We start from the raw sequence: 57671 nt of genomic DNA, 5'->3' as shown, positions 1-57671 counted from the left end.
GATTGGGAGCATAATTGTCACACACGGCTACAATTTGTGCATGAGGTATTTCCTTGAGGTTATGGATGTGGTATTGCCCTCTGGAACCTGTGCCAATTAAAGCAATCCGTGCTTTTTCATGTTTAATCTCTTTCAATTTTTCGGGGGTACAGGAGGTAAGCCAGGGAGTGGTAGCTAATAAAGCGGTTCCTCCGGCAACATATCCCAGACTTTTTATAAATTGTCTGAGCCCTAAGTCTACTCCTTCTTTTTTATTGTCTTTCATGTTATAAATCATATAGGGTTGCTTGTATATCTTTAAAATTCTCTGTGAGTAATTGCTGTTGTTCTTTATTCGCAATCATCCATACGGTACTTAGAATTTCAGCCTCTAACGGATCTGTAGATATGATAGAGCTTGCTTTTCGTTGTTCATTAAATAAACCCGTAAGTGGATTCATAATGTGTCCGGTATATTGCAGCGTATTACCGGAAGTGGATAATGCTGTATTTTGAAGGTTGAACTCATTTAAAAGAGACTGGTTATACGGATTCAGAAAACTCACTTTCCAACTGTCTCCATAAGGATGATGTCCCATGCCCAGAATGGAGCTATTACCGAAATTGACAAATGCATGGTTGACGTTTTCTTGTTCTATGAGTTCTTTGATTTTCTTCAAAGCATACCCTTTGGCAAAACCTCCGAAGTCGAGTGTAGGTCCGAGTACAGGTAAGAAAATATGCCGGTTGCCGAATTTTATTAGGGAGAAATCTTTCATCGTAATGTCGAAGAGATGGAAAGTACGCTCATAGTAATATTGGCAGAGTTGAAGAATTTCTTCTAATTCTGTGCTGATAGGGATAGGGCTTTGAGATTTCAAGCTGTTCAGTCTGCTTACTTCACTTTTCGGATCAAAACGGTTCAGTATTTTATCTAAGTGTTCTATTTCGTTTATAATAACTGCCCATATTCGATTTAATAAGGTGAAATCGGAATGAATGATCAGGATGTCAAAGCGTGTCCCCATGATATGAGGAATGAATCCATGAAACATGGATTCATTATTATAATATTTGTATCTTGTTTCTAACACCTTATTGAGCCTTTCAATTATTCTCCAATTTTGCCATTTCTACCGCAGTGGTAGTGATATAATATTTAGAGATTATATTTTCATTTTCCCATTCTGGCATATCTTTGTATTGAAGATAATGCAAGAATGTCTTGGCTACTTTACTGAAATGAGCTTCATGGTTTGATCTGTGTTCTTGTGGAATATCAATCAGATAAAGTTCGTTGTTTTCTTCTTTTACAGATAAGAACGGATAAGTGTCTCGTAATTCTTCAATGGTTTTTTGTAACTGAATCCTGAATGTGGCACTGTCAGTGTTCTGTTCTTTTTGAATGTAGAGTTCTTTTGTAAATCCGTTCTTTTTATTTTGAACTGTTTTTAATGTGGCCTTAGTACCTTTCTTGATGGAAGTGAAGGTGTCTCCTCCATTAGTTGGTGGAGCATAATTCCAAATGACTTTTATTCCTATATGAATTCCTTTAATCGTAAAATTCAATGTTCCGTTTGCCAATACTTCCAATATGTTATTCTTTACGTATTTGTCAAGAAAAGGAGGAAAAGAATCTATTTGAGTTGATTGGCTGAACTCTGGCAATGTGATTGAAGTAGGCCAGTGTGTGGCGTTTGTTACTTTTACATCCGACTGGTAGCGGATCGTTTCATCCGAAAAGCACTGCCATTGCACCAGATCGATAAGGTGAGTCGTTACATCAGCAATACCTTCACCTTGTTGTGCTGTATCGTAATACCAAGCAGGTCTGATCAACGGTTTGCCGGATACGTTCTTGAAGAAATGATGAACACTTTCCATGGTGATAGAAGGACTCTCCGGTGAACCTTGCTGCAGTTCACCGAACAGTTCCTTTTTTTGTAATAGTTCTTTTTCTATAATGTTGAGAATATCATATCGCTCTGTCATCAGGTCATATAAAAGAAGTTTTTTTTCTTTTGCCAGCCGATAAGCTTCAACCAGCAAGTTGAAATCCTTTTGGTTGATTGCTAAAGGTTTATCAGAGAGAACGTTATATCCTGCTTTGATAGATTGTATTATATATTGTGCCTTTTTTTGATTGTTTCCTGCCAAAACAACAACATCTCCTTTCTGTCCGGCGAGCATTTGGGAAAGATAATCATCTCCTGTATACACCTGGCTTACCCATGAGGTGGGGGCCTCTGTACGTTGGTTGTAAGAGTTGATACTTTCCATATATTGGTTAAAGCCTGTCCCTTCGGGAGCATATACGTGAATTGTATCGTTGACATCTGTCAGCGTATCTTTCTGGAGTAAACTGGCGTGGAAATGTCCCGGATCGAGAACGATCAGTTTTATTTTATGAGAACCGTTTGCCTCATTGGCAGTCTGCCTTTTAGATAAAGAGCATGAAGCTACCACCAATGAAAGCACTAAAAATCCGATGTTATTGTATATAAATTTCATTCTTTTATTTCTTATTACAAGCCTTGATCAATTTCTGTGCATCTTTCCAGCCTTTCTGGTAAGCTTCTTCTAGTGTGACAATCTTGCCATTTTGTTCTTTACTCATATTAGAAGCTTGCATAAAAGTGAATATTTCAATTGTTTCTTCTTTTGAAACAGGTGCAACTCCGGTTCGGAAGAATGTTAGGATTTGTTCAAGAAGTACTTTATAGCCCTGATATCCTCCTACGGTTATTGCTCCTTTGGAGGTAAAGGCTGTCCCGCCATAAATTTGCGGTCCTTTAGTGATTCCCCGGAATATGCCGATTCTTCCATCCTTCCAACGTCCTACTACAACATCTCCTCTGTCGGAAGACATGCGGTTGACAGACTCGCATCCTGTACCCATGGCTGTGTACAAAGTTTCAACCCCATGGATTCCATAGAAACCGAAATCCGGATGAGTGGGTTCCACTTTATGCGGAGAATAGCAGTCAGCTCCTAGGATTTTACCTAGTTCATTATTCCGCAGTTTTTGATTTTGAGGAGTAAATCGTAAAGCAGAGGATGAGAAGATCGGTATGTTGTATTTCTCCGCCATCTCATAGATAGCAATAGCATCTCCTAATGTAGCTCCGATAGGCTTGTCTATGTAGCAGATCTTACCAGCTTTGAAGACCTCCATTGCCTGCTCCAGATGAAGTCGTCCGTCATTCGTTTCCAGAAGTACACAATCCACTTTATCCAATAAGTCTGCTATGGAAGAGACGATTTCTACTCCTTGCGTCTTTACTTTTTCAATGTATCCGGGAATACGTTCGTAGCTGGATTGAATTGTTTTAGAACCATACGGATAAGCGGCTACTACCCGGAATCCTTGAGAAAAAGTTTCATCGGAGCCGCTATTGATCAATTCTGTAAAAGCGGTAGAATGGGAAGTATCCAAACCGATGATTCCTATTTTCATTATTTTTTGTGCGTATATACCGACACTGATCATCAGTAATATAAAGAAAAAAGCGATTCTGTTTTTCATGATTGGTTATAAATTTATCTGTTCTGCACTTTCAGTGTCCAAATATAACGAAGATTTTTCTTTTCTTCGCAATATGCTTGCCGGACATTTTTCTGAAATTTCACCATAAATGGCCCGATATACTGCGTGGGCTTTATTCTTGAAAGGGACAATACAAAACATCCATTCGGCTTTTAGCAAAGCAGGTATTGTTAGTGTCAAAGCTTCTTTAGGTACTAAATCTAGTCTTTCGAAGCATTTTTCGTTAACTTGCTGTTGGCGGCATACCGGATCAAGTTTTACGATTTTCACCAGTTTGGGATCATTGAAATCAGCTACATCCGGATCATTGAAAGCAATATGTCCGTTTTCTCCGATACCCAGGCAAACAATGTCTACTGGATATTTAGTAAGCAGATCGGCATATCGTTTGCATTCCTCTTCAAGACTCTCTGCGCGTCCATTCAGGTAGTTCACCTTTTTGAAAGGAACTTTGTCAAAGATACGAATACGGAGGAAATGCCCGAAACTTTGTGGTGCGTCTGGATGAATACCTATGTATTCATCCATATGGAAGGCGTTGATTCTGGTCCAATCTATTCGCTTATCATGGATTAGATGATTTAAAAATTCGTTTTGTGAGGGAGCGGCGGCAAAGATCATATTGATTTCAGCCTTTTCTTCCAAGAGCTTGCAGATTCTGTCAGCTACTTCCTTTGCGGCTTCATTGCCCATTTGTTGGAGAGTGGGATAAATTTTAATGGTTAATAGCTCTTGTTGAAATACTTTGGTTTCAGATTCATTTACTATAGATAACATGGCCTCTGATATTGTGTTAATAACATTGATTTGATTGTCGAAAATGATAATGTCAGCATCTTTACCTGCTTCAAGAGAACCTTTTGATGAGTCAATGTGTAAAATGCGGGCAGGGGTGAGTGTCATCATGCGGATAGCATCAGTGAGGGGAATGCCAGCTAATTGTACCATGGTTCTAACTAAACGGTCAGTGGTGGCTACACTACCTGCAAAAGCAGAACGATCCGGCATTTTTGCAACGCCATCTTCAATAATAACTTTTTGTCCGTTAGTCAGGCTTCCTAGAATGGACTCTCCATCTGGCATTCCAGCGCCTCGCATAGCATCGGTACAGAGTGCGGTTTTGTCAGGTCCTTTGAATTTATAAACAAATTGAAGGAGCGGCTTGGGGAGATGTATACCGTCAGCGATGATTTCAACTGTTATATCATCAATCAAATAGGCAGCTTCCACTACTCCTGCATGTCGAAAAGCATTTCTGCGTGTTACGGATGACATGGCCGAATATAAGTGAGTTATATGAGTATATCCGGCTTTGTTTGCTTTTTCCACCTCTTCATAGGTTGCGTCAGTATGTGCAATGGAAGGGAGGATATGCTGTCTTTGCAACTCTTCCCCCATTTCGATAGCTCCTTCCAATTCTGGCGCGATGCTCCAGCGTACAATATCCTGTGAGATATTTATAAAATGGTTATATTCTTTCGGACATGGTTTTTTAAGATAATTAGGGTCTTGTGCCCCACACTGGGAAGGTGAAAAATAAGGACCTTCAAGATGTAGACCTATAAATTTAGCACCTTTATTATTCAGAACTTTCGCTTTTTTATAAATAGTAAAAGTATTCATTAACTCTTCATCGGTGCAGGTCAGAGTTGTAGGCACCATAGCTGTTGTTCCATACTTCGCATGAACTTCCGCTATTCTTAGAAATGCCTCTACTGTTCCGTCCATGAAATCATGTCCGCCACCTCCATGAACATGCATATCGATAAAACCAGGAGATACATATTGTTGTTTGGCATCTATTATTTGGTCGTCCGGGTTTATCTCAAGCATTTTGTCGGCAAGGATTTGTTCGATCTTTCCGTTTTTGCAAATCAATGCCTTGCCCGTATCTATGCGATCAGGAAAGATGAGTTGTCCGTTTAGAATGATTAGTCTCTTCATTTTATATTGTTTGAGGTTTATTCATTTGTTTTTTATCTCCATGAAGTGATTTTGTGTCCTTTGACAGCAAAGAATACAAGATAAAGGAAGCAGGGGATTAATACCCAATAGCCGATACGTAAATCGTATATTTCAGCAAAGTGACCATAAACTAACGGAAGGATTGCATTTCCGCAGAGTCCCATGATTAACAGTGAGGAACCTGTTTTGGTAAACTTTCCCAGACCATGAATGGATAACGGCCAGATACCTGCATAAATCAGTGCATTTGGAAAACCTAATGCATTGAGAAAAAAGATGGAGGCATTGGCTTGATGGCCGAAAAGGGTTACATTGAAGTCGGCAAATACAACTCCGAATGAAAGGAATAGTCCTAGTACTGTACATATAATCAGTGCATTTTTCTGTGAGATATATTTAGGAATTACGATGATTCCCAATATATAACCGATCATCGTACATGCCAGAGTATATGAGGGAAATGCTTTTGCCTCCAATAGATCCATACCCATGGAATTAGCATAATTGATGATGGTATCAATGGCTATCACTTGTGTTCCTACGTGAAAGAAAATAGCCAATGCACCTAAAATAAGGTATGGAAAACCAAAAATGTTTTTCTGATTACTATGACTGCTTTCTTTGTCGTCTGTCGCATTTTGTTCATCCGTATTAATTTCGGGTAAGACAGAATATCGAATGACGATGCCTGCTAATAAAAGTAGTATTCCTAGTATCGTATACGGAACGATGACACGTTGTATCAGTTCGTCAAGCATAACACTTTGGGTCATTGTATCCAGTGTACCTGATTCTATCAGGGCAAAAAGTTCGCTGTCATCAGCTTTTAGAATCAATGCAGCGAAAATGAGAGGAGAGATAATTCCGGCAAACTTGTTACATATACCCATGATACTGATACGACGGGCAGCACTGTCAATCGGACCAATAATGGTTACGTACGGATTAGCTGCCGTTTGCAGGATTGCCAGACCTGTTCCTATGGAGAACAAACCGATCAGGAAAATTTCGAATTGTCGAGCTAAAGCGGCTGGAACAAATATGAAGGCTCCTAATGCAGTTAACATAAAGCCATACATGATTCCTCGTTTGAAGCCTACTTTCTTTAATAGTATCCCTGACGGAACAGCCATCACAAAATAGGCAATGTAGAAAGCAAATGCTACAAAGTAGGATTCGAAATGTGTAAGTTCGCAGGATATACGGAAATAAGGAATGAGTATGGAGTTGACCCAGGATACAAATCCAAAAATAAAGAACATTCCGGCTAGAATGGCTATTGAGATGTAGTAGGTCTTTTTTTCGTTTGATAGGTTCTTATTTTTCATAGTAACTGTGTTCTATTGAGTAATTATTTAAAGCAAAAGTATGCTTTCTTTGGTTTATGGATTGATGAAAAAGCGAAAAATCATATTCAAAAAACGTATTCTTATCAAGTATTATTTTATAAAATCATTCTGTAACTCTTTGTATATGCTTTTCATCTGCCAGACATCCATACTAATAAGAGTAGCATCTCTTCCCTGTGATTTTAGAGAAATCCCTACACTTTCTTTTTTGCCTGGATAAACTCGGGTTGTTACTACTTGTTTGTCATTAACAAAGATTTCAATAATACTTTTGTCTATAAATATATGTAACTTAAGCGTTTCGTTCGGCTTAAGATATACAGGAGCGAGTTCTGGTGCTCTGGATATTACATCCGGAAGTATAGAAGAGTGGGCGGTTTCAAGTGAAATCAAACTCCATCTTTGATTTTTCAGTGCAGGATTTGTTCTGACTAAGTCAACCCCTCTATCTTTGAAAAATTTGATAGAAGTAAATTCTTCTTTATCAGGTGAACGTAGAACATTCATTTCTATCATTGGCGAAGATTTTATATTGATCTCAGCTTTGATTTCAAGTGCATTTCCCTGTATGTTATCGATTATGATTTCTTTGTTTGCCGGTAGATGGGTCTTATCTATATGTTGATGGTGGGTGCGGAGTGATTTATAATCTCCATAAGGTTGTATGTTGATTGTGTCACATTTGTCTAATGTGAGTTTTCTCGGAAGTGTTGTAATACCTCTCCAGCCGGGAGATTTTTTGCCTGTATGCATGTTATGTATAACTATGACTCCTCCTTCGCCATCACTTGTTGCGCTTGGAGCATGTACTCCTCCGGGGAGAAAAGACATGAAGTTAAAACGTCCGTGAAATGTTGGATAAAAACAATGTTCTTCTTTATTGTAGTCTCCTAATAAATACTGGCTACCGGTTGTGTGGCTAAAAAATAAAAAGATATATCTGTTTCCTATTGGCCAAAAGTATGGACATGAAGCATCCTCTCCTGGTGGTAAGAAACATTCATTTTTCATGAAGTTATGTTCGTATTTCCAGATTTTTAAGTCTTGTGAAGAAAAAAGAGAAGTTGATCGCATCGCTTTGTTACCGGGACCTGTATTTGTCCGTCCTCCCGTCACGGCATAGTATATGCTGTCTTCTTTCCAAATGGCAGGGTCAAACACATAGTATGGCAGAGTCTCTCCTGATTTTACTCTTGGAATGGCCGGTGTTGCTACCTTTTTCCAGTTTAGTAATAACGGATCGCTGGATGTAGCCACAATATCTCCTAAGTCAACTCCATAATACATAGCTATGACTTTGTCTTTTTCGGCTAGGGTGGCACCGGAATAACACATGTTTTCCGGGCTGGGATATAAAGCTATGGGCAGATCTTTCCAGTGAATTAAATCATGACTGACCGCATGTCCCCAGTGTTGTCTAAAATCTTTAGAGGGCAAATATTGATAAAATAAATGCCAATTCCCCTGCCAATAGCATAAACCGTTAGGATCGTGTAAAATACTTTCTGGACTAGAAAAGTGATAGATTGGTCTGTAGGGATTGTTCTTCCATTCTTCCCGGCATTCGTTTAAATATTGTACGAAAGAATCTTTTTCTAGTTCTCTTAATTGATCTTTAAGATTGCTGGAAAAGTTTTTTTGTAATATCTTTGATTTGGGATAAGATGCCTGTTGAGCATAACATCCTATTGCAAGGAATGTCGTACAAAATAGAAACGTGTAAATATTAACTCTGCTCATTTTTTTGATTGTTGATTTTATCTAACTGGTTCTCCGGTCTCTTTAGGGGTAAAAGGATCTGAATAGTAGATATGATCTTTCTTATATAAATCAAATTGTTTTTTTAGACGTATATTGAAAGAATTGATATTCTTATTCATTTCCTTTGTCCATGCATTTTCTGCTAGTGCTGCTATCCGAGGAAATAGCATATAATCGAGTCTGTCCTCTGTTTCAATACGCTCTGTCCATAGATTAGCTTGTATTCCTAGTATGTTACAATTTTTAGGATATTTGACTGGTATATCTTGTGGACTGAAAGAATATACTTTTTGATAAGAGTTGCATGAAAATTTTCTCCAGTCAACTCCATGTACTTGTAAAGTGTCTTGTGCATAATCAAGATACATTGGTAATCGTGGACATAATACAATATTAAATTTTCTATCTAATGATTTCTGGAGTTGTTCAGGTCTATTCTGTCTCCAGAAAAATACGATGGTATGTTCAGGAGATAATTGGGAATCAGCTACTTCGTCCCAAGCTGCAACTTTGTTATGAATAAGCAGAAGAGAATCAGCCATCCTTTGGAAAAAGTAATTTTCTACGTCTTTTAAATTCTTCATTTTTTCATGTTTCATCAAGTCTTGGATATCCTTGTTAGTATTCCAATCCTGATTGCCATAATGTACTTCATCTCCTCCAAGGTGGATTACTTGCGAGGGGAACAGCGCATCTACTTCTTTTAGGATGTCCGTTAAATAAGTGTATACGGAATCTTTCCCGGGGTTAAAGGTATATCCAGGATATTTAGGAGAACCGCCACCGCTAAATTCTGGATATGCTTTAGAAGCAGCAGATGCATGTCCCGGCATATCGATTTCAGGTATAATGTGGATGTTTCGTTCTAGAGCATAAGTTACGATTTCTTTTATTTCTTCTTGTGTGTAGAATTGAGCAGGAGTGTATTCTTCTCCATAATTGCCGATTCCTCCAATGAGAGCTAGTTTGGGATATTTTTTTATTTCTATTCTCCAACCTTGGGAGTCGGTTAGATGCCAATGGAACCTATTTAGTTTATAAAGGGCCATCCAGTTTAAAATCTGTTTTACTTTTTTCATTCCCCAGAAATGACGGGCTTCATCTAACATAAAACCTCTCCAGGCATATAAAGGGCTGTCCTCTATTTCCCAGCATTCGATAGGTACAAGGGTGTTTTGTAACGTGGATAATCTGGTTAATTGAACTAAAGACATGACACCATTTATCATTCCGCTTGGTTGTCCAGCAGTAATAGTTATGTCTTTGGTGTGCATTTTTAAAGAATATCCTTCTGATTTGAATTTATAGTCTTTCTTAAGTTTAATAACATTGTATACAATATTTGAATCTAGAGTTGCTTTATCAGGAAGTGTACTTACAGCGATTGAAGTATATCGGAGAAGCTCTTTCTGTAAAAGGTAAGCTTGGGATTCAAACTCTTCGGTATATACAATAACACATCTGCTTGATAGTTGGAATGTTTCATTTATCCTGCTACTGCTTTGTGGATATGGAATTAGAGGACAAGTATTCTGCCCACGTATGATGGTAGTATTTAATATGTTTCCAATGAAAAATAATATTAGAAGAATTTTATTCATGTTTTTGTCGGATAAGATGAACAATATTACAGTTTAATATAAATAAATTAAGATTCCATTTATATTAACTGTAATTAAAGAATGTTCTGTTATTTCGTCTCTGTTAAACTGATGTCATCCAGATTAACTAATGTTTCAGTGTTTTTTGTGCACTGTCTATCTCAGGTACTATGTTGAAAAATATGGCACATTTTTCAAAACTCTTACCTGGATTTTTCTGGATGATATCGGGAAGATCAAAAGTAATATTATATTCTTTCCAACCTTCTGTTTTCTCTAACGTGATAACTTCTTCATATGTATAGTCTGTATTTACGTTTGCTTCTGTTGAGGACACAATTCCCACGACTATTTTTTCTGCATGGTTTATATTTGCAGCAACATCTGTTGTACCCCAAACAAGATTTGGACGATAATAGAAAAATTGTAGTTTGTATTTTTTGCTATCGTCTAGGGATAAACGTTGTGCAACTCCCTGGAGGTGTTCTAAATTATTGGCATGACTACTGTATTTGGCAGCATCCGCATTGGCTGCTATATAAATGACTACGGATTTATTACCAGAATGTGAGATTGGAGTTCCACCACCTGTATAGGCAATGGACATATCATCAATATAGGTAAACCAGAACCATGAATTGTTGTTGCATCTATGGAACCAGACATTATCAGGAACAGTAACGGTGCCATCTACAGTAGGAAATGTTTTTTGTGCTGTAGTATCAAAGAAACCACTAAGCCTTAGGGGGCGGACAAGACTATTCGTATGTACGACAGGCAATGTGGAGGATGGTTCTATACTATCTTCAAATCCGCCATTTGTAATTAGGTTATCAGTAGTAGGCTTTTCTTCTTCGGGTAATGTCTTGTCGATAATATTTTTATGATTTTCATAGAAAGTTTTTGTAGCCTTCATGAGACCTAAGTCTTCACTATATTCAATAGGGTCATTTTTTTGGCAATTACCGATAATGACAATACCATCACATCTTCGGTACAAATATTCAAGAGCATTCAACCAGGTAGCTTCCTTGATTGGCTTGTATGCATCGGCAAAAGCTTCATAGTCTTCTGGTATAGTTCCTGTCTTGTTGAAATAATTAGTCATGATACAGGCGAATATTTTCTTGTTTGGATTATTCCATTTAGCTTCTTCCAGAACTGCGGAGCAATCTTGTTTCCAGGTATCCAAATCGTCATTGATGATTGTAACTTCAGGATATAATACATCCGCATATTCCCTGATTCCTCTCATGGGTTCTACCGCGTATCTCTGCCATGAGTCATTTCTTTGAAAATCAGATTGAGTATAGTTGGTGACTCTGAGAGAGGTGAGGCTTGTGGGACCAACGCCACGATACCCGATTGTTACTTTTGAGTTGTTATCTTTGAATGTGCTATATACAGTTTGGAAACGTGACATCATTGCACTATTATCTGTAGAACGGTCCGCATGCCATGTACTGATAGATATACAAACTGGATGTGTAGCATCAGTTGCTAAATTCTTGATCTTGTCGATGACAGGAGGATATACACTGCCTTGCTTTTCTGTTTCGGAAACATTAGCTTCACTGATTACTGATATGGGTTGTATACCATAGCTTAATAGATTTGAAGGAGTATTCTGGAAATTTAATGAACCATATACATAGAATTCTGTAGGCTCTGATCCGCCATCATCGCCACCGCCTATCGGCTTGTCTAATTTTATGTTAGCTTTGTGCCGTTCGATAAATGTTTTTGTAGCACTATACATTGCCTGGACTTTTGTGTCATTCCACGCAACGTCAGTTTCACCATCTTCACCTTTTCCATTCGACCATATCACTGCTCCATCTAAATATGTATAACATCCTTCCAGTATCTTATCCCATTTTTCAGCAGGAATGAATTTCATATAGTCAGGATTATTTTTGAGATTATAATATTGCGGCCAGATATATCCGATAATCTTTTTATCAGGAAATTTTTCTTTGATATATTCTACTGTCGTTTTTAAATCTTTCAGCCACTGATCTACGTCCGGAGTCATTATATATAATGAGGGATAAAGAACATCTGAAACTTCACCGGCAGAGAGCCTTCTTTCGCTCTTTTTCTTCCATAATTTAATAATCTCTTCTTCTGGTTCAGTTCTATTATATCTGAAAACGTTTAAATCGCTCACAGGTATACCATAATTACCGACAGTACAACTGGGAATTTCTTTTTTAAAAGCGTCAAATACGGTTTTCAATCCGGTTTTAATTTCTTCATCGGTCTTGTTTGAATACCAAGCTTCAATATCAGTGCTGACAGTTTGATAGTTGGATGTTTTTGTGATACTGATTTGAGTAGCAACTTTATCCATATCAATCTCTTCATTAGTTAACAAGAAAGCTTCATAAATTAAGCGTATGTTAGAGATCATATCCGATGTAAGATCCGGTTTATTCTTATAACTCATCGCATCGTAAACAACAAATTCTTTTGTTTCCGGAGTAGGTTCAATTTCCTCTTCTAAATAAGGAGGACGAATGGTGTCGTCACTACATGCAGTAATGAACAGCATGGTAGTGAATAGTAACATGGTCAACCATTTAATCTCTGATGTTTTCATATAGTTCTTGATTTTGTGATAAATTACTTAATAGCCAGGGTTGTTTTTCCAACCTCTGAGTTCGCATTGTCTTACAGGTATCGGGAAAAGATAATTCTCTTTATTAGCGTTTAATCTCGCTCCAATTGCTGCATTCTTGCCTATAGCCTCGTCTACTTTTTCTGTTCTTACCAATTGGAACCATCTTTTGAATTCAAATACATTTTCCCAGCCAAATTCATCGAATACCGCATCTGCAAATTTTTCTGGTGTTAAACCTGCATATTGATGACTTTGATCTCCAAATGCCCTGTCTCTGACTCTATTTAAACATTTATATGCAAGAGTGTTGGGGGAACCCTCTGCTTTATTGCTGGCTTCGGCATAAATTAGCAATACGTCTGCAAATCTGTAAATAGGAGTGAGACCTTCTGAAAGTGAACTACGTGTAGAGGTGTTTCCATCAATACCGTATGTTCCACAGCCTCCATAGTTCCTGTATTTCCGGATAAAAGGTGCGCCTATATCAAAGTCTTCCCAGTCAATCCGATTTCCTTTAGTATCCACGGTTGATGTAATATAGCAGAATTCTTTTCTTTTGTCATTAGGGAAGTTTTTGAAGAATACAGGATCACCTACATAGTCATACCAGCCATTTTCTTCTTTTCCAAGATAGGATATGCCATATTGGCTTGGTAAATAAGATAGTGAATGCTGTAGTGCGAATATATGTTCAGTTTTATCCGTCTTTTTAGTGTTCATCCAAAGATCTTTATATTCACCGACCAGATCGTAAGGTCCATTTTCTATGATATCTTTTGCAGTTTTAGCAGCTTCTGCATAATAATTCTCTTCTTTTAATGGCCATCCAGCCATGGTTATATATACGTCACTAAGCAAAGTCTTGGCAGCCCAGGTGGTTGGAGCCTGATTGTTATTGTCACGGCTTTGTAATGGTAGCAGGTTGATTGCATTACTTAAATCAGGAAGAATTATTCTTTCATAGATGTCTTTCACCGGTTTACGTGGCATATTACTACTCCCATCTATGTCTGTACTTGAGTTAGGGTCTGTAATAGCAGGAGCATCTCCCCAATATCTTACGATATAGAAATAGGATAAGGCTCTGAAGAAATAGGCTTCTCCTAAATACTTATTACTTATTTGGGTGTCGAGATTTTCGTTTTCATTGATTAGATATATTATATTATTTGCAGAGTATATTGTTTGATAAAAATATTTCCATAAATTTAGCACATCTGCATTATCTATTGGAACTTTTAGTTGATCGTCCAAAACATTCCTGACTTTGTCCAAAGCACCTGAAGTCATATCGTCACCAGCCAATGCGAGTGATGCCAACCGGCAGTTAAAGCCGAAATTTTCTCCCCATAAATCTTTGTAAAGCCCATTGGTCATGCTTTCAAGAGTTTGTTCTGTCAACTCGATGGTGGCAGGCGTTAATTTGCTTTGCGGTTCTTGCAATAAGTCTACGCAAGAAGCTAAAGAAAAACTTGTCAGAAGTATGAATATATATTTTTTCATTGTATTCTTGTATTTAGAATGAAACATTTAAGCCAAGTAGATATTCTCTTTGACTGGGATAAGTTCCCATATCAAGTCCGGGGCGTAGAGGGTTACTTATTGACAATTCAGGATCGTTTCCGGAATATTTAGTGATTGTACAAACATTCTTTATCGAAAAATATACTCTCGCTGCACTTAGATTTATTTTTGATAATAAACCTTTGGAGAAATTATAACCTAAAGTAATGCTTTTCAATTTTACAAAATCTCCTTTTTCTACAAATGTAGATGATGCTACCGTTTCAGGGCTTGTTATAGCGTCCCGGTCCTTACCGAATCCGGCTATAATTGCATTCTCATTTTTGCCTGCAATCCAGCGTTCGGCTAATTCGGGGAATGGAGATAAGGAACTTGTAAGTCTGGCTCTTGGGTAATTGTAAATATCAAATCCATGAAAACCGATTAAGAAAATATTTAAGTCAAAGTTTTTATAGGTAAATGAATTATTCATTCCCCAATTGAATTTGGGTTGCCCGTTACCGATAATGACATAATCATCTGCATCTATAGTTCCACTATCGTTTTGATCGACATATTTGTAAGAGCCGGGTCTTACTGTAGGAGAAGTTGGTTTTTTAATATCAGGGTTATTATACTCTTCGGTACTCCACACTCCCGTGGATTGAAGGCCGTAGATTGCACCGATCGGTTCTCCTACAAAGTAACGATAGAATGAATTTCCCCATCCTGTGCCTATTTCCATGAAATCCGAATCTATATCTCCTAATTTTTCAATTTTAGCTTTATTATGAGCCAATGAAATGTCTGCTTTCCAATAGAAGTCTTTTGCTGTAATCGGAGTAATTCCCAAAGTAATTTCAAACCCCTTGTTGCTGATTTCAGCAGCATTTCTTAGTCCGGATGATAAACCTGTATCTGCCGGGAGAACTACAGTATTAATGGCATCTTTTGTTTTTTTGTCGTAATAATCGAATGTGAATGAAATTCTGCCATTTAGAAAAGCTGCATCAACCCCATAGTTGTGTTGATGTGTTTTTTCCCATTTTAATATAGGATTACCTGGGACAAGCGTATAAGCTATTTGGCCATTCCCTATTGTTGCATCATATTGTGTATATGCCGAATAAGCTGCTACTGCCTGATTTCCGGAAACTCCGTATCCGTATCTTAGTTTCAATTGGTCTAAAGAATTAATATTTTTAAGGAATGATTCTTCTTTTAGATTCCAAGCCAGACTGAAAGAAGGAAAGTTATCCCATCTATGGTCGTAAGACAACAAGGAAGAACCGTCTCTTCTGAATGTTACTGTGGCCATATAGCGGTTCATTAAGACATAGTTGATTCGTCCGAAATATGATATGGCTGTTGTCTTGCTAACCTCATTGTCTTCTAGTTTGCTGGTTTCTGCCAACATCATATTTTTCCAGCCGATGCTTTCGGAAGTTAATCCTTCTGCAGTCTGCCTCATGATGTATGAACGTGATAGGCTTTCTTCTACACCAATAGTAGCGTTGATACGATTATTCTTGTTTAGTTCCTTTGTATAGTTAAGTGTATTTGTCATGCGCCACCCCCATGAATTTGCATCATAATATGTAGCTAATGATTTTCCTTTTAGGAATCCATTCATACTTTGTTTGCTGCTTGTGGTTCCATAAAAACGGTTTCCTATATTTATTTGCTGTTCATTTCTGAATGTTAATCCGGGAATAATTTCATAACTGATATATGCCTGTAACCAGTTATTAAAAGTCATATCCTCGTTGTTATTCCTTTTTTGTTCATCAATGAAACCTATTGGATTGTAAATACCGGTATTGTCGATAGTTCCTTGGGTGAGGTTTCCTTCTTTATCATACGGAAGTACAGTTTGCGGAAATTGTTGTGCCAAAGTGAGTAGACTGTATTGTCCGGAGAAGTTATTTCCTGCAGCACTATTAATCATTCCATAAAAATTAGCTCCAAATTTTAGTTTTTTAGTGATATTAGCATCCACTTTTAAACGATAGTTCCATCTGTCATTTGTGGAATGGCCGGCAATTCCTTTATTATGAATATATTGAGTGGAAAATAAGAAGCTCATTTTATCATTTCCTCCTTTGATGCTGATGTCATGAGAATGGCTGATGGCGTAATCATTGATGATATTTCCCATATAATCATAAGTATCATATCCATTGGTGAAATTAGTGATTTGTCTTTCTGTATATAGGTCTTTACCATAATATGCCTGATTCCAATCATTGGCCATACGGGCGAACTCATTTACGGGCATGATGGAAGGTTTGTCGGCTGGTGTTCCGGCAACAACATAACCATTGTAGTCTACTGATAATTTGCCCTCTTTAGGAGACTTTGTTGTAATCAAGATGACACCGTTGGCTCCTCTTGAACCATATATTGCTGTTGATGAGGCATCTTTTAGTACTTCAATAGATTTTATATCAGCGGGATTTATGGCACTGAGGTTACCACCAGGAAAACCATCGATAACGACTAGTGGGCCACCGTCTGCTTTTATGGAGTTTACACCGCGGACACGTAGCGTAGGGACAGCACCTGCTGCTCCGGATGAGTTTACAATACTAAGCCCGGCAATGCGTCCTTGGAGCAAATCGGCTACTTGGGCCGCAGGCATTTTTTTTAAAGTCTCAGCTGCATTAATGGAAGATATAGCTCCGGTTAAGTCGGACTTTCGTTGTACCCCATAGCCAACCACTACGACTTCATCTAAATTACTAGTTTCTTCATTCATCTTTACATTGATGACATTTCGACCTTGTATTTTAATTAGTTGTTCTTCATAGCCAATATATGAGAATCTTAGTGTTGCATTTGTGGAACTTATATTGAGAGAGTAGGTACCATTCATATCTGTGATGGTCCCATTTGATGTTCCGGTTTCCAAGATACTAACTCCAATAAGAGGGTTTCCCTGAACATCTTGTACGCTTCCTGTTATTTGCTTTCTACTCTGGGAATAAACAAAGGGAGTAAAAAGGAAAAAGAACATAAAGATGCATATCGGTAAAGATTTTATTCGTGATGCATCTCGCAGAATTTTGCTTTTCAATAGTTTCATTTTCATTTTGTATTAAATTTGGTATTGCAGTTTATTGATTGGATATCCTAATAGTGCAAATATAGCCTGATATATCAAGGTATCGATTTGATTTTACGCAGACTAGTCCTCAAAAAACGTAAGTTTAATCTACTGTATTCTTCATTTCTTTTATGAATTTTAAACTTTCTTGCCATATTGCTGTATTCGTGTCAGGTAGATTGTTGTTTATATCATGTATTATTATACCGTTACACCATTGTTGGGCGGTTTTCAATGCAGTTTTCCATTCCGTTGCTTTTATTGTATAATTGTTATTAAGCGAGGTGGTTGGCAAATATACATATATTGGTTTTCCTTCAGATTTGAATTGTGCTTCTTTTATAGTAATGTATAATTCTTTCTTCCAAGTGATTGTGTCATTATCAACGATAGGGGCATTTATGATAATGGCATCTGTGAATTTTTCCGGCTCTTGCGGAGAATTCATTGTATTTATTGCCCAACTTCCCATGTTGACATGCATATTTGAATTATGAAGCCTTAGTTTACCTAAACTTGTGGAGGATATTTGCCATATTTGATTACCATTGTCTTTTTTTAACAATTTGTAAATTTCTTGATAATCTAATGTATCACTCTTTTTATTAATCGGTGCAATACATATAGGCGTATTGGAGGATTTTGGAGTTTGTATGGCAAATTGTTTCACTTTGTCTACATCAAGAACAAAAGTTTCATTGGTACAGTTTCCCAAATCTTTTTCATTAATCATTTGTATCGTCTGAACTCCATATTGGGCTAATTGGGGGTGATTTGTGTTTAAATATATATTGAATTCTTGTGGAGTAGAAGTCAATATGGACAAGTTTTCTTTTTCAGGAAACACAATCTGTCTTTTGTGGGAATGGATAAAATGTTTTGTTACTTCCCAGATTTGTTGAACCCGAAGATCCTCCCAGAATACTGATTGATCATTTTCATCTGTTCTACTTGACCATATGATACTTCCATCACAATATGTATAAGTAGCCTCTAGCATTTGTTTCCAAATGTGGGGGGGAATGAATTGTTTATAATATGGACTATCTTTTTTATCATAGTATTGGGGCCAAATATATGCTATAATTTTTTTATTGGGGTAGTGCTTTTTTATTTCTTTTACTGTTATTTGTAGATCTTTTATCCAAGATTCGATATTAGGCTCGGCAATGTAAAGAGAGGGTTGAGCTACATCTGCATATTTGAGTGCAGCCCAACGTTTTTTATTGCTTTTTCGCCAAGTCATCAATATACTATCTTCTGACATTTTGGGATGGTAGTATCGGTGTACACATAAGGCTGTAGGAGCGGCTCCATAGTTGCCGATTGTTATGTTTGGTGAAATATTTTGTCTAAAGTAACTAAATAATGTGTCGAATCTTTGTTCTATTTCCTGGTCTGTAAGTGAAGGCTCGTAATACCATTGTTCTATATCCGTTGAAATCATAGTTCTCGGAAATAAGGATGCAAGTTTGGCTTGTTTCTCGATTTTGTTGAAGTCAAGTATGACTTTTGAAGGATGATCGGAGTGTTTTTTTGTCAAGGTTACTTCATACATTAGATAAACAGGCTGAAGACCATAGTAACTTAAGTCTGGTTTGCCGATGTATGACATAGCATCATAAATGAGAAATTGTTTTATTTCCTGTTCCTTATTACTACAATATGCTGTGGAAATATAGCATAAAGTGAGAGAGAGCAAAATGAATCGATTGATAGTGGCTCTGCAATTAATTTTTGAGTTTTTCATAAGATATTTTTTATTATGTAATGTTTTTTGTCAACTAGTGGAACATAAATACCACTCGAAGAAATTGTAAAGGATTTCATTTGATTCGGGATCAGGATCATGTTTCGCTCTATTGGTCATCGCTACTCTGTTTTCATACCCTAGAATTCGATTAATGAGTATTGTATGATTTAGAGGTATCCATCTTTCAGGTCCGTCAGAGAAGCCTCCGGAAACAAGAAAAGGGCGGGGAGCCATAAGTGCATGAATTTCATGTAAATCATGCCCATTTTTACGTAACTGCGAATAAATTCCTTTTGCTTTAGTATATCCGTTTTTGTTCCAGGTATCTTTCCAGGGCGGAGGGTAATAGCCAAGATACCAAGGTTCCCAATAGTTGATGTATCCCCTTTTGGTTTCATCAAAAACAATACCCGGATCACTCCATGCAGCGCATGCAAATTTGTCATAGAGGCAAGATGCAAACATTGCCCATTTCCCTCCATATGAATGTCCGACAATGCCAATTTTAGTAGAGTCTACATCAGGAACTTTGGCTAATGCTTCCCATGCATTGGCAGCTGCATAGGCTAATGCTGATAGAGGTTGTAGAGAAGCATTATTGATCGTCGGATAATATATGGAGTATGTTTTTTCTTTCGTTGTTTGGGTTGTTCCTAATGACAGGGTGATAAATCCTCTTTTAGTAAGTTGATAAGCGAAGTCACGATTAGGTTTTCCACCGATTCCAATGGCAGTTTCAGGTTCATAAAAAACAGAAATAATAGCAGGCTTCTTCCCTCTCTTATCAGGGATTAGTAAATACCCTTCTGTTTGTTCATTAGGAACCCAATAGAAGCGGACACGATATTGATAGAAGTTCTCACGTTTAAGCGTATCTAATATTTCAAATTTTTGATTTTTAATTATAGGAGGCCATTTCCCCATTAAATTCATCCATGTATCTTTTATTTTTTTTCGTTTTTTATTCCAATCATTTACATTCTTGATAGTGTCTCCATTATTCAGTAACAGAGGGGAACGATAATTTCCATAATTATCTTTATATATCACTGGCGGATTGAAATAATCTTTTATTTTATTCCATGCTTTTGTATTATATTGCAGTGAATTAGTTTGTTTATTCTCTATACAACTAGCTGTGCAGAACCCTATGCAGATAATTATATAGTATATAAAAAACTGTTTGGAAAATCCGAACTTTATTGTTAGCTGCGCTTTCCTTTTGCTGTGTTTTTGAATGGTATTTGACATTTTAGAATATATTTATTTAAGGATATAACAAAGATTGGGTATAGCTAATACATTCTTCGTTAAATTGAGAGAGTATTAACTTTTATGACAAAAGTAGGTTGTTTCTATAATAGTTTTTATAGTAAAAACGAAAAGTACTATTCAAAAAACGAAGATTAAATATGACTAGTCTTCTTTTGGCGATATTCAAGAGGTGAACAACCTTTATATTTTTTAAAGACGCGCGAGATATTATTATAATCTTTGAACCCTACCTCTATTGCCAAATCAGCTAAAGACCGATCTGTCGTGAGCAATAAATCCGCCAGATGGTTACAACGGCAATTCAGAATATATTGATATATAGAGGTATTCATCGCATTCTTGAATTTCACCTCAAAGTTTCTGCGCGATAACGGAATGTTGGCAAGCAAAGATTCTATCGTCAGGTCGGAGCTGTAATGTGAATCTATATATTTCACCACTTCGAGAATATAAGGGTCTTTGATATTGTGTTTCTCCGTCGATTGGCGTAGTTCGATGCGGATGGGGTTGATAACAATATTGAAAGTGCCTCATGTTCTTTCTTTATTTGTTGGTGGATGAGTCTGCCGATAGAATAGCCTCCTCTTTCTACTTCCAGCTCTATGGATGAAATGGGTGGGTCGGAAATATTACACATCAGTTCGTCGTTATCTACACCCAATAGAGCGATTTCTTCGGGGATATGAATGTTGTTCATCCGGCAAGTTTCAGAAATGAACAGGGCGTGCGCATCATCACAACAAAATAGAGCGACTGGCTTGGGGAGTTGCTGTAACCATTGGCTGACTTCCATCCTTATCTCATCTTCCTGTTTATCAGATTCGAAACTGAAAAATTCGCCTCCGATACGTTTCACTTCCTGCCGATACCCTTCGCAGCGTTCGTCAGACCAAACCACCCCTTTAACGCCGAAATAAGCAAAATTGCGAAACATTCTTTTGGCAAAAAACTGGGCTGCCATTCTTCCCGTTCCTTTATAATCACCTGTCAGATTAGAGTAAGTGACGCTCCGGTGATGGTAGTTTTGTAGTACTACTGGAATATTCAGCTCCTTCTGCAAATCGATCGTATCGTTATTCCACTGACCGATAATGGCGTCGGCTTTCCATTCTTTCGCCCATTTCAGAATGCCTTGTTCGCCATGCATTGTGCTATAATAAGAAGGTAGTCGGTAAAAGAGCCAGGGGCCGTTTTCTTTGGAGTATTGGACAAGTCCCCGTAGCAGTTTCCTGTCAAATTCGCTTGAATAGTCTATCAATAGAAGAATCTTAATCATAGTTCTATGTTTTTCTTTAGTATAATGTAGGGATGCACAAATATAGAAGAATTCTTTTGTTCTCTCGCAATAAAGACTTAATTTTGTTGCAGCCAACACTTATCTGACACCCGGGTCTCATGAGCACTGACACCCGGGTGTTGGTATGCTTGACACCCGGGTCTCAATGGTGTTGACACCCGGGTGTCAGATAGAACGCGAGTATAAACGAAAAAAGAAAGGAGCGTAAGATTATGTCTATCCCTTATGTAGTGAGAAAGAAAGCGGATTTATCATCCGGAGAACGGAAAGAGTTATGGTATGGTGTACCTAGTAAAATGCAGCGAAGAGGAGGAGTGAAAAATAAAGAACTTGCAGTACGGATGGCAAAGACAACAGGCTTTCATCGTGGGCAGATAGAAGGAATCCTGTCGGAGTTGGTTGAAAGTATTCAAGACCTGCTTTCCTCCGGTCATTCGGTGACCATTGAGGGATTGGGAACCTTTCAAACGGCACTGACCAGTCAGGGATGTGTGCTGCCCGAACAGGTAACGCCGGGGAAAGTTGCTATTTCACGCGTATATTTTGTGGCAAACTCAAAATTCAGTAGGGAACTGAAGAAGACAAAGTGTACCCGCATACCTTTTAAATATTATATGCCCGAAAGTATGCTAACGAAAAATATGAAGAAAGCAGACCGGGAACTGGAACAAACAGAATACGACATAGAAGAGCCGGAAATCGACGAATAGTTGAATAAAAAGCAATATTGTCTTGTTAATTGAACAGAATTAGATTATATTTGTTCAGTGGTTAGAACAATATCTTGAAATATGATTAGAAGAGAAATACTAAAAGAAGTTCTATTAGATAATAGAAATGAGGTGGTCAAACATCAAGTTATACCTCGTAGCTTTCAGTTTGAAGAGTTTGGAAATTATGTATTTGTAGGTATCCGGCGAGCAGGAAAATCATTTTTACTTTATCAACGGATACAGGAACTTTTGCATAATGGGCATACTTGGAATGAAATGCTATATGTGAACTTTGAAGATGAACGTTTGATTGGAATGACGGCGGCAGATTTAAATCTCATACTGGAAGTACATGCCGAGATGTCAACAGACAGGCCGATGCTTTTCTTGGATGAAATTCAGAATATTGATGGTTGGGACAAGTTTGTTCGGCGATTGGCTGATAATAAATATAGGGCTTATGTGACAGGAAGCAATGCTAAAATGCTTAGTCAGGATGTAGCTACCACTTTGGGGGGACGATACATTACAGTACATGTATACCCTTATGATTTTAAAGAGTTTCTTTATGCTAATGGGGTTGAAGTTACAGAGAATTCTTTGTTTGCAACAGAGAGCCGGGCAGAAATAAAGCGTATATTCAATGATTATTTTCGTTCCGGTGGTTTTCCGGAAGGGGCATCGCTTGCCGCAAAACGGGATTATCTGACAAGTGTTTACCAAAAGATATATTTAGGAGATATTGCTGCAAGACATTCCATCGAAAATACTTTTGCTTTACGCATCCTTTTTCGCAAATTGGCCGAAAGTATAAAGCAACCGGTTTCGTTTACTCGTATAACTAATATTGTAGCTTCAACCGGAGTGAAAATATCGAAGAATACTGTCATTAACTACATGGAATATGCCAAAGATGCTTGCTTGCTGATTCCTATACAAAATATTGCGGATAAATTGGTGGAGCGTGAAACTAATCCGAAATATTATTTTGCGGATAATGGCATTCTCAATTTGCTTCTTTTGGATGCTGATACCTCGTTGCTTGAGAATTTGGTTGCTGTGACACTATTGCGGCGTTATGGGACGGACGATGCTGTATTCTTTTATAATAGAAATGTAGAGGTTGATTTTTATTTGCCTGATACAGGAGTGGCTATACAGGTCTGTTATACCATGAATCTCTCTGATGAGACTTTCCAACGGGAAGTTCAGGCATTAGTAAAATTGAATAAGGTATTTGAATGTCGGCAGTTATTGATAATAACGTATGACGATGAAGAACGGATTGAGTTGGAAAAATGTGCGATTGAGGTAATACCGGTTTGGAAGTGGTTGTTGGGTAAATAAGATAAATTAATACCCTCCCTGTCTTATTTATGAGATAAATCCCTATCTTTGTGGCACTTTTTACGAAAAAAGCAAATTCAAATTAATAGATATAGAAAAGAAAATGGCACAAGAAGACGTTTTTAAGAAGCTTGTATCGCATTGCAAAGAGTATGGTTTCGTATTCCCTTCGAGCGATATCTACGACGGACTAGGCGCTGTGTATGACTACGGTCAGATGGGCGTTGAATTGAAAAATAACATCAAGAAATACTGGTGGGACAGCATGGTGCTGTTGCACGAGAACATTGTCGGTATCGACTCTGCCATCTTTATGCATCCTACTATCTGGAAGGCTTCCGGACACGTAGACGCATTCAATGACCCTTTGATTGACAATAAAGACTCTAAGAAACGTTATCGTGCTGACGTGTTGATCGAAGATCAGCTGGCTAAGTATGACGATAAAATCAATAAAGAAGTAGCGAAAGCTGCCAAGAGATTCGGCGAATCTTTTGATGAGGCTCAATTCCGTTCTACCAACGGACGTGTATTGGAGCATCAGGCAAAACGCGACGCACTTCACACTCGCTTTGCTAAAGCTCTGAACGACGGTAATCTGGAAGAATTGCGTCAGATCATTATTGATGAAGAAATCGTATGCCCGATCTCCGGTACAAAGAACTGGACAGAAGTTCGTCAGTTCAATCTGATGTTCTCTACTGAAATGGGTTCTACTTCCGAAGGAGCAATGAAGATTTATCTTCGTCCGGAAACTGCACAAGGTATTTTTGTAAACTACCTCAATGTACAGAAGACGGGTCGTATGAAAGTTCCTTTCGGTATCGCACAGATTGGTAAGGCTTTCCGTAACGAGATCGTTGCCCGTCAGTTCATCTTCCGTATGCGTGAGTTCGAACAGATGGAAATGCAGTTCTTTGTAAAACCGGGAACTGAACTTGACTGGTTCAAGAAATGGAAAGAAATCCGTCTGAAATGGCATAAAGCTCTTGGATTCGGCGATGCAAGCTATCGTTATCACGATCACGATAAACTGGCTCACTACGCAAATGCCGCTACTGATATCGAATTCCTGATGCCGTTCGGATTCAAAGAAGTGGAAGGTATTCACTCTCGTACTAACTTCGACTTGTCTCAACATGAGAAGTTCTCCGGCAAGAGCATCAAATACTTCGATCCGGAACTGAACGAGTCTTATACTCCGTACGTAATCGAAACTTCTATCGGTGTTGACCGTATGTTCCTTAGCATCATGAGCGCATCTTATTGCGAAGAGCAATTGGAAAATGGTGAAAGCCGTGTGGTTCTGAAATTACCTGCTGCTTTGGCTCCGGTGAAACTGGCGGTTATGCCGTTGGTAAAGAAAGACGGTCTGCCTGAAAAAGCCCGCGAGGTTATTGACAGCCTGAAGTTCCACTTCCATTGCCAATATGACGAAAAGGATAGTATCGGTAAGCGTTATCGCCGTCAGGATGCTATTGGTACTCCGTACTGTGTAACAGTCGATCATCAGACATTAGAAGATAACTGCGTGACATTGCGTAACCGCGATACCATGCAACAAGAGCGTGTAGCTATCTCTGAACTGAATAACATCATCGCAGACAGAGTAAGCATCACTTCTCTATTGAAAACTTTACAATAAACCTTTAACGAATGAGTAAAAAGATCTATTTATTCTCCTTAGTATTGTTGGCTCTTGCATTCACTGCTTGCAGTGAGACGGAAGAGACTAGCCGTTACGATAATTGGCAGGCACGTGGTGTAGCTTTTATTGATTCAATAGCTAATGTTTATAACAGCCCAGAAAATCAGGCTTTGGCTAATGATGATCCGGAGAAACTTCATGCTTTTCCAGATCCGACGAATAATCAGACTATATATGTAAAGAAGATAAAAAAGGGGGAGGGTACAGAATCTCCTAAATATACTTCTACAGTAAGTGCACATTACCGTATGTTTTATTTCAATGGAGATGTAGTTCAGCAGACTTATACAGGAACAGAACCGACAGAGTTTGATTCTCCGGCTATCTTTGTCCTAAGTTCTCCTGACCCTAATGTTGGGAAGGTAATTTCGGGATGGGCTTACACGCTGATTCATATGGTGGCTGGTGATTTTTGGACTTTGTATATTCCTTATCAAAGTGGGTACGGTTCTGGTACTGGTAACGATGGCTCTTTGCAGCCTTATTCTGCATTAGTATATAATGTTAGATTGGAAAAGATCGTAGAGAAGTAATTCTATAACAATATAATAAATGTAAATATAGGTGTTGCGTCTAAACGATACAACACCTATATTCTTTGTAAAAAAATGGTAGTCTAGGTTTTATTTCTTTTTACCAAAGAGTATGTGCTATATTTAGAATATTTTTATATTATAAATAGTATTTCTATCAACTATCATTGCTCCTCTATAATCTTCACCTGTATTTAGTTTGCGACTAGTTGTTGTACCTGTTGGAGGTAGTCCTCCTGTATTTTTTTTAGCTCGATGCATCCATAGGGTTGCAGTATTCGCATTTTTTCCGTTTTCATCATCAATAAATAATTGATGAGGTAGCACGGGACCTTGCTCTGGTTTGCTTAATACTCCGAAGCCAGTTAAGGTATATGTTGGATTATTGCTAAATCTCCAATAAAATTCAGTGTTTTTATCGAATCTAGAGATCCAGTAGACGTTAATCCACCATTGTTTACTATGTGATTTTTATTGTTATGATCTTCATTATCATGGTGTCTTAATACAACGTCTACATCCCCTTCTTCTGGAGTCCATGTGTAATTATGTAAAAGTAAAGCCCCACCTTCATAATTTCCTACTGGTACTAAGCAGAAATGAAATGTTACATTGCCATTTCCATCAACATATGTTGCTCCAATATCACCTATAGATTTAGTGTCACCGCCATCTTCACAATCCATGTGGTATACAAATTCACGGTAACTACCACATGAATTAATTTTAAAGACTCCGGCGATTTTTGCTATACTAGTGTAAGCTTTAGCTTCGCTTCTAACTTTACCAAAATTAGAAGTTTTTGTTTCTTCTGATGCTTTTTCTAAAGCATCAATTAGCCATGGTTCTGCATCTGTTTCTTCTTGTGTTGTCGGAGTCGATTCATCTTTTTCTTTTTTCAATTCATCAAGAGAATAGCCTTTTAAGACAAGTTCATAGTCGTTGATCATGTTTGCCAACTCTTCGTTATTTGTACTTATATCTTGCAATTCTTCATCTGAAGAGCAAGACGCTAATAAAGCACAGAAACATAAAAAGATAATTTTTTTCATAATACATTTTTTTAGTGAGTAATGTTATTTTAAAAGTTCTTCATCAATTAGATGACAGATTTCTTCTTTTGAGTTAGAATTAACAATTAATCGTCCATTGATGATTATAGTTGGGGTTGCGTATATGCCTAGAAGTACTAATTGGTTAATCGTTTTCTCGATAGATTTTTTCCCTTCATTATTAGTAATATCATTTTGGAATTTGTTAATATCCATAGACATATTCTGTGCTATATTAAATGCGGCTATAGAATCTATGTATCCCTTATGTGTATATAATGAATCATGAAATTCCCAAAATTTGTTTTGTTTGTTAGCGGCATCACTTGCTATTTGAGCAAACGTTGGCATTGTAGAGTAATGGATATATCCAAATTTCACTTTGTCTTTGTACTCTTGATGTATTGAGTCGTATAAAGAATGTGCATTAATACAGGCGTCACAATCAAAATCTGATATAATAATCATGGAAACTTTTGATTGGAGATTTCCTCTATAATAAGTATGCAAACTATTTAAATCAATAGAAGGACTTTTAGGAGGATAGAGATATTGGAGTATCTTTTTGTTCCTTTTTAAAGAATCAAGTAACTCATTGACAATAGCTCCCTTTAAATGAAACAATCGTGTCACTTTCCCAGTAGGAGAGCCTATTGGTACACTGTATGCACTCTTCCCACGAAATTCCGTGATTGAATTTATATTATATCGTTTTAAAAGAGAGTCTGTACCTGTTTTCTTAATTTTTGCATCTGTATATTCATCTATATATTGTTGATAAGTGAGCTGTTTTTTATTTGCCTCTTTCTGTAATAGCTTAACATTGATTAGTTGCTCCAATGCTTCCTTTTTAATATTATGAATTCTGCAAAGTTCGTCGTAAAGCTCTTGTTTTATAATTGTGTTTATCTCACTGGCATATATTGCTTCTCCATCAAATTCAGCTATTATATCTTTCTCGGTACCTTTGGAACTTTGATGGGAGTTGCAAGATGCATAGAATAACACCATCAGCATGGCTGATATGTAGTATGGAATAAGTCTCATAGTGTACTTCAATCTATTGTAAATATTCCTGTTGTGAACCACGAAGATGTTGATATTTCAAGAGCGTATTCAGCCTTTTTATCTTCTTCGGATAAATCAATGAGTCTGACTTTCTCTAAAGATATAATCTTTTCATAGTAGATTGTTTTTCCTGTTTCAGAATTAATGATTGTGATTGTTACATCTTTGGATGGATGCTCAAATTCAACCTCTAATAATGAATTGTTTATATACACTCGCACAGGATCGGGGTGGTTAGTAGAGCGATGCTCTATCGGCTGTCTAACTTTCATTTTTATTTGTCTTCTTGTGTCTGATGGCATTGAAAAGATAAAGCTAGAGCAAAGAGCCATGAATGTGAATAAAAGTAGATTTCGTTTCATAATAGTTTTATTGTTATTGATTTTCAGCAAAAGTAGGATGATTTGCTATATGTTACAATAACAAATAATAACAATATGATTATATATAGCTATTGGTAATCAGTGTGTTATAAAATATATATAACAAAAAACTAATTGTGATAACAGGGCATTGTGTTCATTTACTTGCTTTCTCCTTTAGCATCGAAAATTATAGAGAAACTAAGGTCAGATAATTGTTTTTTTATACGATATTTCCTTTGAGTCAGTGCAGACTGGCTTCCGGCTTTCATACAAACTTTGATTGTATTATTGGATAATTGGAGGTAGTTAAGTATGCAGTAATAGAGATCGTCTTGTGTTAGACTAGGGTATTGTTCTAATAACTCTTGCATCGCTTCAATGAAGGCTTCGTTTATTTCTTGATAAATCAGTGATAACTCTTCTTGAGTTATCTCTTTCTCTTTTTTGTTTTTAGATGTTTCTATTGATTGAATTTTTTTATAAGATGTAGTCGTTTTGAATAGACGTACGCATATCTGAAGACTTTGATGCCATAACTTTATTCTTTGATTTAATATATCTGCATATCTGTGTTCATTGATTTCATTGGCATGAGATAGTGCTCTGATTTCTTCTTTTAATGTGGCTTTTTCTGTCTGATTCTTCATTAGTAGCTGCTGCCAGTGTATATGTGTCTTTTTATTGCGATTGCTTATATACATTACAGTATAGATAAACAGAAACATTGTAACTAATCCACCAATAATGAATATTACTTTTGTTTGTTGTGATTGTTTTTTTATTTGTTCTTTATATATATCTATTGAGTGTTTTTTGATGAGATTGTTAATTTCAGTATGGTGAATAATTTTCTGGATAGAGTCATAACAGGTTAAAGCTGTATCGTTATATAGAATTGCCTGTTCATAATTTTTGTTTTCTTTGTTTATTTCATACAAAGTCTGATAAATAGAAGCTTTAGTATAAATATTGGCCTTAGTACTAGCTCGGGATAAATAGTGAATAGCAGAATCAGTTTCTTCGAGATTATACAATATACTTCCTTTCCAAAAGTAAGTAGGAGATAAATTAATGTTAGAAGGAGCATATCTCAAGGCTAAATCTATTTGCTTTTTAGCTTCTATATATAACCCTTGGTCGTCATATACCTTTGCTATATCACAAAAAATTGCATTTTCCCACAATGAATCTTTGATAGATTGTGCTATTGATAATGCTTTCTGATAATAAGATAATGCTTTTTCTTCCTCATCTTGTATTGCATAAACATTGCCTAATCCTCGGGTTGCGTGTAAAATTCCATATTTGTCTTGCATCTTTTCTGCAGTTGCGTATGATTCTTTATATGTTTTGATAGCCGGAAGATAAAACTCTTGACTCTCGTAACATAAAGCCAAGTTATTGTATATTTGTAATATTGGAGCTTGGTTTGGGGATGCTGTTTTTAAAGCTGTTAGATAAGCTTCTGTTGCTTTTATATATTCTTTATTGTCTTGATATACTCTTCCGAGATAATAATAAGCTTTTGTTTTTAGCTTATTATTACTGTTATCTTTATAGTAGTCAACTGCTATTAGAATTAGAGAGTCATTGCGGTGAGATTTGAAATTCTTATCTAAAGCTTCTGTTAATAATAGTGCATACATGGCTTTTGCTGATTTATTAGATATTTCTTCAATAGATAGCTTTTCCAATATGCATAATGCGCTGTCAGCACGTTTGTCTATTAATGAATCTGCTAATTGTAATTGAGGGGCAGTGTTTGAATTATGACACGCATTAAAGAAAATGCATAGTGTTGTAATTAGAATAGTTAGGTAGTTCGGTTTCATAGAGTTTTATCTGTTTCTGCAAAAGTAAGTATTTATAAATAAAAAGTAGAATCGTTTGTCTATAAAACTTCTTTTAATAAGACGTTTCCCTTATTTTTTTATACTACTCTCCCTAATCTGCAAATGTGTCGGAATCGTCACCTGCTTGATAGTCTTATCTCCTTTTATTTGATCGATAAGTAGTTGGCAGGCAGTTTCTCCCATTTTATAGGTCTGATGTGATACAGCAGATAATTTCGGTTCCACATAATTAGCATGCTGCTCGTCTGTATACCCGATGATTGCCACATCATTCGGAATCCGGAGGCCGTGATTTTTGATAACTTCCATTGCTGCGAAAGCCAATGTGTCATTCATGGCAAGAATAGCATCCGGAGGCTGTGGAAGTGACAGTAAAGTTTCTGTGGCAATCTTGCCTTCCTCATAATCAATCTTCCGGCAGACTACCAACTCTTTTTCGATCGGAATACGATTTTCACGCAAGGCTTCCAGATAGCCATGTTTTCTTCTCTTTACAATATCCAGATGATTGGCTCCTCCGATAAAAGCTACCCGCTTACTTCCATTATCCAGAAGATGCTGTGTAGCTATCTGTGCGGATTGGGCCCCATCTGCTATCACCGATGAAAATTGGTCGGTCAGGCAAACACGGTCGAACAGGATAAGTGGCATATTAATGTCTTTCAAGGCGGAGATGTGGGAGAAATCGGTTGTTTCTTGAGACAGACAGGCGATGATACCTTCCACGCGCATATTGACCAGATTCTCAATATTTCTTTTTTCATGCTCGTAAGATTCATGCGAGGTCGTGATAATCACGAAATATCCGTTGGCAATAGCCATATTCTCTATTCCATTCAGAATTGATGCAAAGAAATGAGTGACAATATCCGGAACGATCACTCCGATGATACGTGGCGCATTTTTCCGCAGGCTCATGGCAAAAGGATTGGGACGATAGTTCATCTCTTTAGCCAGTGCCTTTGCTTTGGCGCAAAGTTCACGGCTGATTTCCGGACTATCTTTTAGTGCCCTGGATACAGTAGGAATTGATACCCCCAATGCTTGGGCGAGATCTTTGAGTGAAGTATGTTTCCGGTTTTCCATTTGAAAGACTGCAACTTAGATTCTTTTTACAAAGAAAGCACATTCCCGGAAAATTAAAAGCATCTGAAGCAATATTTTTTACGTAAACCGTTACGTTGGTTTTTCGACCGCTCTCTGCTGCACTGAAACTATTACTGACCTATTTTTGTCGCATACAAAATGATTTAAAACCTAAAAGTATGCAATACCATGAAATCGGAAAGACAGGGATGAAAGTTTCATCTCTTAGTTTTGGAGCTTCTTCTTTAGGAGGAGTTTTCCATGATTTGAAAGAAAAAGAAGGCATTCAGGCTGTGTTTACCGCTGTTGAGGCAGGAATGAACTTTATCGATGTGTCTCCTTATTACGGACATTATAAAGCGGAAACTGTTTTAGGAAAGGCGCTTAAAGATCTTCCTCGCGACCGTTATTACCTTTCTACCAAAGTGGGACGTTATGGAAAAGATGGAGTAAATCTGTGGGATTACTCTGCAAAGCGTGCTACCGAAAGTGTGTATGAGAGCATGGAACGTCTGAATATAGATTTTATCGATCTGATAAATGTACACGATGTGGAGTTTGCCGATTTGAACCTGGTAGTTAATGAAACTCTGCCTGCTTTGGTTGAGTTGCGTGAAAAAGGAGTGGTAGGACACGTTGGAATTACCGACTTGCAACTCGAGAACCTGAAATGGGTAATTGACCATTCACCAAGCGGTACGATTGAATCTGTGCTTAGCTTCTGCCATTATTGCTTGTGTGATGATAAATTAGCAGACTTCCTGGACTACTTCGAATCCAAAGAAATCGGTGTGATTAATGCTTCTCCGCTTTCAATGGGACTGTTGAGTGAACGTGGTGTTCCTGCCTGGCATCCGGCTCCCAAACCCTTGGTAGAGGCTTGCCGTAAAGCAATGGAACATTGCAAAGCTAAGAATTATCCGATTGAGAAGCTGGCTATGCAGTTCTCCGTCAGCAATCCCCGTATAGCAACGACTTTATTTAGTACAACTAATCCGGAGAATGTGAAAAAGAACATCGCTTTCATCGAAGAACCTATTGACTGGGAACTCGTTCGGGAAGTGCAGGAGATTATCGGAGAGCAGAAACGTGTAAGTTGGGCAAACTCATAAAACAGCGTCATTCGTATGGACTATACAGTTATTGATGCGCACGCCCATCTGTGGTTACGACAGGATACTGTTGTGGACGGATTGCCTATCCGGACTTTGGAAAATGGCCGTTCGGAATTTATGGGAGAAATCCGGCAAATGGTTCCGCCCTTTATGATAGACGGAGTGAATAGCGCGGAAGTTTTTCTTTCGAATATGGACTATGCGCAAGTGGCTGCGGCTGTCATTACCCAAGAGTTTATTGACGGTATTCAGAATGATTATTTGTCAGAAATCGTTTCCCATTATCCCAACCGTTTCTTTGTCTGCGGAATGTGCGAGTTTCGCAAACCTGGATTCTTGGAGCAGGCGAAAGAGCTTATAGCCAAAGGTTTTAAGGCTATAAAAATACCTGCCCAGCGTTTGTTGTTAAAAGAGGGACGGGTAATGCTGAATAATGAGGAAATGATGCAGATGTTTCATTCTATGGAAGAACGGAATGTCATGCTCTCCATCGATTTGGCTGACGGAGCAACACAGGTTCCGAAATGGAAGAGATTATTCAGGAATGTCCCCGCCTAAAAATAGCTGTCGGACACTTCGGAATGGTGACACGTCCGGGCTGGAAAGAACAAATCCGCCTGGCACGTCATCCCAATGTGATGATTGAATCCGGAGGAATCACCTGGCTTTTCAATGATGAATTTTATCCTTTCAAAGGAGCAGTGAAAGCCATTCGTGAAGCAGCAGACTTGGTTGGCATGGAGAAACTGATGTGGGGATCGGACTATCCGCGCACCATTACAGCAATCACCTACAAGATGTCATACGATTTTGTGGTGAAGTCTTCCGAGTTGACGGAAGAGGACAAAAGACTCTTTTTGGGAGAAAATGCCCGGAACTTCTATGGATTCACGGATCTCCCCGTACTTCCTTACATCAAGAACATGTCCGAATGATAGAGAAAACATCCTTATTGTAAAACTAGATTTATACCATGAAAAAGAATACATATACAATACCTTTAGCGTTAGTTTTCTGCCTTTTCTTTCTGTGGGCGATAAGCAGCAATCTGCTTCCCACGATGATCCGGCAATTGATGAAGACATGTGAACTGAATACCTTTGAAGCCTCCTTTACCGAGACTGCCTACTGGTTGGCTTATTTTATTTTCCCCATCCCCATAGCGATGTTTATGAAACGTTACAGCTATAAGGCGGGAATTATTTTCGGACTGGTATTAGCAGCAATCGGAGGCCTGCTTTTCTTTCCTGCCGCCATTTTAAAAGAATATTGGGCTTACCTCTGTATCTTCTTTATTATCGCTACGGGAATGTGCTTTCTGGAGACGGCTGCCAATCCGTATGTGACGGTTTTAGGAGCACCCGAAACAGCTCCCCGCCGATTGAATCTGGCACAGTCTTTCAATGGACTCGGAGCTTTTATCGCTGCCATGTTTTTGAGTAAGCTCATCCTTAGCGGAACTCATTACACGCGAGAGACCCTTCCTGTAGATTATCCGGGAGGCTGGCAGGCCTATATCCAATTGGAAACGGATGCCATGAAACTCCCTTATCTGATATTGGCTATACTGTTGATTGCCATAGCTGTTGTCTTCATCTTTTCAAAATTGCCGAAGATTGGGGACGAAGGAGAAACGGCTTCTTCCGATAAAACGACTTCTTCGGGTAAAACGAAAGAGGGTAGCCAGAAAGAAAAACTGATAGACTTCGGTGTATTGAAGCACTCACACTTGCGGTGGGGAGTGATTGCGCAATTCTTCTATAACGGCGGACAGACGGCGATAAACAGTCTGTTCCTGGTTTACTGTTGCACTTATGCCGGATTGCCGGAAGATACAGCGACTACCTTCTTCGGATTGTATATGCTCGCATTTCTTTTGGGGCGTTGGATCGGTACCGGATTGATGGTGAAATTCCGTCCACAGGATATGCTACTGGTTTACGCCTTGATGAATATTCTTTTGTGCGGGGTAGTGATGATATGGGGAGGTATGATCGGGCTATACGCAATGTTGGCTATCTCTTTCTTTATGTCTATAATGTACCCCACGCAGTTCTCATTGGCGCTAAAAGGACTGGGGAGTCAGACAAAGAGCGGTTCGGCATTTTTGGTAATGGCTATTGTCGGCAATGCCTGCCTGCCACAGTTGACGGCTTATTTCATGCATGCCAATGAGCATATCTATTATATGGCCTATTGTGTACCGATGATTTGTTTTGTCTTCTGTGCATATTACGGCTGGAAAGGTTATAAAGTAATCGATTAATAAATTTATTTATCAAACATATCCAATGAAAGCAGTTCAAATTGTCAATCCCTCCGAAATGAAGGTGGTTGAACTGGAAAAACCGACCGTTGGTGTCGGTGAAGTATTAGTAAGAATCAAGTATGTGGGTTTCTGTGGCTCCGACCTGAATACCTTTTTAGGACGTAACCCAATGGTGAAGTTACCGGTAATCCCGGGACATGAGGTAGGAGCGGTGATTGAGGAGATTGGTCCGAATGTTCCGGCCGGCTTCGAAAAAGGGATGAACGTGACATTGAATCCATATACCAATTGTGGTAAATGTGCTTCCTGTCGTAATGGTCGTGTCAATGCCTGTGAGCATAATGAAACGTTAGGGGTACAGCGCAATGGAGTGATGTGCGAATATGCAGTTTTACCTTGGACGAAGATTATTCCGGCTGGTAATATCTCTCCTCGCGATTGTGCGTTGATTGAGCCGATGAGTGTCGGATTCCATGCGGTATCTCGTGCGCAGGTGATCGATAATGAATATGTGATGGTTATTGGCTGCGGTATGATTGGTATCGGTGCCATTGTACGTGCTGCTTTGAGAGGGGCAACGGTCATTGCTGTCGACTTGGATGACGAGAAACTGGAACTGGCGAAAAAGGTAGGTGCTTCTTATGTGATTAACTCCAAGACAGAAAATGTACACGAACGGATGCAACAGATAACGGAGGGCTTCGGTGCCGATGTGGTGATTGAGCTGTCGGCAGTCCGGTCACTTATGTGATGGCGGTGGATGAAGTGGGTTTTACAGGACGGGTCGTTTGCATCGGTTATGCCAAGAGCGAAGTAGCTTTCCAAACAAAATATTTCGTTCAGAAAGAACTGGATATCCGTGGTTCCAGAAATGCGTTGCCGGCAGATTTCCGTGCGGTTATCAATTATATGAAAGAAGGCAACTGTCCGGTAGAAGAACTGATTTCGAAGATTGCCAAACCGGAAGGAGCTTTGGAAGCTATGCAGGAATGGACGGCTAATCCGGGAAAGGTGTTCCGCATACTGGTTGAGTTCTGATAAGTTCTTGTAATAAGAATAGTTGTTGATACCTGTTGTTTGGGTATGTAATAAGTGAGAGGAGGCTGAATACAGTCTCCTCTCTTTGGGAGATAGGGTGATGTAACATGAGTAAATATAGATGTAACATTCTTCATTCGATATGTAGCATCACAAAGAAATCATGTAGCATACTTTGGGCAATATATCTGTTTGCATTTTCTATTTTTGTGATGTGGAAGATAACAAGGAATATTTTAAATAATTAGCTTTCAAATAATAGATAATGTAGCCAGTTAATAAAAAAACGATGATTATGCTGAAAACAAAAATCAACACTATTTTACTGTGTACTCTTTTTACATTGTTCTTCCCGCTATCAGCCGGAGCACAATACCGTAATCCTATTCTTTATGCTGACGTGCCCGATATGTCAGTATGTCGCGCAGGCGATTACTTTTACATGGTTTCCACTACTATGCACCTGATGCCGGGGGCGCCAATCATGCGTTCGCCGGACATGAAACATTGGGAAACTATCAGCTACGTATTTCCTCGCATTGACGATGGTCCCCGTTATGATCTGCTCGAAGGCACTGCTTACGGGCAAGGACAATGGGCATCATCTATCCGCTATCATGACGGTAAATTCTATGTATGGTTTACAGCCAATGGCGCTCCCGGACGTGGGTTTGTCTATACTGCGACAGATCCGGCCGGTCCCTGGAAACTTCTTTCGCGCCCCCCGCATTTCCATGACGGTTCGCTTCTGTTTGATGATGACGGGCGGGTGTATCTCTTTCACAGTACGGGACATCTTACAGAGTTGAAACCCGATTTGACCGATGTACTTCCCGGTGGCATCAATCAGCAAATATTTGAACGGGATGCTGACGAACAAGGGCTGTTGGAAGGTAGTTCCGTCATCAAGCATAATGGGAAATATTATTTGCTGATGATTTCTATGGATTGGAGTATTCCCGGCCGTCTGCGTCGTGAAGTATGCTATCGTGCCGATAAGATTACCGGACCTTACGAAAAGCGTGTCATTCTTGAAACGGAGTTTGACGGGCATGGCGGTGTTGGTCAGGGATGCATCGTAGACGGGAAAAACGGTGAATGGTACGGGCTGATTTTTCAGGATCGTGGCGGGGTAGGGCGTGTACCGTGTCTTATGCCTTGTACATGGACGGAAGATGGTTGGCCTATGCTGGGAGACAAGGATGGGCACATTCCGAATGATACCACTTTATCGTATATGTCAATGAATGGTATCTGCGGTTCGGATGATTTTTCCGCTTCCGGGCTTTCCCTCTATTGGCAGTGGAATCATAACCCCGTCGATCAGGCATGGAGTCTTACCGACCGTCCCGGATTTCTGCGTTTGAAAACCTCCCGTGTGGTAGATAACCTGTTTGTTGCTCCCAATACGTTGACTCAACGTATGGTAGGACCGAAATGTATGGGCACTGTCAGTCTCTCTCTGGGGGGCATGAAAGATGGTGACCGTGCAGGATTATCGGCTTTTAATGGTGACAGCGGTGTGCTTACGATTGAAAAGAACGGAAATAAACTGTCTCTTGTGATGAGTGAACAGAAAAGCGTGTTTGAGAAAACGAAGCGTGCCATTAGCCGTGTGGATATGACCGAACAAGCCCGTATACCTCTAAACAAAGAGCTTGTCTATTTGCGTGTGGAAGGTGACTTTACTAATGGACGGGATGAGGCTCGTTTTTCTTATAGTCTTGATGGGAAAACATGGATACCTGTCGGTCTGCCTATTAAGATGAAATTTGACTACACCCGTATGTTCATGGGGAGTAAGTTTGCCATATTTAACTATGCTACACGTTCGGTGGGCGGTTATGTGGATGTGGACTCTTTTGATTATTCGTTCTGTGATGCGTCAATGTAACACACAAATATGTATTTGTAACCAATGAAACATTGTTTTATTGGAAAATAGGTTATTTTTGTTTCCAAATTAATCATAACTAATAAGTATAATATTATGAAAAGAGGTTGGATACCGATTATGGGTGTTTGTTTGGTGTTATCGTTTTCGGCATGTAAGCAATTGCTGCCTTACCAGGACACTTCTTTAACGGCGGAACAACGGGCGGAGGATTTGTTGCCCCGGTTGACTTTGGAAGAAAAAGTATCAATCATGCAAAATGCGTCACCTGCTATCCCTCGACTGGGAATTAAAGAATATGAGTGGTGGAATGAGGCGTTGCACGGTGTGGGACGTGCCGGATTGGCTACTGTTTTTCCCCAGTCTATCGGTATGGGAGCTTCTTTTAATGATTCATTATTATATGAAGTGTTCAATGCCACTTCCGATGAGGCTCGCGTAAAATCGCGTATTTTCGGTGAAAGCGGCGTGCTGAAACGCTATCAGGGATTAACATTCTGGACACCGAATGTCAATATATTCCGTGACCCTCGTTGGGGACGTGGTCAGGAAACATACGGTGAAGACCCTTATCTGACAGGACAAATGGGAATGGCTGTAGTCCGTGGTTTGCAAGGACCGGAAGATGCCGGATATGATAAGCTGCACGCATGTGCCAAGCACTTTGCTGTTCATTCAGGACCGGAGTGGAACCGGCATAGTTTTGATGCGGAGAATATAGATCCCCGGGATTTATGGGAAACCTATCTGCCTGCTTTTAAAGATTTGGTACAGAAAGCGCATGTAAAGGAAGTGATGTGTGCCTACAATCGTTTTGAGGGAGAGCCTTGTTGTGGCAGCAATCGCCTGTTGATGCAAATATTGCGGGATGAATGGGGATACAAAGGCATTGTAGTCTCTGACTGTGGAGCGATCTCCGATTTCTATAGACCGGGAACGCATGGGACTCATCCGGATAAGGAACACGCTTCGGCCGCTGCTGTGCGGACAGGTACAGACCTTGAATGTGGAAGTGAATATGCTTCACTGGCGGATGCTGTAAAAGCCGGTTTGATTGACGAAAAAGAAATAGATATTTCATTGAAACGTTTGTTGACAGCACGTTTTGAACTGGGAGAAATGGACGAACAACCGGCTTGGTCGGAAATTCCAACCTCTGTGTTGAATAGTAAGGAACATCAGGCATTGGCTTTGTGTATGGCCCGTGAATCATTGGTGCTCTTGCAGAATAAAAACAACATCCTGCCTCTGAATACCAATCTGAAAGTAGCCGTTATGGGACCTAATGCCAATGACTCCGTGATGCAGTGGGGAAATTATAACGGTATTCCGGCACATACGGTTACCTTATTGGAAGCTGTCCGTGCCAAACTACCGGAAGGACAAATCATATACGAACCGGGTTGTGACCGTGTGGATGGAAAGACACTCCAAAGCCTGTTTGATGAATGTAGTATAAATGGTAAACCCGGTTTCTTGGCAGAATATTGGAATAATCGTGATCGTGAAGGGGAAGTGGTTGCTGCCGATCAGATTTCCACTCCGTTCCATTTTGCGACAACAGGGGCTACTACATTTGCGCCCGGTGTGGAAATTACTAATTTCTCGGCTCGTTATGAATCTGTCTTTCGTCCTTCGCAGTCGGGTGATGTTGCTTTCCGTTTCCAACTGGATGGTGAAGTGACTCTTATTATAAATAGTGAGCAAGTGGCTCGGAAAATATATGTTAAGAATCCGACGAACCTCTATACGTTACAGGCGAAAGCTGGAAAAGAGTATCATATCGAGATTTTATTCAAACAACGAAATGAAAGGGCTACACTTGATTTTGATTTGGGCAAAGAGGTTGGGATCGACTTGAACTTCGCAGTGAAGAGAGTAATGGATGCTGATGTGATTCTTTTTGCTGGTGGAATTTCTCCAAGTCTGGAAGGTGAGGAAATGCCGGTAGAAGTTCCCGGATTTAAGGGTGGTGACCGTACGGATATTGAACTTCCGGACGTTCAACGTGATTTGTTGAAAGCTTTGAAGAAGGCTGGTAAAAAGGTTGTCTTTATCAATTATTCCGGTTCAGCTATCGGACTAGTGCCCGAAACGACTACTTGTGAAGCGATTCTGCAGGCATGGTATCCGGGACAGGCGGGTGGTACAGCTATCGTTGATGCTCTTTGGGGAGAGTATAATCCTGGTGGACGCCTGCCGGTCACTTTCTATAAGGATGTGAATCAATTGCCGGACTTTGAAGACTATTCCATGAAGGGGCGTACCTATCGATATATGCAACAGCAACCACTTTTCCCATTCGGTCATGGGTTGAGTTATACTACGTTTACTTATGGAGAAGCTAAATTGAGCAAGAATACAATCGCCAAAGGTGAAAATGTAGTATTGACTATTCCGGTAAGCAATGTCGGGCAACGTGATGGAGAAGAGGTGGTTCAGGTTTATTTGAGACGTCCGGGTGATAAGGAAGGTCCCCGTTATACCTTGCGTGCTTTCAAACGCGTTCATATTCCGGCAGGGAAAACTGAATCAGTAGCTATTCCTCTTACCGGTGAGAACTTTGAATGGTTTGATGTAGAGTCGAATACGATGTGTCCGTTGGAAGGTACTTATGAATTACTGTATGGAGGAACTTCTGATAGAAATAAGTTGAAAACGATTGTAATGGACGTACAGTAATACCTCTTTGGAATTTTGTTTATTTTTACAGATAGACAATCCGGATTTATTTATTGAATGAATAAAGAAAGAACGACCTTGTTCCTTTAAAAGGAACGGGTCGTTTCTTTTAAACCAAGCCCCCGTTTCTTTTAAACCAACGGGGGCTTTCTTTTAAAGGAAAATGAATATTTGCTAATGCTTGATATTCAGTCTTTTACATGATGGGGGATAAAAGTGTTGAAATAATAGGTAATGTAGTCATTTATCTTACCATTTTTCTGTTTTGGGGCTTTTTGTTACATCAGAAAAGAATCATGTTACATGTCTGTGATAAATGTAACCTGTATATAGATGCCTGTATCATGATTGTACATATATGATAAAACCGAATCGATACATTTGCAAACACTACTATGGAACAGGAAATTATAGAAAATAAAAAGTGATAATATGAGAACATTAAAATTGATTTTGTCGGGCTGGCAATCCGTGGGGCTTGTCGTATTTATTATGTTGTTTTTTAATATGGAGGTGAGTGGCAAGGGTAAAATAACGAAAAATGCTCCTGTCTTTACGCAATTTATTTATCAGGGGGAGGATGCTATTTATCAAAACAATCCTTTAAAGCCGGGTGAGTTCTATAATCCTATTTTGCAGGGTTGCTATCCCGATCCGAGTATAACGCGGAAAGGTAATGATTATTATTTGGTGTGCTCATCTTTTGCTATGTTTCCCGGGGTGCCTATTTTCCATTCTAATGATCTGGTCAACTGGAAACAAATCGGCCATGTGCTGGACAGAACGTCACAATTAAAGGTTGAAGATTGTGGAATTAGTGCTGGTGTATATGCTCCTGCTATAAGATATAATCCCAATAATGATACGTTTTATATGATAACCACTCAATTTTCCGGTGGCTTTGGAAATATGGTGGTAAAGACAAAGAATCCGGAGAATGGCTGGAGTGATCCGATCAAACTTCAATTTGAAGGCATTGATCCTTCTCTTTTCTTTGATGATAATGGCAAGGCATACGTGGTACATAATGATGCTCCTGCTAAAGCAAACGAGCGTTACTCGGGACACCGTGTTATAAAAATATGGGATTATGATGTGGAAAATGATAAAGTGGTTCCGGGAACGGACCGGATCATCGTAAACGGTGGCGTCAATATAGAAGAAAAGCCGATATGGATTGAAGCTCCTCATATTTATAAGAAAGATGGACGTTATTATTTAATGTGTGCGGAAGGAGGAACCGGAGGCTGGCATAGCGAAGTCATTTTTGTAAGTGATCATCCGAAAGGACCTTATCTTCCGTCAAATAATAATCCTATTTTAACTCAACGTTATTTTCCTGCAAATCGGGCGAATAAAGTAGACTGGGCTGGTCATGCAGACTTAGTGGAGGGACCCGACGGAAAATATTATGGTGTATTTTTGGGAATACGCCCTAATGAGAAGAACAGAGTAAATACCGGACGCGAAACTTTTATTCTTCCGGTGGACTGGAGCGGAACATTTCCTGTTTTCGAGAATGGGCTTATCCCTATGAAACCTACATTGAAGATGCCTTCGGGAGTCGAGAACCAAACAGGGAAAAACGGTTATTTGCCTAGTGGCAACTTTGTCTTTAAGGATGATTTCTCCGATAAGACATTAGACCTTAGATGGATCGGTCTTAGAGGTCCTCGTGAAGATTTCGTTGATATGACCGATAAAGGATTGCGGATCGTCCCTTTTACCTCAAATATTAATGAAGTGAAACCTACTTCTACCTTGTTCTACCGTCAGCAGCATAATCAATTTACAGCGGCAGCAACCATGGAGTACAAACCGAAAAATGAGAAAGATTTTGCCGGTATAACATGTTATCAAAATGAAAGATATCACTATGTTTTCGGTATCACTAAAAAGGGAAAAGACTATTACCTGATACTGCAAAGAACCGAAAAAGGACAAGCGAGTGTCCTGGGTGAGGTGAAGATAGAAACAGAGAAACCTGTGACACTGCAAGTAACAGCCAATGGAGATGATTATCGTTTTAATTATTCGATTGATGGCAAGGGTTTCATAAATTTAGGAGGAACCGTTTCCGGTGATATTCTTTCTACTAATGTGGCTGGTGGCTTTACAGGAGCAATGATTGGCTTGTATGCAACATCTGTTGGTAATTAATTAGAAACCTTATTATTCTATAATTATGAAAATACATCATCTATTTTGGGGTATATGTTTATGCTTCAGTACAAATGTTTTATTCGCACAAAATTATCAGAAAACATCGTCCGGCATCAAAACCACTGTAAATGCAGTGGATATAGAAGTACAATTTTTTGCGCCTGCTGTGGCGAGGATAATAAAGTCTCCGGAAGGTGTTGCCTATGAAAAACAGAGTCTTTCTGTAATTGCAAAACCTGAAAAGGTAAGTTTCAAGGCTGATATACAAGATAATAAGATTGTATTGAACACCCGTGAACTAAGTGTCAGTGTGGACACCGGGACGGGAATTGTTTCTTATTTCTCAAAGGATGGCAAAGTATTATTGGCAGAGAAATCCGGTATGCAGTTTATCGATTTCGATGATGCCGGGACAAAAACTTATCAGGTTTATCAACCTTTTATATTAGATAAGGAGGAAGCCATTTATGGTTTGGGACAATTGCAAAATGGAAAGATGATTCAGCGGAACATGACTAAAAATCTGATACAGGGAAATGTTGAAGATGTGTCACCTTTCTTCCAGTCTACTAAAGGATATGGTGTGTTTTGGGATAACTATTCGCCGACTCTTTTTACGGACAACGAAGTTGAAACATCTTTTCGTTCTGAAGTAGGTGATTGTGTAGACTATTATTTCATGTATGGGAAGGATGCCGATGGTGTAATAGCACAAGTACGCAGCTTGACCGGGCAAGCACCGATGTTTCCTTTATGGACTTATGGTTACTGGCAAAGTAAAGAAAGATATAAAAGCCAGGAGGAAGTGGTAGACGTTGTTCGTAAATATCGTGAATTGGGTATTCCTTTGGATGGTATTATTCAGGATTGGCAATATTGGGGGCATAACTATTTGTGGAATGCGATGGATTTTCAGAATCCGACTTTCAATAATCCTCAAAAGATGATGGAGGATGTCCATGCGATGAACGCACACATGGCTATATCTATCTGGTCGTCATTCGGACCGATGACCAAACCTTATAGAGAATTGGACAAAAAAGGTATGTTGTTTAACTTCACTACCTGGCCGCAATCGGGATTGGAGTCATGGCCCCCCAACATGGAATATCCTTCCGGTGTAAGGGTGTATGATGCTTACAATCCCGAAGCACGTGATATTTATTGGAAATATCTGAATGATGGAATTTTCAAGCTGGGAATGGATGCCTGGTGGATGGACTCTACCGAACCCGATCATCTGGATTGGAAGCCGGAGGATATGGATACCAAAACCTATCTGGGCTCGTTCCGTAAGGTGCGCAATGCTTATCCGTTGATGACTGTCGGAGGGGTTTACGACCATCAGCGTGCAGTGACTTCGGACAAACGCGTGTTTATTTTAACCCGTTCCGGATTCTTGGGGCAGCAACGTTATGGTGCAAATGTATGGAGTGGTGATGTCGCTTCCACATGGGAGAGTTTTAGAAATCAGATTCCTGCCGGATTAAACTTTTCTTTGTGTGGTATGCCTCACTGGAATAGTGATATTGGTGGCTTTTTTGCAGGACATTATAATAAAAGCTGGAATGATGATAGTGCTTCAAAAAATCCATTGTATCAGGAGCTTTATGTGCGTTGGTTGCAGTTTGGAACGTTCAATCCGATGATGCGTTCGCACGGGACGGATGTTTATAGGGAAATCTATAAGTTCGGAAAGAAAGGCGAGCCTGTATATGATGCTATCGAGAAGATGATAGGTTTACGTTACTCTCTGTTGCCTTATATTTATTCTACTTCTTGGGAGGTAAGCAATCGTCAATCGAGTTTTATGCGCGCTTTGATGATGGATTTTGTAGATGACAGAAAGGTGTGGGATATCAATGACGAATATATGTTTGGAAAATCAATCCTTGTAGCTCCGATTGCTCATGCACAATATACACCGGAAGCTGTGGTAAAAGTCTCCGAAGAAGAAGGATGGAACAGAGATGGAGTGAAAAAAGCAAAAACTGACGTTGCTGTGGATTTCATGGAAACGAAATCTACTAAAATATACTTACCGGCAGGAACGCTATGGTATGACTTCTGGACGAACGAGAAACACGAAGGCGGAAAGGAAATTACCAAAGAGACTACACTGGATGTTATTCCATTGTATGTAAAAGCGGGTAGTATTATTCCTGTCGGTCCACAAGTTCAGTATGCAACTGAAAAACCGTGGGATCATCTTGAATTGAAGGTGTATGCGGGTGCGAATGGAAACTTCATTTTATATGAAGATGAATTTGATAATTACAATTACGAAAAAGGAGCTTATACGGAAATTCCAATCTCTTGGAATAATGTATCTCGTAAATTGACGATAGGGGCAAGAAAAGGTGAGTATGAGGGAATGTTGAAGAACCGTAAGTTTACTGTAACTCTTCAGGACGGGACTCAAAAAAACGTCGATTATAATGGAAAAGCGATTTCTGTAAAGTTTTGATTGTAATAGAATGTGTGATTATGTCAGTAGAAAAGAATCTAAAAAGTAGAAATATGATGAAGTTTTTTATAGTGATGGCTATGCTATTGGGTAGTAGCGTTGCAAGTGCAGAAAATAAACAGATAACAAGTCCTGATGGAAAGTTGGTAGTAACAGTCGCAGATATGGATGGAAGACCTTCTTATTCTGTTAGTTATGACAATGTTCTTTTTTTGAAGCCATCTCCATTGGGGATTATTGCAAATATAGGAGATTTCTCATCAGGGATGTCGCTGGAGAAGAATGTTTCAACAAATAAAATAGATGAAACATACGAGTTGGCTTCTATTAAGCAGAGCAAGGTTCGTTATGTGGCCAATGAAGCTGTATTTTCGTTTACACAACAAGGGAAAACAATTTATGATGTTATATTTCGCATAAGTAATAACGATGTTGCTTTTAAATATAAGATGTATCCGCAAGGTGAGACACTAAGTTGCGTGGTTAAGCAAGAAGTCACAGGATTTGCATTTCCTGACGGAACCACCACTTTCCTTTGTCCGCAAAGTAAACCGATGGGAGGATTTGCCCGTACTTCTCCAAGTTATGAGACGTCTTATACGGCAGATGATGCCGCAGGCAAAAATGGCTGGGGAGAAGGATATACATTTCCCTGCCTGTTCCGTAATGGAGATAACGGTTGGGTGCTTGTTTCCGAAACGGGAGTAAATGGTGGATATTGTGCGAGCCGTCTGTTGGGACACAAAGGAGGAACGTATACAATCGGATTTCCGCAAGAAGGTGAAGCAAATGGGAATGGTACGGTTTCTCCGGGGATAGCATTACCGGGCGAGACGCTTGGCGTACTATTACTGTGGGCAAGACTTTGGCTCCAATAGTGGAGACAACGGTTCCTTTTGATGTTGTAAAACCGCTTTATCCGGCAAAAGGAGAGTATACGTATGGACGGGGCTCATGGAGCTGGATTATCGGTATGGATGGAAGTACTAATTATAAAGAGCAACTCCGGTATATTGATTTTTCGGCAGCAATGGGGTATCAATCTGTGTTGGTGGATGCCCTGTGGGATAAACAAATAGGACGTGATAAAATTGAAGAATTGGCTAAATATGGGAAGAACAAAGGGGTAGCTCTTTATTTGTGGTATAATTCGAATGGGTATTGGAATGATGCTCCGCAAACTCCGAGAGGTATTATGGATAATGCGATAGCCAGACGTAAGGAGATGAAATGGATGCAAAGCATTGGTATCCGTGGAATAAAAGTTGACTTTTTCGGAGGTGACAAGCAAATGACTATGCAGTTGTATGAGGATATCTTGTCGGATGCAAACGAGTACGGTCTTTTAGTTATTTTCCATGGATGTACTTTGCCTCGTGGCTGGGAACGTATGTATCCTAACTTCGCATCGAGTGAGGCTGTATTGGCTAGTGAAAATCTTCATTTCTCTCAAGGCAGCTGTGATCATGAGGCCTTTAATGCTACTTTGCACCCGTTTATTCGTAATACTGTGGGTAGCATGGATTTTGGAGGTAGTGCATTGAACAAATATTATAATGCGGATAATGCTCCACGGGGAAGCCGGCGGGTGACATCAGATGTCTACGCACTGGCTACGGCGGTTCTATTTCAAAGTCCGGTACAGCATTTTGCTCTGGCACCGAATAACCTGACCGATTCTCCGTCGTGGGCTATTGATTTTATGAAAGAGGTTCCAACGACTTGGGATGAGGTACGTTTCATTGACGGTTATCCTGGCAAATACGTTATTCTTGCCCGTCGTCATGGAGACAAATGGTATATTGCCGGAGTAAATGCGCAGAAGGAAACACTGAAACTTAAAGTTAATTTGCCGATGTTCTCTAATGGAGAAAAGGTGAGACTTTTTAGTGATGATAAGGTATTGCAGGGCGGTGTGAAACAAATAGGAATAGGAAAGAAACAAGAATTGCAATTGACTATTCCTTGCAATGGTGGAGTATTAATAACCAAATAACTGTTTAAACTGATAGAATATGAAAAACTTGAATTTTGGGGGTGTATTACTCCTGTTGGCAATGACTGCCGCCACTTCGGGAGTGGCACAAAATCCTATTATCCAAACAAAATATACCGCTGATCCGGCTCCGATGGTATATAATGATACCGTTTTCCTTTATACAACTCATGATGAGGATGATGCCGAAGGATTCAAAATGTTGGACTGGTTACTTTATACTTCCACCGATATGGTGAATTGGACCGATCATGGAGCTGTCGCTTCTCTGAAGAGTTTTGATTGGGTGAAACGTGATAACGGTGCTTGGGCAGAACAAGTCATCGAACGTAATGGCAAATTTTATATGTATTGCCCGATTCACGGTAATGGTATTGGCGTATTGGTCTCCGACTCTCCTTATGGCCCTTTTAAAGACCCTTTGAACAAACCGTTGGTTTGGCAAAAGGAGCATTGGTATGACATTGACCCGACCGTATTTATTGATGATGACGGACAAGCGTATATGTATTGGGGCAATCCGAATGTTTATTATGTGAAACTGAATGAGGATATGATTTCATATTCGGGGGAAATTGTACAAGTGGAAAATAAACCGGAACATTATCAGGAAGGTCCGTGGGTGTATAAACGGAACGGGCATTATTACATGGCTTTCGCTTCAACTTGCTGTCCGGAAGGGATTGGCTATGCTATGAGCGAAAAAGCTACCGGACCATGGAGTACAAAAGGATATATTATGCGTCCAACAGAGCGGAGTAGAGGAAATCATCCTGGAATTATCGATTATAAAGGTAGCTCTTATGTATTTGGCCTAAATTATGATTTGCTTCATTTGGAAACATTGGATCATAAGGAACGTCGTTCCACGTCTGTTGCAAAAATGCATTATAATCCGGATGGAACTATTCAGGAAGTTCCTTATTGGCAGGAGACGAAACTGGAACAGATTGAAAACTTTAATCCTTACCGTAGAGTGGAAGCTGAAACGATGGCTTGGGGATATGGTCTTAAAGCTGAAAATCATAAGAATGGTGGTTTGTATATAACCGATATCGATAATAATGAATATCTGTGTGTGCGTGGTGTCGACTTTGGCAAGAAAGGAGCAAAGAAATTCAGTGTAAGCGCAGCTTGTGTTGAAAAAGGCGGAATGATAGAAATTCGTCTGGATAGCACTGAAGGTCCGGTAATAGGTAGTGTCAGTATCTCACCGACAGGAGGACTGGATATATATAAACAGATGTCATGTCGGATAAAGAATGCAAAGGGTGTACATGATCTTTATTTCTGCTTTAAAGGAGAGAAAGGAAACAAACTTTTCAATCTGGATTATTGGGAATTTGAATAGCTTTTATTCAAAAAAAATAAGATTGTAATGTGTTTATAATCAGTGTAATTGTTTGGGTGTGCTACAAGGGAAAAGATAGATGTAACATTGAAAATGAAGATGTTATTTAGGAAAAGAAGCCCGTAACATAATTATGTTTGTAGTTTTATGAACTGGCATATCTTTGCAGAAAAGATCAGTAATTCATATTTGATTATAAAGAAAATAAGAAGTATTATGAAGAATACACAGGTAATACAATTAATGTCAATCGTCTGGCTCTCCATATTTATGCTGGGGATAACAATGATGTCATGTAACTCAAAGAAAGAACAACAATTACCGGCTATTGGAAAATCTGTGGCCCTCTTTGATTATTTTTCTTATAAGGGAAATGATGATTTTTATATTTCCAATCCTCTGTCAGATGAAAACTATTTCTATAATCCTATTTTGCCGGGATGGTATTCCGATCCAAGTGTTTGCACAAATGGAGAAGGTGATTATTTCCTGGTAACATCTACATTTACCTATTTCCCCGGCGTTCCTATTTTTCACAGTAAAGATTTGGTGAATTGGAAACAGATAGGGCATGTGTTGAACCGTGCTTCGCAATTAGTGAATATGGAAGGGCAGAACGTGAGTGGCGGTATTTTTGCTCCGGCTATTTCTTATAATCCGCATAACAAGACATATTATATGGTAACAACCAATGTAGGAGCCGGGAATTTCTTTGTGAAGACACAAGACCCGTTTGGTGAATGGTCGGAACCTATTATGTTGCCGGAAGTCGGAGGTATTGATCCTTCTTTCTTTTTTGATGAAGATGGCAAGGCATATATTGTTAATAATGATGAGGCTCCGGATAATAAACCTGAATATAGCGGACACCGTACTATACGCATACAAGAATTTGATGTGAAAACAGATAAGACGATCGGTCCTCGTAAGATTCTTGTAAATAAAGGAGCTCAACCGGCAGACAAACCAATTTGGATAGAAGGTCCTCATTTATATAAAATAAATGGAAAGTATTTCTTGATGTCCGCCGAAGGTGGAACGGGTAACTGGCATTCGGAAGTGATTTTCCGTGGTGATTCTCCGATGGGTAAGTTTCTTCCATGGAAAAACAATCCGATTCTGACGCAAAGACATTTGAATTCTGACCGTCCTAATTCGGTAACCTGTGCTGGTCATGCAGACCTGATTCAAACAAAAGAGGGAGATTGGTGGGCTGTTTTTCTGGCTTGTCGCCCTATTAATAATCAGTTTGAGAATTTGGGACGTGAAACATTTATGATGCCGGTGAAATGGAGTGAAGACGGATTCCCGTACATGACACAAGGAGATGATTTAGTACCTATGATTGTAAAACGTGAAGGTGCGAAACGCGATACGACAGTTACTTATGGTAATTTCGAGTTAATAGAGAACTTTGATTCTCCTATACTTGACATGACCTGGATGACTTTAAGAGCTTCTGCTTCCGATTTATATTCATTGACGGAAACGCCCGGATATCTGACCTTGAAGTGTGCAGATATTAGCGCTACGGAAAAGAAAACTCCGGCATTTGTCTGCCGTCGGTTACAACATCATAAATTTGAATGTGCTACCCGTATGTTGTTCAATCCTTCTAACGATAAGGAAACAGCCGGAATGTTATTGTTTAAAGATGAGACGCATCAATATTTCTTCTGCTTGAATAAAGTGGGTGAGAATAAAAATATTTCTCTGAAACAAATCGGTGAAAAGGAACAGACATTGGCTTCAGATGAAATAGACGCAGATACAAATGAAGTATATTTGAAATTAGTATCTCAAGGAATTGGTTACGATTTCTATTATTCTATTGATGGTGAAAAAAGCTGGAAACTGCTTTGTAAAGATGTAGCCCCCAGTTATCTCTCTACTACAACGGCTGGTGGATTTACCGGTACTACAATTGGATTATACGCTACTTGCAAATAATTATTTTTTTTATATAAATATAATGCTAGTAATTATGGGTGATATTTATAATGATGGCTAACGCACTTAAAAAAAGAATGATGATTAGAAAACAATGTAGTTAATTAACATCTTAAACTAATGGTAATGAAAAATGTAACGAAGAAAATTCAAAAGATTCCTTACTTGTTTCTCCTTATGTTGTTTAGTTTTGTAACAGCATCAGCACAGAAAGGGATAACGGTGAGGGGAACGGTTCTTGACAGTAATGGTGAGACAATCATTGGAGCCTCAGTAGTTTTAAAGGGTAATAATTCAATAGGTACGATTTCAGATATAGATGGAAATTTTGTATTGACCGTACCCAATGAGAAGTCTACCCTTATTGTTTCGTATGTAGGAATGAAACCACAGGAGGTAAAAGTGGTTTCCAAAGGTCTTTTTAAAGTGGTGTTGGAAGATGATACTAAACAACTGGAAGAAGTAGTAGTTGTAGGTTACGGACAACAGAAGAAAGCGAGTGTGGTAGGTGCTATCACGCAGACCACTGGAAAAGTTTTGGAACGGGCGGCTGGTATTTCTGATATTGGTGCGGCGTTAACCGGTAACCTGCCGGGGGTTATAACGACCCAAAGTTCCGGTATGCCAGGTGAAGAAGAACCGAAAATCACAATACGTGGGACTAGTTCATGGAATAATAGTGACCCGTTGGTACTGGTGGATGGCATAGAACGTCCGATGAGCAGTGTGGATATTGCTTCTGTACAATCTATTTCTGTCTTGAAGGATGCTTCTGCAACTGCTGTTTATGGTGTGAAAGGTGCAAATGGTGTCATTTTGGTAACGACTAAACGCGGAACTGAGGGAGCTGCCCAAATAAACATAGCAGCCAATGCCACGATGAAGATACCTTCCAAGCTTCCTAACAAGTTGGATTCTTATGATGCTTTGATGGCACGCAATATGGCTATTGAGCATGAGTTGAGCTTGTATCCGGATTCATGGTCGTACATAAAGCCGCAGTCAATAATTAATAAGTATCGTAATCCGGCAAATTTGGAAGAAGCGGAACGCTATCCGAATGTGGACTGGCAGGATGTATTGTTCAAAGACTATGCGATGTCCTACAATGCAAATGTGAATGTCAGCGGTGGAACTCGGTTTGTAAAATATTTCGCTTCTGTCGATTATGTGCATGAGGGGGACTTGTTCGATGTATTTGATAATGGGCGTGATTATAATTCCGGTTATGGATATGACAGAATTAATGTACGTAGTAATCTGGATTTTCAGATAACCAAGAGTACTGTTTTTAAGGTTAATGTAGCGGGCTCTAATGGATACAAGAAAACTCCTTATAATAATTCCAATTATGATAGCTCGGCCGACTGGTCGATTGCCCAGCAGTGGGCGGGGGCGTATAATATTGCTCCGGATGTATTTCTTCCAAAATATTCGGATGGTTCATGGGGATATTATCCGAATATTTCGAATGTTACCAATCTGCAGAAAATGTTTCATTGGGAGGTACGATGACTACCACTACTACACAGATAACAACTGACTTTGCATTGGAACAGGATTTGAGCTTTATAACGAAAGGATTGAGTGCAAGGGCTATGGTTTCTTGGGATAATACTTTTGTAGAATGGAAGCGCGGTATCAATGACCTATATAACGACGCACAACATAAATGGATTAATCCGGATACAGGGGAGGTCAGTTATAAAAAGTCGTATGACAACAATACAGGTTTTGATTTTATGCAGGGTGTAATGTGGAATACGGAAGGTGGTGAAGTCAAGAATTGGGCGACACAGCGTAACCTTAATTATCAGGCACAGTTAAATTGGGCCCGTAGTTTTGGAAAGCATAATGTTACCCTTATGGGATTGTTCAGTCGTCAAGAAACGGCTACAGGAAGTGAAATTCCTCACTATCGTGAAGACTGGGCATTCCGTACTACTTATAATTGGGCGGATAGGTATTTTATTGAATATAATGGTGCTTATAATGGTTCCGAGAAGTTCAGCAAAGAAAATCGTTTTGCATTCTTTAATTCCGGTGCTATCGGATGGATGGTTAGTGAAGAACCGTTTATGAAATTCTTGAAAGAACGCAGAATTTTGGATATGTTGAAAATTCGTGCTTCTTATGGTGAAATCGGTGATGATAATGTAAAAACACGTTGGTTGTATATGAACCAATGGGCTTACGGCGGAACCTCGTCTTTGGATGTAGATCGTGGTGAAAGTCCATATACTTGGTATCGTGAATCAGCAGTAGGTAATTCTGATGTGCATTGGGAGAAAGTAAAGAAATTGAATTTTGGTATTGATTACTCTTTTTTGGATGGTTTGTTTGCAGGTAGCGTGGAAGTCTTTCGTGATAAACGTACTGATATTCTGGTGGGTGGAAGCGATCGGGCTATTCCTTCTTATTTTGGTACTACAGCAGTTACTGCTAACTTAGGTAAGGTTAGAACCAAAGGTTATGAGTTGGAACTTCGTATCAACAAGACATTTTCCAATAAGATGCGCGTTTGGGCTAATATGAGCATGACCCATGCGGAAAATAAGATACTTGAAAAAGACGATGCTCCATTGTTGGCTGGGTATCAAAAGGTGGCTGGTTATGCCATTGGTCAGAATAAGGCATATATTGATAATGGATATTTGAATTCTTATGACGATGTGATTGGTAGCCCGCAGCATGATACAAACAATTCACAACGTCTTCCCGGAGACTATTATATTGTCGATTTCAATGGGGATGGTGTCGTCGACAGCAAGGACCAAGCTCCTTACGGTTACTCTGATACTCCACAGAATACATATAATGCTACTCTTGGCTTTGAGTGGAAGGGATTTAGTGCTTTTGTTCAGTTCTATGGTGTAAACAATGTGACTCGTGTCGTTCAGTTGACCAGTTTTGGCAGTCAGATGAATACGGTGTATGACCAGGGTAGCTGGTGGTCTGAGGCTGGCGATGCGGCCGATGTTGTAACTCCGCGCTGGTTGTCAAAGGTGAGCGGTTACAGTAATGGTACGCAATACTATTATGACGGTTCTTATATTCGTCTGAAAAATGCAGAGATAGCCTATACCTTTACAGATGGATGGGTGCGAAAACTCGGGGTGAAAAATTTGAAGATTTACTTAAATGGAAACAACTTATGGGTATGGTCTAAGATGCCGGACGACCGTGAATCGAATTTTGCAGGTTCGGGTAATCAAGGGGCGTATCCTACGGTGAAACGTTTCAACTTAGGTGTTAAATTTACATTATAATCAAAGTACTATGAGAAAAATATATAGAACTCTTTTATGCGGTAGCTTATTGCTCTTCTCGTTGGGATTTTCATCTTGTGAGGACTATCTAGACAAGGAAGCTGACTCTACTGTATCTGAAGAAGAAGCATTTAAGAACTTTAGGAATTTTCAGGGGTTTATCGAGGAAATATACAACTGTATTCCTGATAAGGAGAAGAACAATTATACTACTTCCTGGAACTGGGGAGATGATGAAATATTCAACCCGGAAGGTGACAGCCACATGACGCATCAGGTCGATTTGGGTAACTTCCGTGCATGGTCTACCAATAATCAATGCTGGCTCTATCGTACCGGCAGTGATCCTACGGCTACTTATCATCCGAACAGTGACGGCAATGCTAAGTTTAAACATTCACTGTGGCCACATGCATGGTATTGTATACGTAAGGCTAACATCGGTATCGCTAATCTAGAAAGGTTAACGGAAGCTACGGATGAGGAGAAAAAACTGATTGCCGGTCAGCTTTATTTTTTCCGCGCATGGTGGCACTTTGAAATGATGCAATATTTTGGTGGCTTGCCTTATATTGATACAGTCTTATCTGCTACAGAGAAAATGTCTTTGCCACGTCTGAGTTATCAGGAATGTGCAGATAAAGCAGCAGTCGATTTCCGTATGGCAGCGGATTTGCTTCCTATTAATTGGGATAACACAACTGTTGGCAAACAAACCGCGGGTAAGAATGATTTGCGTATCAACAAGATTATGGCATTAGGCTATCTGGGCAAGAATTATCTTTGGGCTGCCAGTCCTCTGATGGAACATGGTGCGCAGCTAGGTGGAAGCAATACTTACAATTACAATACAGAATATGCAAAAAAAGCAGCAGAGGCATTCGGAGAGTTACTGACACTTGTCGAAAGCGGGCAGACGCAATATGCATTGGCGCAGTTTGATTATAGTGATATTTATAATCATACCAAATCGGCATCTGCTTCTAATAGTTATTCTGAAATATTCTATACTACTGGTCAGAACTGGAAAATGCCGGGTACTACAGAAGCTATTTTCCGTGGTCCGTCCGAAGACTTCAACGGTAGTAACTGGAATATGACCAAGTTGTGGGGACCTAAAATTTATGGTTTGGTTGAACATGATAATATCATCCACCAACCTACTGCCAACTATGTGAATTTATATGGTATGGAGAACGGTTTGCCATTGAGTGAAGATGAAACAAAATCCGGTTTTAGAAAGAATTCTCCATTTAGAAATCGTGATGCCCGTTTTTATCATGACATAGTTTTTGACGGATTCCATTATGTCAATGCAGCTATTCCTGAAGCAGACAAGGAATTCTTGCGCTATTGCACTCTGTATACGGGCGGAGCTATGAGAGCCGTGGCCAATGCTAGCCGTACCGGCTATTTCATCCAGAAATTAGTACCGCATCAGGCTAATAAATATGACGAACTCTATAATTGGTCGGGTAACCTGCATACATATTTACCTTACATGCGTTTGGCGGATATTTATCTGATGTATGCTGAGGCTTGTGCGGCAGTAGACGGTGCTGCAGGTAAATCTACGAATTTTGGTAAAACGGCTGAAGATGCGATCAATACTTTGCGTAAACGTGCAGGAGTAGGCCCTGTTGGTGGAGGGGAACCGGGTGATGAAAAAGGTACTCTTTGTCCGGAATATATTTCCAATTCCCAGAAATTTATGGATGAAGTTCGTCGTGAACGTGCTGTCGAGTTGTCTTTTGAAGGTTTCCGCTTTAACGATTTGCAGCGTTGGTTGCTGCTGACCGAAGAGCCCTATACTATTAAGACTTCACAAGAATTCGAACGTGTAGAGAATGAAGACTTTTATAAGAATAATGATCCGGCAGAGGCAGAAGTGAGAAACTTCCGTGAGGAGACTATTTTGAAACGGGTATTTGGAACGAAGCATTACTGGTTCCCCTTATTGGATAATGACGTGTATCTGTATGCTGAATTCCCGCAGAATCCGGGATGGTAATCCCTTATGGTTACTGAATGTATAATTATAAATGAATAAACAATGAAACATATATATAGAAGATTCATTCTCAGTGCAGTGCTTGTTTTTCCGGTTGTTATTTCTGCCGGTGCACAAGAGTTGGCAGGGGATAATGCAAGTTCGCTGCAAAACGATTCGTTGGTGCAGGTGGCTTTCCGAAAGGTTTCTCAGAACAATTTATTAGGAGGTGCCTCAGTAGTAAATGTAGAGGAATTGACGAAGAAAAATTACAATACATGGAGCTTGACCGATATGCAGGGATATGTCGGTGGTTATAATGGTAACTCATTGTGGGGAATGGATGAAAAGCTGATATTGGTGGACGGGGTACCTCGCAATATTGATTATATTTCTCCTACGGAAATCAGCCAAATAACCTTTTTGAAAGGTGCGCAAGCTGTGGTGCTCTATGGAAGTCGTGCGGCTAAAGGAGTAATTATGATTACAACTAAAAGAGGTAAGAGTACGGATCTTCAAGTAGATGTACGCGCCAATACAGGGTTTTATGTCGCAAAGAGTTACCCCGAATATTTAGGTTCGGCCGAATACATGACTCTTTATAATGAAGCACGTGCCAATGACGGGCTCGGTGCTCTCTATAGTGCGGAGGATATTTACCATTATGGATCCGGTGAGAATCCTTATCGTTATGCTAATGTGAATATGTATTCGTCGGACTATATCAAGAAGGCATATAATCGTTCGGATGTTACAGCCGAAATTTCGGGTGGCAATCATCGTGCCCATTTTTATACGAATATAAATTATCTTCGTTCCAATGACGTTTTCAAAATCGGTGAAGCGAAGCATAATGGGACCAATGGTTTAAATATTCGCGGTAACGTAGATTTGACATTGAATGACTTTATTACAGCTTATGTGAATGCTAAAGTATCTTTCTATTCACGTCGTAGTGCCAATGGGTCTTATTATTGGAGTGCGGCATCTACATTGCGTCCCAATCGTATTTCTCCGTTGATTCCGTTGAGTTATATTGATGCAAATGCAGCCAGTGCATGGGATTTGGTGGCGAATAGCAATAATATAGTTGATGGAAAATACTTTTTGGCAGGAACACAATCTGATATGACAAATGTATTTGGCGATTATTATGCTTCAGGTTATAGCAAAGCAACAGATCGTTCGTTCCAGTTTGATGCGGGAGTGAACATTGGTTTGGACAAGGTGTTGAAAGGACTCTCTTTTCATACTCGGTTTTCTGTAGATTACTCTACTGCTTATATTACTTCTTATAATAACAGCTATGCCACATATGCGCCTACCTGGTCTAATAATGGCGGGAAAGATATTATTGTCGGTTTGACAAAATACAATGAGGACAAGAAGTCCGGTGTGCAGAATATCAGCGGCAGTTCGGATAACCAGACTGTTTTATTCTCCGGCCAGTTCGATTACGAAAACACTTTAATGATGATCATCATTTTGCTGCCATGTTAATAGCCTCTGGTTATCAACAAAGTTATTCAGGAGAATATCATAAGACAAGCAATGTAAATTTGGGCATGCAGTTGGGATATAACTTCCGCAATAAATATTATGCCGATTTTGGTGGGGCTGTTATACATTCTGCAAAGTTGGCTCCGGGACATCGTAATGCTTTCTCACCTTCTTTGACATTGGGCTGGAAATTATCAAACGAGAGCTTTCTGGAAAATTCTCCGGTAGTGGACGAACTGATGTTGAGTGTGTCCGGTAGTATCTTGAATACGGATTTGGGAATTGACAACTATTATATGTATGATGGTTATTACAACCAGTCGGACGGTGCATGGTGGGGATGGCGCGAGAGTGTATCCCTACACTCTACTAACTCCAAACAAGGGGCGAATGAAGACTTGAGCTTTATCAAGCGTAAAGAGCTTTCAGTTAATCTGAAAACTTCTTTATGGAACCGGATGATAACAGCGGATGCATCTTTCTTTGTTAATTCAATCGAGGTA

31 protein-coding genes and 8 pseudogenes (2 of these 39 cut by a window edge) are annotated in these 57671 nt (G+C 39.3%); 18 read left to right on the top strand and 21 right to left on the bottom strand.

Features of this window, described 5'->3' with window-relative positions; translation table 11 throughout:
• The 15 genes and pseudogenes from DXA05_RS12175 to DXA05_RS12110 all read right to left on the bottom strand — a co-directional run.
• Positions 1–265 (bottom strand): annotated as a pseudogene (locus DXA05_RS12175) (Gfo/Idh/MocA family oxidoreductase) (it extends 1060 nt beyond the left edge of the window).
• 1 nt (position 266) lies between these two features.
• A complete protein-coding gene (locus tag DXA05_RS12170) occupies positions 267–1034 on the bottom strand; it encodes an FAD:protein FMN transferase (RefSeq protein ID WP_165861510.1) in 768 nt (255 codons plus the stop codon).
• A gap of 52 nt (positions 1035–1086) precedes the next feature.
• Positions 1087–2490, bottom strand: a complete 1404-nt coding sequence (locus DXA05_RS12165) for a putative oxidoreductase C-terminal domain-containing protein (RefSeq protein ID WP_117683153.1) — start codon at positions 2488–2490, stop codon at positions 1087–1089.
• 4 nt (positions 2491–2494) lie between these two features.
• Positions 2495–3505 carry a Gfo/Idh/MocA family oxidoreductase gene (locus DXA05_RS12160; RefSeq protein ID WP_117683154.1) on the bottom strand — a complete coding sequence of 337 codons (1011 nt, stop codon included), beginning with the start codon at positions 3503–3505 and terminating at the stop codon, positions 2495–2497.
• A 6-nt stretch (positions 3506–3511) separates the two neighbouring features.
• Complete coding sequence (locus tag DXA05_RS27550; protein WP_117683155.1) at positions 3512–4303, bottom strand: glucosamine-6-phosphate deaminase; 792 nt, start codon at positions 4301–4303, stop codon at positions 3512–3514.
• A pseudogene (nagA, locus tag DXA05_RS27545) lies at positions 4284–5470 on the bottom strand (N-acetylglucosamine-6-phosphate deacetylase). The gene DXA05_RS27550 and the pseudogene nagA overlap by 20 nt, the downstream one beginning before the upstream one ends.
• A gap of 32 nt (positions 5471–5502) precedes the next feature.
• A complete protein-coding gene (locus DXA05_RS12150; protein ID WP_117683157.1) occupies positions 5503–6819 on the bottom strand; it encodes a sugar MFS transporter in 1317 nt (438 codons plus the stop codon).
• A gap of 111 nt (positions 6820–6930) precedes the next feature.
• Complete coding sequence (locus DXA05_RS12145) at positions 6931–8580, bottom strand: glycoside hydrolase family 32 protein (protein ID WP_117683158.1); 1650 nt, start codon at positions 8578–8580, stop codon at positions 6931–6933.
• A 17-nt stretch (positions 8581–8597) separates the two neighbouring features.
• The gene (locus tag DXA05_RS12140; protein ID WP_117683159.1) at positions 8598–10202 is read right to left on the bottom strand and encodes a beta-N-acetylhexosaminidase; all 1605 of its coding nucleotides are present in this window, start codon (positions 10200–10202) and stop codon (positions 8598–8600) included.
• 127 nt (positions 10203–10329) lie between these two features.
• The gene (locus tag DXA05_RS12135) at positions 10330–12804 is read right to left on the bottom strand and encodes a hypothetical protein (RefSeq protein ID WP_284515540.1); all 2475 of its coding nucleotides are present in this window, start codon (positions 12802–12804) and stop codon (positions 10330–10332) included.
• 27 nt (positions 12805–12831) lie between these two features.
• Entirely contained in the window at positions 12832–14328 is a 1497-nt protein-coding gene (locus DXA05_RS12130; RefSeq protein WP_117683221.1) for a RagB/SusD family nutrient uptake outer membrane protein, read from the bottom strand.
• 13 nt (positions 14329–14341) lie between these two features.
• On the bottom strand, positions 14342–17344 hold the full coding sequence (locus tag DXA05_RS12125; protein WP_284515541.1) for a TonB-dependent receptor: 3003 nt from the start codon (positions 17342–17344) through the stop codon (positions 14342–14344).
• A 193-nt stretch (positions 17345–17537) separates the two neighbouring features.
• Positions 17538–19184 (bottom strand): hypothetical protein, encoded by a 1647-nt coding sequence (locus DXA05_RS12120; protein ID WP_128859190.1) that lies wholly within the window; start codon positions 19182–19184, stop codon positions 17538–17540.
• A 30-nt stretch (positions 19185–19214) separates the two neighbouring features.
• Complete coding sequence (locus DXA05_RS12115; RefSeq protein ID WP_117683161.1) at positions 19215–20438, bottom strand: prolyl oligopeptidase family serine peptidase; 1224 nt, start codon at positions 20436–20438, stop codon at positions 19215–19217.
• Positions 20439–20593: 155 nt separating this feature from the next.
• A pseudogene (locus DXA05_RS12110) lies at positions 20594–21738 on the bottom strand (DNA-binding transcriptional regulator).
• A gap of 233 nt (positions 21739–21971) precedes the next feature.
• On the opposite strand from DXA05_RS12110, the gene DXA05_RS12105 reads away from it, so the two are divergent.
• The 4 genes from DXA05_RS12105 to DXA05_RS12090 all read left to right on the top strand — a co-directional run bounded on the left by DXA05_RS12105 (position 21972) and on the right by DXA05_RS12090 (position 26060).
• A complete protein-coding gene (locus tag DXA05_RS12105) occupies positions 21972–22469 on the top strand; it encodes an HU family DNA-binding protein (RefSeq protein WP_004305143.1) in 498 nt (165 codons plus the stop codon).
• Between the two features lie 81 nt (positions 22470–22550).
• Entirely contained in the window at positions 22551–23819 is a 1269-nt protein-coding gene (locus tag DXA05_RS12100; RefSeq protein WP_004324509.1) for an ATP-binding protein, read from the top strand.
• A 103-nt stretch (positions 23820–23922) separates the two neighbouring features.
• Complete coding sequence (locus tag DXA05_RS12095; protein WP_004299629.1) at positions 23923–25464, top strand: glycine--tRNA ligase; 1542 nt, start codon at positions 23923–23925, stop codon at positions 25462–25464.
• 11 nt (positions 25465–25475) lie between these two features.
• Positions 25476–26060 carry an FKBP-type peptidyl-prolyl cis-trans isomerase gene (locus tag DXA05_RS12090; protein WP_008642911.1) on the top strand — a complete coding sequence of 195 codons (585 nt, stop codon included), beginning with the start codon at positions 25476–25478 and terminating at the stop codon, positions 26058–26060.
• Between the two features lie 123 nt (positions 26061–26183).
• On the opposite strand, the gene DXA05_RS27540 is transcribed toward DXA05_RS12090, so the two are convergent.
• The 6 genes from DXA05_RS27540 to DXA05_RS12065 all read right to left on the bottom strand — a co-directional run bounded on the left by DXA05_RS27540 (position 26184) and on the right by DXA05_RS12065 (position 31484).
• Entirely contained in the window at positions 26184–26387 is a 204-nt protein-coding gene (locus DXA05_RS27540; protein ID WP_284515539.1) for a hypothetical protein, read from the bottom strand.
• Positions 26388–26425: 38 nt separating this feature from the next.
• A complete protein-coding gene (locus DXA05_RS12085) occupies positions 26426–27112 on the bottom strand; it encodes a hypothetical protein (protein WP_284515538.1) in 687 nt (228 codons plus the stop codon).
• Positions 27113–27136: 24 nt separating this feature from the next.
• Positions 27137–28159: a thioredoxin domain-containing protein gene (locus tag DXA05_RS12080; protein WP_225450246.1), complete on the bottom strand. Its 1023-nt coding sequence runs from the start codon at positions 28157–28159 to the stop codon at positions 27137–27139.
• 8 nt (positions 28160–28167) lie between these two features.
• The gene (locus tag DXA05_RS12075; protein ID WP_032852736.1) at positions 28168–28542 is read right to left on the bottom strand and encodes a DUF3244 domain-containing protein; all 375 of its coding nucleotides are present in this window, start codon (positions 28540–28542) and stop codon (positions 28168–28170) included.
• A 161-nt stretch (positions 28543–28703) separates the two neighbouring features.
• On the bottom strand, positions 28704–30377 hold the full coding sequence (locus DXA05_RS12070; RefSeq protein WP_118407402.1) for a tetratricopeptide repeat protein: 1674 nt from the start codon (positions 30375–30377) through the stop codon (positions 28704–28706).
• A gap of 90 nt (positions 30378–30467) precedes the next feature.
• On the bottom strand, positions 30468–31484 hold the full coding sequence (locus tag DXA05_RS12065) for a LacI family DNA-binding transcriptional regulator (RefSeq protein WP_128859189.1): 1017 nt from the start codon (positions 31482–31484) through the stop codon (positions 30468–30470).
• 179 nt (positions 31485–31663) lie between these two features.
• On the opposite strand from DXA05_RS12065, the gene DXA05_RS12060 reads away from it, so the two are divergent.
• From DXA05_RS12060 to DXA05_RS11995, 14 genes and pseudogenes are all read left to right on the top strand, one after another.
• Positions 31664–32596, top strand: a complete 933-nt coding sequence (locus DXA05_RS12060; RefSeq protein WP_055235202.1) for an aldo/keto reductase — start codon at positions 31664–31666, stop codon at positions 32594–32596.
• Positions 32597–32611: 15 nt separating this feature from the next.
• Positions 32612–33534 (top strand): annotated as a pseudogene (locus tag DXA05_RS12055) (amidohydrolase family protein).
• A gap of 38 nt (positions 33535–33572) precedes the next feature.
• Entirely contained in the window at positions 33573–34865 is a 1293-nt protein-coding gene (fucP, locus tag DXA05_RS12050; protein ID WP_055235206.1) for an L-fucose:H+ symporter permease, read from the top strand.
• A 25-nt stretch (positions 34866–34890) separates the two neighbouring features.
• A pseudogene (locus DXA05_RS12045) lies at positions 34891–35906 on the top strand (zinc-binding alcohol dehydrogenase family protein).
• 295 nt (positions 35907–36201) lie between these two features.
• Positions 36202–37800: a glycoside hydrolase 43 family protein gene (locus DXA05_RS12040; protein WP_118196578.1), complete on the top strand. Its 1599-nt coding sequence runs from the start codon at positions 36202–36204 to the stop codon at positions 37798–37800.
• A 96-nt stretch (positions 37801–37896) separates the two neighbouring features.
• Positions 37897–40482 (top strand): xylan 1,4-beta-xylosidase, encoded by a 2586-nt coding sequence (gene xyl3A, locus DXA05_RS12035; RefSeq protein WP_128859188.1) that lies wholly within the window; start codon positions 37897–37899, stop codon positions 40480–40482.
• Positions 40483–40914: 432 nt separating this feature from the next.
• Positions 40915–42642: a glycoside hydrolase family 43 protein gene (locus tag DXA05_RS12030; RefSeq protein WP_128859187.1), complete on the top strand. Its 1728-nt coding sequence runs from the start codon at positions 40915–40917 to the stop codon at positions 42640–42642.
• A 25-nt stretch (positions 42643–42667) separates the two neighbouring features.
• A complete protein-coding gene (locus tag DXA05_RS12025; protein ID WP_128859186.1) occupies positions 42668–45112 on the top strand; it encodes a TIM-barrel domain-containing protein in 2445 nt (814 codons plus the stop codon).
• A 20-nt stretch (positions 45113–45132) separates the two neighbouring features.
• Positions 45133–47108, top strand: a pseudogene (locus tag DXA05_RS12020) (glycoside hydrolase family 97 catalytic domain-containing protein).
• Between the two features lie 19 nt (positions 47109–47127).
• On the top strand, positions 47128–48459 hold the full coding sequence (locus DXA05_RS12015) for a glycoside hydrolase family 43 protein (RefSeq protein WP_128859185.1): 1332 nt from the start codon (positions 47128–47130) through the stop codon (positions 48457–48459).
• A 216-nt stretch (positions 48460–48675) separates the two neighbouring features.
• On the top strand, positions 48676–50409 hold the full coding sequence (locus DXA05_RS12010; RefSeq protein ID WP_128859184.1) for a glycoside hydrolase family 43 protein: 1734 nt from the start codon (positions 48676–48678) through the stop codon (positions 50407–50409).
• Between the two features lie 120 nt (positions 50410–50529).
• Positions 50530–53678 (top strand): annotated as a pseudogene (locus DXA05_RS12005) (TonB-dependent receptor).
• Between the two features lie 10 nt (positions 53679–53688).
• On the top strand, positions 53689–55689 hold the full coding sequence (locus DXA05_RS12000; RefSeq protein ID WP_128859183.1) for a RagB/SusD family nutrient uptake outer membrane protein: 2001 nt from the start codon (positions 53689–53691) through the stop codon (positions 55687–55689).
• A 42-nt stretch (positions 55690–55731) separates the two neighbouring features.
• A pseudogene (locus DXA05_RS11995) lies at positions 55732–57671 on the top strand (SusC/RagA family TonB-linked outer membrane protein); it runs 893 nt beyond the window's last position.

This window comes from Bacteroides sp. AM54-2NS (assembly GCF_003602935.1).
GTDB classification, from domain to species: domain Bacteria; phylum Bacteroidota; class Bacteroidia; order Bacteroidales; family Bacteroidaceae; genus Bacteroides; species Bacteroides xylanisolvens.
This window is presented reverse-complemented; position numbering and strand designations above follow the sequence as displayed.

Excerpts from the sequence above, each read along its gene's own strand:
- DXA05_RS12130 (WP_117683221.1), bottom strand. The coding sequence starts at position 14,328 with ATGAAAAAATATATATTCATACTTCTGACAAGTTTTTCTTTAGCTTCT.
- DXA05_RS12080 (WP_225450246.1), bottom strand. The coding sequence starts at position 28,159 with ATGAGACTTATTCCATACTACATATCAGCCATGCTGATGGTGTTATTC.
- DXA05_RS12065 (WP_128859189.1), bottom strand. The coding sequence starts at position 31,484 with ATGGAAAACCGGAAACATACTTCACTCAAAGATCTCGCCCAAGCATTG.
- DXA05_RS12040 (WP_118196578.1), top strand. The coding sequence starts at position 36,202 with ATGCTGAAAACAAAAATCAACACTATTTTACTGTGTACTCTTTTTACA.
- DXA05_RS12000 (WP_128859183.1), top strand. The coding sequence starts at position 53,689 with ATGAGAAAAATATATAGAACTCTTTTATGCGGTAGCTTATTGCTCTTC.
- DXA05_RS12115 (WP_117683161.1), bottom strand. The coding sequence starts at position 20,438 with ATGTCAAATACCATTCAAAAACACAGCAAAAGGAAAGCGCAGCTAACA.
- DXA05_RS12170 (WP_165861510.1), bottom strand. The coding sequence starts at position 1,034 with ATGTTTCATGGATTCATTCCTCATATCATGGGGACACGCTTTGACATC.
- DXA05_RS12090 (WP_008642911.1), top strand. The coding sequence starts at position 25,476 with ATGAGTAAAAAGATCTATTTATTCTCCTTAGTATTGTTGGCTCTTGCA.
- DXA05_RS12085 (WP_284515538.1), bottom strand. The coding sequence starts at position 27,112 with ATGAAAAAAATTATCTTTTTATGTTTCTGTGCTTTATTAGCGTCTTGC.
- xyl3A (WP_128859188.1), top strand. The coding sequence starts at position 37,897 with ATGAAAAGAGGTTGGATACCGATTATGGGTGTTTGTTTGGTGTTATCG.
- DXA05_RS12010 (WP_128859184.1), top strand. The coding sequence starts at position 48,676 with ATGAAGAATACACAGGTAATACAATTAATGTCAATCGTCTGGCTCTCC.
- DXA05_RS12105 (WP_004305143.1), top strand. The coding sequence starts at position 21,972 with ATGTCTATCCCTTATGTAGTGAGAAAGAAAGCGGATTTATCATCCGGA.
- DXA05_RS12145 (WP_117683158.1), bottom strand. The coding sequence starts at position 8,580 with ATGAGCAGAGTTAATATTTACACGTTTCTATTTTGTACGACATTCCTT.
- DXA05_RS12165 (WP_117683153.1), bottom strand. The coding sequence starts at position 2,490 with ATGAAATTTATATACAATAACATCGGATTTTTAGTGCTTTCATTGGTG.
- DXA05_RS27550 (WP_117683155.1), bottom strand. The coding sequence starts at position 4,303 with ATGTTATCTATAGTAAATGAATCTGAAACCAAAGTATTTCAACAAGAG.
- DXA05_RS12135 (WP_284515540.1), bottom strand. The coding sequence starts at position 12,804 with ATGAAAACATCAGAGATTAAATGGTTGACCATGTTACTATTCACTACC.
- DXA05_RS12095 (WP_004299629.1), top strand. The coding sequence starts at position 23,923 with ATGGCACAAGAAGACGTTTTTAAGAAGCTTGTATCGCATTGCAAAGAG.
- DXA05_RS12140 (WP_117683159.1), bottom strand. The coding sequence starts at position 10,202 with ATGAATAAAATTCTTCTAATATTATTTTTCATTGGAAACATATTAAAT.
- DXA05_RS12015 (WP_128859185.1), top strand. The coding sequence starts at position 47,128 with ATGAAAAACTTGAATTTTGGGGGTGTATTACTCCTGTTGGCAATGACT.
- DXA05_RS12030 (WP_128859187.1), top strand. The coding sequence starts at position 40,915 with ATGAGAACATTAAAATTGATTTTGTCGGGCTGGCAATCCGTGGGGCTT.
- fucP (WP_055235206.1), top strand. The coding sequence starts at position 33,573 with ATGAAAAAGAATACATATACAATACCTTTAGCGTTAGTTTTCTGCCTT.
- DXA05_RS12120 (WP_128859190.1), bottom strand. The coding sequence starts at position 19,184 with ATGAAAAACTCAAAAATTAATTGCAGAGCCACTATCAATCGATTCATT.
- DXA05_RS12150 (WP_117683157.1), bottom strand. The coding sequence starts at position 6,819 with ATGAAAAATAAGAACCTATCAAACGAAAAAAAGACCTACTACATCTCA.
- DXA05_RS12160 (WP_117683154.1), bottom strand. The coding sequence starts at position 3,505 with ATGAAAAACAGAATCGCTTTTTTCTTTATATTACTGATGATCAGTGTC.
- DXA05_RS12075 (WP_032852736.1), bottom strand. The coding sequence starts at position 28,542 with ATGAAACGAAATCTACTTTTATTCACATTCATGGCTCTTTGCTCTAGC.
- DXA05_RS12070 (WP_118407402.1), bottom strand. The coding sequence starts at position 30,377 with ATGAAACCGAACTACCTAACTATTCTAATTACAACACTATGCATTTTC.
- DXA05_RS12025 (WP_128859186.1), top strand. The coding sequence starts at position 42,668 with ATGAAAATACATCATCTATTTTGGGGTATATGTTTATGCTTCAGTACA.
- DXA05_RS12100 (WP_004324509.1), top strand. The coding sequence starts at position 22,551 with ATGATTAGAAGAGAAATACTAAAAGAAGTTCTATTAGATAATAGAAAT.
- DXA05_RS12060 (WP_055235202.1), top strand. The coding sequence starts at position 31,664 with ATGCAATACCATGAAATCGGAAAGACAGGGATGAAAGTTTCATCTCTT.
- DXA05_RS12125 (WP_284515541.1), bottom strand. The coding sequence starts at position 17,344 with ATGTTCTTTTTCCTTTTTACTCCCTTTGTTTATTCCCAGAGTAGAAAG.